A 57671-nucleotide genomic window follows, 5' to 3' on the forward strand; every position below is an offset into this window, starting at 1 on the left:
TGATCAACCTCGGCCAGCAGGATTATCAAGCCAGTTGGCAAGCCATGACCGATTTCACCAACCAGCGCACGCCGGAAACGCCCGATCAGCTGTGGCTGGTAGAACACCCGCCCGTATTTACCCAAGGGCAGGCCGGCAAAGCCGAACACCTGCTGTTTCCCGGCGAGATTCCGGTAGTACAAACGGATCGTGGCGGGCAGGTGACTTATCACGGACCCGGCCAGTTGGTGGCTTACCCGTTGCTGGATTTGCGCCGCCTCAACATTGGGGTGCGTGAGTTAGTGACACGTATCGAGCAAACTATTATCGCTACGCTCGCGTACTACAGCATTGAATCTGCCGCCAAGGCGGATGCGCCTGGTGTGTATGTAAATGGCGATAAGATCGCCTCATTGGGGCTGCGAGTGCGGCGCGGCTGCAGTTTTCACGGCTTGGCGCTCAATGTAGCGATGGATTTAGCGCCCTTTCAGCGCATCAACCCCTGTGGTTATCAGGGCTTGGCCATGACCCAAATGAGCGATTTATTACCCAATCCGCCCGCATTGGCGGATGTTCAAACCCAACTTGTCGCAGAATTTGCGCGGAAATTGGGTTATGAAACCTGTACAATGCGCGCCAATTAATACTGATCGGGCGCCGGGTAAGGGCTTGTGAGACACGCCGTAAACCCATCCATGGGGGCTTGTCGTCGACATCCCTGTCTCCGACAGTCTCACAATCCCTTACCCGACCCCCTCAGTGCCTCAATCTGGGTCGGAAAAATGCAAAGAGCCGCTTATGTCTGATTTGCCACCTGTATCTACTTTTGTCCCCGAACTGCAGCCGGTCAAACGTACCGAGCGCTACAAACAGGGTGAAAAGCTGCGTGATGCCGACAAAGTCGAGCGTATTCCCGTCAAAGTAATCGCCAGTGACCGCGACGAAACCCAGCGCAAACCTGACTGGATTCGTGTGCGTATTCCCGCCTCGCCGGAAGTGGATCGCATCAAATCCATCCTGCGTAAAAACAAACTTTCCTCCGTGTGCGAAGAGGCTAACTGCCCCAATCTGGGTGAATGCTTCAGTGGCGGCACGGCGACCTTCATGATCATGGGCGACATTTGTACCCGTCGCTGCCCCTTCTGCGATGTGGGCCACGGCAAACCCAATCCGCTCGATGAACAGGAGCCGCGCAAACTCGCGGAAGCGATTGCCGAAATGCGCTTGAAATATGTGGTGATCACCTCGGTTGACCGCGACGATCTGCGCGATGGTGGCGCCCAGCATTTTGCCGACTGTATTCGCGAAGCCCGCGCGCTCAGCCCTAAACTACAAGTGGAAGTATTGGTGCCGGATTTCCGTGGGCGCATGGATATCGCTTTGGATATTCTCGAAAAAGAAGCGCCCGATGTGTTCAACCACAATATGGAAACCGTGTCGCGTTTGTATCGTCAGGCGCGCCCCGGTGCGAATTACGAATGGTCGCTTGAGTTGCTCAAACAATACAAAGCGCGCCGCCCCGATGTATTAACCAAATCCGGGTTAATGGTCGGGCTTGGTGAAACCAAAGAAGAAATCATCGAAGTAATGAAACACATGCGTGAGCACGACATCGACATGCTCACCATTGGCCAGTATTTGCAGCCCTCCAAAGACCACTTGCCCGTAGAGCGTTTTGTGCACCCGGATGAATTCGCCGAGTACACCCAACTGGCGGAAGAGATGGGCTTTAAACACGCCGCCTGCGGCCCCTTGGTGCGCTCGTCTTACCACGCCGACAAGCAGGCACACGGGGAAGATGTGAAATGGTTTGGTGAAACAAAGACCAGCTAAATCCTATTTTCACCGGTGCGTAAAAAACTCCCGCTAGCCGGGAGTTTTTTGTCTCTGGCGGTTGTCCCACTTCTACATGGCTATGCTGTAAATACAGCGGTGCTATTTTTTCGCGCTTCGAGTGACGATTGTGAAATTATCTGCGGTAAAAAAAGACCTTGGTCTCAGACTTTGTGCACTGGAATCCAAACCGGAATTCTTTGCCCAGGTCGCGCGTTGGCATCATCAGGAGTGCGAGCGCCAAGGGTTAAAGTCCACCCTTGCCTTGCGCCAACAGCGCTTGGTATTACATGTGCGCGAAACCACTATCCCCAAAACCCTTATCGCCTTGCAAAACGATCATCTGGCTGGTTGCGTCAGTTTGGTGGATTACACCTATCGCAGCAGCGAACGCATGCCCAAAGTCACCAGCGCCAGTCCGGTGTGGTTAAGCAATTTGTTTGTGCAGGACGAATTCCGTCAGCAAGGTATAGGCAACAGTTTGATCGACGCTGCAAAAAATTACGCACTGGATTTGGGGCTGGAAGAACTCTGGCTCTCAGCAACAGACTACACCGATTACTACCAAAAGCGCGGCTGGGAAATTGTACGCCGCACGAAATTGGGTGGGCGTCAGGTGAATGTGATGCGGGTGGTGTTGTGAAGTTTTTTTATCTCAGTTAACAGCGAATCCCCCTGGCCCCCTTTTTCAAAGGGGGGCTAAAAGCGAAGTGCGGTTCTAACCCCTCCCTTTAGCAAAGGGAGGTTGGGAGGGATTTGGGTTATTAATGCAATTTTAAGCGCGGTCTTAACCAGCGATTCAACCTTCCGCCGAGCATAATCAGGCCGGTGCGAATCAAACCGTGAATGGCGATTTGGTGCATGCGGTATAGCGAGATATACACTATGCGTGCCAAGCGGCCTTCAATGAACATGCTGCCTTTGCTCAGGTTGCCCATTAAGTTGCCGACGGTGGAATAACTTGCTAATGAAATGAGTGAGCCGTGGTCGGTGTACTTGTAGGCCTGCAAGGGTTTGTTATTGAGCAGGGCGATAATGTTTTTGTAGCAGGTGCTCGCCATTTGATGCGCCGATTGCGCGCGAGGCGGCACACGGCTGCCATCGGGATTGGTAAATTGTGCGCAGTCGCCAATCGCAAAAATCGTGCTGTCGCGGGTGGTTTGCAAAAATTCATTCACATGCAGTTGATTGATACGATTGGTTTCCAAACCGGCGAGGTTGGCCATAAAGTCTGGCACTTTAATACCTGCGGCCCAGACCATAATATCGGCGGAAATTAATTGACCATCTTTGGTGTGCAAACCTTCATTTGATGCAGCAGTAATCATGGTGTTGAGTTTTACATCCACACCTATTTTTACCAATTCACTGTGCGCAGCACCGGAAATACGTTCGGGCAGCGCGGGCAAAATGCGCGGGCCAGCTTCAATCAAGGTGACGTGCAGGTGTTCGTTGGAAACCGCGTTAAAACCATAGTTGTGAATTTCATGCACCGCGTGATGCAATTCAGCGGACAGTTCTACGCCAGTTGCACCTGCGCCCACAATCGCAATGCGCACGTTATCGTCTTCACCGGCAATGCGTTGGATGCGCAAAAATTTATTGAGCAGCTTGGTGTGAAATTTATGTGCCTGGGTTGGGCTATCCAAAAATAAACAGTGATCTTTTACACCGGTAGTGTTGAAGTCATTGGAGATGGAACCGAGTGCGATAATCAGATAATCGTAAGGGATGCGTGTGGAGGGTAAAAACTCTACGCCTTCTTCGTCGCGCATGGGCGCTAATACTACTTCCCGCTGCTCACGATCCAAATCAATCATGGTGCCTACGCGGAAGAAAAAGTGGTGCGCATTGGCATGACCGCGATAGCTCACGGCATCCACATCTTCATCCATAGTGCCCACGGCAATTTCATGGAGCAACGGCTTCCACAAGTGCGTGGTATTGCGATCGATCAGGGTGATTTCCGCTTTGTTTTTGCGTCCGAGTTTATTACCCAGTTTGGTGGCTAGCTCAAGTCCGCCTGCGCCACCACCGACAACAACAATGCGTGGTTTTTGTGTCTGCATGTTTGTACCTGCATATTAAGTTAAAAAATCGTTGAGCAATTAAAGCTCCACCCAGCGGCCTTCGGCGGCGCTGGCAAACACGGAATCGATAACGCGCATATTGTTGATTGCATCTGTCAGCGGTGTAGGCACCGGCTCCTTATTGATGATGCTGCGCGCAAAAGCGTCGACCATTTCGCGATAGTGATCGCTGGAATCAATCGCAATAATTTCGTTTTCACCGTTGTGTTTGATGTGAATTTCTGTAGCGCTATCGCTGATTGGATTGAACGGCACGGGCAGCAAAATACTGCCTTTTTCACCGTAAGCTTCCATGTATTGATGAGGCTCAATTTTGGTAGAGGCAGTAAACGTGGCGCTGCCTTGATCAAACTCCAAAATGCCTGAGACAAAACAATCCACTTCATAATCTTCGTAGGGCGTAATTTGTCCCACCACTTGTGTCGGCTCGGCATTGAATAACCAGCGCGACAGGGAAATGCAGTAACAGCCAATATCCATTAATGCACCACCGCCCATATCGGCGTGGTTGCGGATATTCGCTGATTCACGATTGTTGTAAGAAAAATGCGAATGCAAGGTGAGTAACTTGCCAATGCGGCCAGAGTCGATCAAGGCCTTGGCGGCTTGCCAGCGCGGATGAAAGCGATACATAAAGGCTTCCATGGCATTAAGGTGCGGATGTGCCTTGGCGGCATCGAGCAAACGCTGGGCATCGTCAGCATTTAAGCCCAAAGGTTTTTCGCACAGTATATGTTTGCCTGCTTGCAGGGCTTTAATTGACCAATCCACATGCAAATGATTGGGCAGCGGGTTGTAGATGGCATCGATATCCGGGTCAGCAAGCAATTCTTCGTAGCTGCCGTAAGCGCGGGCAATACCTAATTCATCGGCGGCTTTACGCGCACTTTGAGCATCTCTTGAGCAGATGGCAATTACGTCGTTGTGTGTGGAGCTTTGCAGTGCGGGAATCACTTTGGTGCGGCCGATTTTGGCGGTACTGAGAATGCCCCAGCGAATTTTTTTCATAATCGTATCTCTATTCTGGATAAGGAGTGGTCGAGGTTGATGTCCCTCTGTGGGCAGTAAGTGGTGCTAGTATAGCAATCTCGGGATGCTCATCCTTGCTGGTTAAACAATCAGTGCTTAGCTGCTACACTCGCGATTTATTTCACCAGCTTACCAATTTAGAGTGCCATCGTCTGAATAAAATGCGACAAATAACCGAGGAGCCGTCATGCGTATTGACCGCCTGAATATTCACAATTTCAAAGGATTTCCCTCGAGAGAGTTTACTTTCCATCCGGAGTTCAATCTTATTGTTGGCACTAATGGCACCGGCAAAACTACCGCGCTTGATGCTCTGGCGGTTGCTGTAGGCAGCTGGTTTCTTGGTGTACGAGGTGCGGACTCCCGTCATATTCGCCCTAGTGAGGTTATGCTGAGTGATTTTACGCATGAGTATGATGATAGTGTGGGCGGGCGTCATACCAGTGTTCAGTGGGAGCAGGTATTTCCTTGTGAGGTTGCGGCACATGGGCAAGTACAGGGGCGCAATGTCAGATGGACGCGTTCGTTGAACTCTCTGAGTGGTCGTACAACCTATGGAGATGCAGTAGAGATTAAACGCCTAGCTACAGAAGCTGATGCGGCAATTCGAAAGGGGCAAGACATTTTGTTGCCTCTCATTTCTTATTACGGTACGGGGCGTTTGTGGCAGGAGCCGCGTGAGGCATTCCAGGTTTCTGATCCGATGAAGGTGGCGAGTAAGGAGGAGCAATCCCGATTAAGTGGATACTGGAATAGTGTTGATCCCCGGTTGTCAGTCAGTCAGTTAACACGCTGGATTGCTCGGCAATCCTGGATCACGTACCAGCAGCAAAACCGTGAAGCACCGGTGTTTACTGTTGTAAAGCAGGCCATTATCAATTGTGTGGAGGACGCACAAAACCTCTATTTTGATGCCGCTTTAGGTGAGGTTGTAGTCGAATTCAGCTCGGGCCCCCGGCCTTTTTCCAACCTCAGTGATGGACAGCGCTGCATGCTGGCAATGGTGGGTGATATTGCCCAAAAGGCGGCAAAGTTAAACCCTCAGTTAGGTGGTAAGGTGTTGGAGGATACCCCCGGTGTAGTGTTGGTTGATGAGCTCGACTTGCATTTGCATCCGCGTTGGCAACAAAAGGTGGTTGAAGATTTGCGGTCTACCTTTCCTAAAATACAGTTCATTTGCACCACCCACTCGCCGTTTCTCATCCAGTCACTCCGCAGTGGCGAGGAGTTGATTATGCTGGATGGGCAACCAACTGCCGATCTGGCAAATATGTCCATTGAAGAGATTGCTCAGGGCATTCAGCATGTCGACAACCCTCATACCAGTTTGCGTTACGCCGAGATGTATGGTGTTGCTAAATACTATTTGGATACGGTCGCGTCCGCAGCCACTGCTCCCTCTGAACAATTGGCTGAGTTTAAGAATGAGTTGGCAGAGACTTTAAAGCCATATGCTGATAACCCTGCATTTCAAGCTTTTTTGGAAATGAAACGAGTTGCGCAACTAGGAGAGTGATCGATGCGACCGATTCGGCGTAATACTTCGCCCAGAGTTACAGATTTTACTGATTACACAGACGCAAAGCCTGATTTGGTAGCTCGACTTGGGCCTTATTGCAGTTTTTGTGAGCGCCGTGTTATGACTCAGCTTGCGGTTGAGCATGTGCAGCCAAAAGGGTTGCCCGCCTATGCTCATTTGATAGGGCGTTGGAATAATTTCCTGCTCGCTTGCGTGAACTGCAATTCAACTAAGAATAAAAAAGATGTTGTTCTTTCGCAGGTTCTGCTGCCTGATCGGGATAATACGTTTGTCGCTTTTGAGTATCAGGATAACGGGACGGTCACGGCTTCTGCTCAGGCGATAGCTTCTGGTAATGGCACAGTTGCAAATAATTTGCTAAGTCTTACTGGGTTGGATAAGGCAGCGTTAAATAACCCCGATGAAAATGGCAAGCAAGTTGCTCTGGATCGAGTGAGGCAGCGGATGGAGGCTTTGTTGTGTGCCCAAGACGCACTAACCAGTATTCGAAGCCAGCCAGAGAACAATATGTTGCGCGATGCCGTAGTAAAACTTGCAAAAGCATCTGGATTCTTCAGCGTATGGATGACCGTCTTCAACGATGACGCAGATATGCGTCTCCGATTGATCAACTCCTTTCCTGGTACTGCTGAAAGTGGCTGTTTTGATTTAATCAGCGGTAATACAGTTTCTCCATCGCCTAATCCTGACGCTCTTGTTGCGGGCGGCAAGATATAATTTTAGCTCGTATGATTTGTATCAAGTTACTTTCGCCCACCCTTCGGTGGGCGTTATTGTTTTTACCAAGGCAGCGGATCGCCATTGGAATGCCAGAAACCACCGGAGTTCTCCAGCGTTAACCCGGCGATGCGCTGGCTCAGGCGCTGTGCCGCTTCATTGGCGGAAATATCGCCACCAAAATTGACCATCGCCGTTTGCACATAGCCCGGGTGCAAAATAGCCACAGCAATACCACGCGGTTTTAAATCCCGTGTCAGTGACATAGCTGCCGCATTGAGTGCCGCTTTGGACATGCGGTAACCGTAATAGCCACCGGAGCTGTTGTCGGCGATGGAGCCCATACGGCTGGTAATAAATGCAATTTTTGCCCCGGAGGCTAAATTATCCAGCAGGGCTTCCGTCACTCGCAGCGGCGCTTCGGCGTTGACTAAAAATTGCTGCTGCACCGATTCATAATCGATATTGCCCAACTGTTCATGTTGGAAAATCCCGGCGTTATTGATCAGCAAATCAATCGATTTACCCTTGAGTTGTTGCGCCAGAGCCGCAATTGCCGCCGCATTGGTCACATCCACACCGCTAATAACCTGCGCTCCCGAGGCATCCAACTCGGGCGATGTGGTGCGGCAAATACCAATCACCTGCCAGCCCTGAGCGAGATAATGTTGGGTTAGGGCCAAGCCAATACCTCGATTGGCGCCAGTAATAACTGCTGTTTTCATGAATAGTGTCTCCGCGCGTTCATTGGGTGTAGGTGCAATGTATGGGCGAGCCTAGCGCATAAAAAGGCGCAGTCATTAATTATTTACCGTGATCTTCACCAAACGCATCACTAGTGGGCGCACGATCAAAATGCACACAAACGCCGATGGCATAGCGATGCGATAAGCATGCAGTACCTGCTGGAAGTAGTGATCGGCAATGCCGCTGTTGGCTGCCACGATAATCAACGACATCAAAAAAGCCATGATCAGAGACATATAAAACGCGAAGACGATAGGCATGTATTTCGGCGCGAGCTTACGGTTACTGCTGGTGGCTATGGAGTTTTGCATGGTTGGTACCTTCTGCTGGGGAAATAGTGGCGTTTCAGGAGGTACTCTACGTATTCCGGCATTTTGGCAGTAGGTGAGTGGCGCTAATTGCTCTGCTAAGCAAAGCTTATCAATTGGATTGTTTTTTCGGAATGTTTGATTGTGATTGGCTTTTCGGAGGTTGTTGGCAGAGCTGGCCTGTTTGAGAGAGACGTGTGTGGTTATGGATTCCCAGTAGTGCTTAGCTCCAAAGGTAGTACAGCCCCGCTATTGATGCCGTGAACAGAATAAAACCAGTTGTATATTCGGCGAAATGGCCATTTTTTGGATTGTGTGTCCGCGGATGAGCTTTAAAAACACTGGTGATGAACAGGGCGACCAGAAAGATAGAGGCGAGTATTTTTAGCGTGGTTAAAATGAAAGACATATCAAATAAATTTATTGTGATGTTAATGAAATATTAAAAACTCAACGGCATTGATTTGAATCGCTATGCCTGCCACAAGTTAGGTGAGCAGGCATAACACAAAAATCCGTTACAGTTTTCTCAGCGCATTACGTGCATGTTGATTAGCTTTTTCACTTAGGCGTGTTAAAACCTGGCGGATTAAACTGCGAGTAAGTTCCTTTTTGTTTTTGGCTACTGTCATTCCGATTGCCTGCATTAGTTTTCGCATCAATCGCTCAACCCATATGCTTATGTTTTCTGCCAGATCAATGCCTTTTGCCAGGATATAAGCGATTTTATCTGCAACAGTAAATGTGCTGATAAATGTGGCTTGTATTCCCAGAATTGCCGTCATCGCCACTTTTTTAATGACATAAATGATGGCTGAATCTACCCAGCGCCAAAATGTTGAGGATGAGGTATCCACTGGCGATTTGGATTTAAGCCAGTCTTCAATTGCGCTTTCAATTGTATAAGGCTGGTCAGGGGCATCGCACATTTGTTGCCAGGATTTCCCATCTACCGATGCTATGTAATTCGCCATAAAATGCGCGGCGGCTGAGGTTAGCGGATGAGCAGAATAAAGATAGTGCCCTTGTCTGTCGTAAGGTGCATGAACAAATGGATAGAGTGGAACCATAGGTACTGGATCTGTGCGGTGATAGACACGATGAATGTTGCCTTCACCTATAGCTGACGTAGTACTTCTGGCAAACAACTCAGTGCCAACTCTGGGGGCACCAAAGGTGTATAGCTTGGTTGGCAGTTTCAAGGTTTGTGCAACCCAGTCTGCAGCCAGCGATGCCACGGCGCCACCAAGACTGTGCCCAATGCAGTGAACGGTTTTGACGCTGCCTTTAAATGATGTAAAAAAGCTACGTATAGCTGGCAGCATAGACTCAAAACAGTGCTGGAATCCGGAATGCACCGGCCATCTACTTGTGCTTGAAAACGAAAGGCCGATGCGTGCATCGGTAAGTACGTCGGCCTTTTTGTTTTCCATAGTCGTGCCACGGAATATTAAGAAAATCTCGCCTTTATTATTTTCACCGCCTTCGGCACAAACGCCAAAGCCATCTTTATGATTCAGCACCACTCGACCGCCAACTTCGGCCTTTAAGTGTTTTGCGGGTATTTTGTTTTGTTTATTTGATTTAAATACAGGGTGCGCTAAGAACAGAGCCATTTGGTTTTCAGTTTGTAATAGATAAACATCTGAAGCTAGTTCGGCTGCAGTCCTTGGGGTAATTTCTTGCATAAGTTAATTCCTTTATAGTGTGGTTATAGATTCCCAGTTACAGGTAGTTCCCATCAAAACCCCATCGGCTCTCATGGTAGTAAGGTCATTTTTTAGCTCACAGGATAAATTAGATGCTTTCCCTCCGAGCTCACCATATAGGTGAGTGTTGGTTTTGCTGAGCGTCCAAATTAAATAGCTCTCGCGTTCATACTCAACTGTGATTTCTTGAGTAATGACAATTTGAGCGAGTGGATTTTCCTTATAGGTTGTTATTTGTTGTGGAATTTGAAAATAGCCATTTTTATCTGAGGTAAATTCAAAGTTTTCTCCTTTTGCGTCCTTCCATTTGATCCACAGATTGATTTTCGCTCCCGCAGCAGGTTTACCTTCAAATGTAATTTTTCCCTCGAGTGGTGAAAAAAGTACTGCTTCTTTTTTCTCTCCACCAAAAAACAGTGACATAGCAACTCCTTTGTGAACATAAAAAAGTGAAATTAAAAAAGATGACAGGATAAGTATGCGTCTTGCTTTCAAAAGCGGGTGCTCCTTTACTCTCAGTCTTATTCCGGGCCAGCCTGATGTTGGCTGATTTTTGCAGGTGGGCGGCAATTTGCCATACAGAGAACACTGGCTGGGCATTATTTGCTCAGTAGCGGCGAGTATTTTAGCACTGTGATTATTGGCTGGTTTGAGACTCGTCACTCATTTAAGTAGTCCCTGATGTGTTGAAGCGAGCCTGCTTCCGGCATGAGCGCAAGGGTGAGTCAATTTCATGCTTAGTCCTCTGGTAAGTGCTGTGGTTGCTCTGTGTGCTGTCAAATCTGCCATTTATGGATAAATGTTGATATTTAATGTATTAAGCAAAGCTTGGTAATCGACCTATTAATTCGGAAGCAATAACTATGGATACCCTGCGTGGCATAGAGTGTTTTGTGAAGGCTGTTGAAGGGGGGAGTATTGCGGCGGCGGCGCGGCGCTTGGGGATTAGCGCCGCGGCGACCAGTCAGAATGTTGCCCGGTTGGAGACTTATCTTGGTGTGCGATTGTTGACGCGTACCACGCGCAGCATGGCGCTCACCGATGCAGGGCGAGTCTATTACGACAAGGTGGCGCAGCTGGTGCACGAATTGGAGCTGGCGCGTGCGGCGGTCACCGATGTGCATCAGGAATTGCAGGGGCGGTTGTGCATTGCTTCCACTGCGGCCTTTGGGCGCCATGTGCTGGCGCCATTGATTCCGGCGTTTAGAGAGCGCTACCCGCGTCTTGAGTTGGAATTGAGCACCACCGATCGGCGTGTTGATCATGTGCAGGAGTCGGTGGATGTCAGTATTCGTATAAAACAACAGCTGGATGAGGGCATGGTGGCCCGTAAAATTGCGACTGTGCCATCCATCTTTTGTGCATCGCCCGCTTATATCGCCCGCGCGGGCCGCCCAACCACGCCGGCTGATTTGCGTGAGCACGATTGTTTGGTGTTTCGTTTACCTGTTGATGGTCGCTTTTTACGTTGGGGGTTCATCGAAAACGGTCTGCGTTTTGAAGCCGAGGTGCGTGCGACCATGATCAGCGACGACATTGATGTATTGGCGGGCTTAGCCGCAGCGGGCGGCGGCGTGACGCGTTTGGCAGCGTTTGTGGCCAATGATTATTTGCGTCGGGGCGAGTTGGTGGAATTATTTACCTGCGACGAATGCACCGGGTTTGATGCGGAAATTGAACCGCTGGATATTTATGCTTGCGTGCGAGATCGCCACCAATTAACGCCCAAAGTGCGCGCGTTTATCGAGTACTTGCATCAGGCTCTGCCCGCTGAATGGAGGGCTGTGTAGTCGCATTATATTATCGAGAACCGCTGAGTTTCGATTCAATATATTTTTTATCAATGAGTCTTGTTAGGGTTTTAATTTGCCATTAGAAGCAATGTGATGAATCTGCGGCGGGCTGGTCAATCAAACCAGCCCGAGCATTTATGTTTTCTGCAAAAAATTACCCGCGATTCATTCGCGGCAGGAAGAGGGTGATGATGCCCAGCAGTGGTAAAAATGCGCAGAGATCAAACATGTATTCAATTGAGGTTGCATCAGCCAGCGCGCCTAAGCCGGCGGCGGCTATGCCGCTAATGCCGAACATTAAGCCAAAAAAGACACCGGAAATCATACCGATTTTGTTGGGTACTAATTCCTGTGCGAGTACAACAATCGCTGAAAATGCGGATGACAACACTAGTCCAATCACCACGGATAACACCGCTGTCCAGAATAAATTGCAGTAGGGAAACAACAGCGTAAAGGGCGCGGCACCGAGGATGGAAATCCAAATCACGGCTTTGCGTCCGACCTTGTCGCCAATAGGCCCGCCAGCAAATGTTCCCAGTGCTACCGCCGCTAAAAACAGGAATAAAAATAATTGTGCATCTGCGACAGAGGTAGAAAATTTTTCAATTAAATAAAAGGTGTAGTAGTTGGTAAACGCGGCCATGTAAATGTATTTGGAGAATACTAGCAGCGCCAATACGGTGAGTGCACCAATCACCTGGTTGCGGGTGAGGTGTGCAAAGTGCGCGTGCTTTTTAACACTTTTGATAGAGGCGCCGGAGCGAATGGTCCAGCGGCTAACACCTAATAATACGGCGACGCCCAAAATAGCAAACAGCGTAAACCAGCCAATGGCGCCTTGCCCTTGCGGAATAATAATTGCTGCCGCAAGCAGCGGGCCAAATGCCGAGCCCGCGTTGCCGCCGACCTGAAAAAAGGATTGGGCAAAACCAAAGCGCCCGCCCGATGCCATACGTGCTACCCGTGAGGCTTCCGGGTGAAAGGTGGATGACCCCAAGCCAATCATAGCCGAGGCAATTAACAGCCAGGTAAAACTGGTAGCCAGTGCCAACATCACCAAACCTAAGAGGGTGAACATCATGCCCATGGGCAGCAAATAGGGTTTGGGGTGTTTGTCGGTATACAGCCCTATGGCCGGTTGGAACAGCGACGCCGTCATTTGAAAGGCGAGGGTGATCATGCCGATTTGGGTGAAACTCAATTCATAATTGGTTTTCAGCATGGGGTAAATGGACGGCAAAATGGCCTGGATCAGGTCGTTCAGCAAGTGTACAAAACTCACTGCGCCTATGACGGGTACAAAGGTGCGCGTCGCATCAAATTCTGCGGGTTTGAAGGTTTGTTCAGGAATGGGTTCCATTTGGGTCATTTCGGTAGCTATCTCCGCGGGTTCTGGGCCTTTGCAGTATAAGGTGCCGTAAAAAGCAGAAATGACATAAACTGTCGAATAAGTGACATGATGTGCCATTTTGGGGCGTAACTTCCGGGAGGATCGCTTTTTTAGGTGATAGCACTTGGGAGCTTGAGTGTGGAAATAGTTGTGGAGTGATGGATGAAGATCGTCGAGCAGCGCAGCCCGGAAGTCTTGCAGCATGTACCACGGCCAATTGTGGCCTGGGGTGGGCATTATACAAAGGGCGATGAAATCCCGCCGCACACCCACCCGCGCGCGCAGTTGCTCTATGCTGTGGAAGGTGTGATGCGCATAGTGACGCCCAACAGTGTTTGGACTATTCCCTCGCACCGTGCCTTGTGGGTGCCGCCTAATGTTGAGCATCACTCTTTTATGATGAGCGATTTGGAGATGCGCACGCTGTACGTGAGTGCAGAAATTTCTCTCGCACTGGGTGCTGAATGCCGCGCAATTTCAGTGTCGGGGTTGTTGCGTGAATTGATTTTGGGACTGCTGCAAGAGCCGGCGGAATACCCGATTCCAGGGCGGGGCGACCATTTGGTGGCGTTGATTTTGATGGAGATAGATCGCGCTGCTACCCAAGTGGCGGAAATCCCCTGGCCACAAGATCGCCGTTTACAGCGAGTGTGCCAATTTGTGATGAACTCGCCCGGCGTTACTCACACTATTGATGATTTGGCTGCCATGGTGGGTGCCAGTGCTCGCACACTTATCCGCTTATTCCCCAAGGAGACCGGGCTTAAATATCACCAGTGGGTACAGCAGGTTCAGCTTGCCGAAGCCATTTGCCGGTTGGAGCGCGGCGAGGCTATTGCGCGCATCGCCAACTTTCTCGGTTACGGTAGCCCCAGTGCATTCACGGCTATGTTTAAACGCAATTTTGGTGTGGCGCCCAATCAGTATTTTCCCAAACACGCTGCGCGTTAGGCTTTACCGTCCGCGCGGCGCTGAAAAAACGTCGGCAGGTACCTGCGCCAGGCTTTGAAATGCCGGACGGGCAAAATAATAGCCCTGGAATAACTCGATGCCCATGTCTTGCAGCACGGCAAATTCCTCATAGCACTCTATGCCTTCGGCAACGACGGTCATGCCTAATTCATTACAGACTTGCACAATACCGCGCACAATAATTTGACTGGATTTGCGGATGTGAATATTGCGCAGCAGCGCCATATCCAATTTCATAATGTCAGTTTGAATTTCAGCCAGCAGGTTTAACCCGGCATAGCCTGCACCAAAATCATCAATCGCGGTTTTGAAGCCGCGTTGGCGATAGTAATCAACAATATTGCGCACATGCGCTAAGTCATCAATTTTTTCACTCTCGGTAATTTCAAAAATAATTTGTTCGATGGGAAAATGGTATTTTTCGGCAGCAGCCAGAGTCGTGCGAATACATAACTCAGGTCGATAAACTGCATTGGGCATAAAATTAATACTGAGCAGTGATTGCATGCCTAGTTCTGCAGCCAGCTTGATAGCTTTTGTGCGGCAGGCTTGATCAAAACGATAGCGGTTGCTGTCATTAACCTGCGCAAAGATAGTGGCGGCCCCTTCATTGTTGAGCCCGCGCACTAGTGCCTCGTGGGCAAAAATCTCGCCTGTACGGCTGTTTACAATGGGCTGAAAGGCCATGGTGAATTCAAAATCCAACCCCTCGCCGTTGGTGCATTCTTCACAGCCGGTAGGTCGGCACTGATTATTTGCTGTCATGGTGTGTAGGATTTCATCGTGTGTTTAGTGGTGCTGGTTAGTTAACGGCCTGTTTGTTTTCGGCCAGGGTTGCAACTGCTTCACTGACTTTATGGGCGCCGGTTTTTATCGACTCGATAACAGCGACAGCATTGTTCACCAGATGAGTGCCATCTTCCGCTTGGGAGCGAGCGCGCTCCATGCCTTTCATGGCTTGATCGGTCTGGGTGCTGTTGCGGCGTACCACTTCTTCAATTTCCAGTGTTGAGCTGCTGGTGCGTGCCGCCAGGTTGCGCACTTCATCGGCCACCACTGCAAAACCGCGCCCATTTTCGCCAGCCCGTGCAGCTTCTATCGCCGCATTCAATGCCAGTAGGTTAGTCTGCTCGGCAATGCTGCGGATCGTATTAACAATAGCAGAGATTTGCTTGGACTCTTCCAGTAGTTGTTCAATCAGCGCAGAGGATTGCGTTACTTCACTGGCGATATTGCGTGAGCTTTTAGCGGTTCTGTCCAGCAACAGTTCGCCTTCCTCGGCAATTTGCAGGGTTTCCTGTGCGGTTGCATAGGCAAGCTGACTGGTTTGATACACATTTTCCGCGTGTTTGACTCGCTCGGTGATATCGCTGGCAAATTTAATGATTTTAACCACGCGCCCATTTTCAACAATTGGATTGTAGGTTGCTTCAAGCCAAATGGTTTCACCGGCCTTGTTGCGTCGTTCAAATTTCCCCTGTTTAAAGCTGCCATTGGCAAGTTGCTGCCAAAAGTCAGGGTTTTCCCGGTAGAAATCCTCTTTACAAAAACGGCGGTGGTGTTGCCCACTGATTTCCGACAGGCGATAGCCCATGACCGATAAAAAATTGTCGTTAGCGGTAATGGCTGTACCGTCAGGCGCAAATTCAATCACCGCCATGGCTTTGTGCAGTGCGGTAATAATGGCTTCGTTATCGCGGCTTTTGATCATTTGTTCGGTAATATCTTTGGCAATTTTGAAAATTTTAGTGACTCGCCCTTGCTCATATACCGGAAAGTAAGTGGCCTCTAGCCACACGGGTTTATGGTGTTTGCCATAGCGTAAAAATGTCCCTTTGTTGGCCTTGCCCGCTTTCAGGTCGCGCCAAAAAGCGCTGTATTCTGTGCTTGCCGCATATTGGGCATCGCAAAATATCCGGTGGTGCTGGTTGGCGACTTCATCCAGCCGGTAACCCACGGCTGACAAAAACAGATCGTTCGCGCTCAGAATGTGCCCATCAGGAGAGAACTGCACTATAGGAATGTTGTTGTACAGTGTCTGAAACAGGGTGTCGGTATAAAGCAACTGCTGTTGTGTATCCAGTAGCTGTTGTTTTAGGGCGTTATTGAAAAACATCGGCAACCTCTTAAGCCAATAAGGAAAAGGAATATCGTCCCGGCGACGAGAAGTAGTCCTTTGGGTGCTGCTAGTAAGTATGGTTGGTGTTTATATGTCTGCAGGGGTATGACGCGCAGGGTATGGGTTCTAGTCGACTTTGATCAAAGTATAGGGGGCTTTTTTTACTTGACCAGCTTTTGTCGATGGGAACGAGGAACTAAATGTTTTTTTATTGGTGATCTGCCTGGCGAGTTAAGGCGTAGCGTATATGAAAAATAAAAACCCGGTGTTGTCAGCACCGGGTTTTGAATTGTGAACCTTGCACAATCTTTCTGTGTCTTGCAAAACCTTGTTGGTTTTCGATTATTTGGGGCGTGAGCGCACCAGTAATTGCTGTAAGGCAATGAAACAAAAGAGTAATAAGCCGATGACGATTTTTGTCCACCAACTGCTCAAGGTGCCATCAAACGAAATATAGGTTTGCACCACGCCCATGATAAGTACACCGATGAGTGTGCCAAACATATAACCGTACCCACCAGTGAGCAGGGTGCCACCAATCACAACGGCGGCAATTGCATCCAGCTCCACACCAACCGCCGCCAATGAATAACCGGAGAAGGTGTAAAAGGAATACACAATACCTGACAGGGTGGCGAGAAATGCGCTGATGGCATAAATGCGAATGGTGGTGTGAGCAAGAGGAATGCCCATGAGCGCCGCCGAATTCATGTCACCGCCAATGGCATAAACACGGCCACCAAAACGTGTGTAGTGGGCAATGATAATGGCGATAACCAACACCAGCAGGCAGATAAGGGTACTGGTGCCTACCCAGGCATCACCCGGCAACATAAAACCAAATTCGGCGACCTGATTGTAAAACTCGTGCTCAATTGGAATAGATTCCTCACTGATCACACTGGCCAGGCCGCGCGCAAAAAACATTCCCGCCAGGGTCACAATAAACGGCTGCATTTTGTAGTAATGGATAATGGCGCCCATGATGGCACCAAAGGCCGTACCACCAATCAACACTACGGGGAATACCACCAGCGGATGCCATTGGTATTTGCTGATTAATACACTGCATACTACCCCGGTGAGTGCAATGACAGCGCCGACGGATAAATCAATACCACCGGATAAAATCACAAAGGTCATGCCTACGGCGGCAATAATTAAAAACGCGTTGTCGCTGAGTAAATTAAAAAAGACGCGCGAGCTACCAAAGCCATCGAACTGCACTGAGCCTATGCCGAACAATACAAAAAACAAGCAGCAGGTCACCGCGAGTGGAATAAATTTCGGATTAAGCACGGTTGATCTCCTTCTTGCCTTTTTTGAACAACGATGACCAGAAGTTCAACTGACTTAATTGTTGTTGGAAGCGAGGCGATTGCATCAGCAGTACCAAAATAATCGCGCTGGCTTTAATCAGCAGATTAAATTTCGGCGGAATGCCGCTCAAAATAATAGTGACCGTCAGGGTTTGAATAATGAGCGCGCCGATAATGGCGAGGAAAATAGAAAAGCGACCCCCCATTAGTGAGGCGCCGCCAATGACTACGGCGAGAATCGCATCCAGCTCCAGCCACAAACCGGCGTTGTTGGCGTCTGAGCCGCGAATGTCGGCAGCGGCAATCATACCGGCGAGCGCTGCACAGGCACCGGCAAGGGTGTAGACACTCAATTTAATCGCCTTGGCATTTAGCCCCATGTAATGACTGGCCGAGGGATTCGCTCCTACCGCTTCAATATATAAACCCAACGCCGTGCGGCGTGTGAGCAATTGCACCAGTGCAAACGTAATAATCACCAACACCACGGGGAAGGGCAGGCCGAGAAAACTGCCCGTGCCTAAAAATGCAAAACCGCTGTGATCAAAGGTGACGATTTGACCTTCGTTAATTAATTGCGCAATACCGCGGCCGCCCACCATTAAAATCAACGTAGCAACAATAGGTTGGATACTCATGTAGCCCACGAGAAAACCATTTACTATTCCGGCAAGTAACCCGGCAATTAAACCCGCGCCGATAATCAGTACAAGGCTGTCGACACCCTTGGTGATGTAATAGGCACTGACGGCACCGGCGATTGCCATAATCGAACCGACGGACAAATCCACGCCCGCTGTTGCAATTACCAGTGACATGCCAATGGCCAAGAGTGCCACTGGCGCGGCGCGGTTGAGTACGTCAATCAAGCTGCCGTAAAAGCGGCCATCTTTAAATTCAATGGCAAAAAACTCTGGTGCAATAATGGCGTTGATAACCAGCAGCACCAGTAACCCTGCGCACGGCCATAAATAGCGGCGCAGCTGTTGGTTTGTAGTGAGATTCATAACAGCCTCTAATCATTAATTCGATGCAATTGCCTGCATGATGCGTTGCGGATTGATATCGTCGTCTTGCAGTTCTGCCACTTTTTTACGATCGCGCAGCACAACGACTTTATTGCTGAAGGCCACCAGCTCTTCCAATTCGGAGGATGCAACTACCAGCGATAAACCATCGGCGCAGAGTTTGCGAATCAGGCGAATGATTTCAGCGTGGGCACCAATATCGATGCCGCGTGTCGGCTCATCCAAAATAAGCAGGGTCGGGTTGGCGGCCAGCCAGCGCGCGAGAATCACTTTTTGTTGGTTGCCACCGCTGAGTTGCTCAATGGGTTTTTCAATATCCGAGGTGGCAATGTTCAATTCTTTGACGTAGCGATTGGCAATCTCTTCCTGTTCTTTACGTGCAATAAATTTCCACCAGCCTTGTTTAATTTGGCGGGCGAGAATCATATTTTCGCGAATGGAGAGTTGGCCGAGAATGCCATCGTGTTTGCGGTCTTCCGGGCACAGGCCCATGCCCGCAATAATGGCTTCGCGTGGGGCAGAAAAATGAACCGGTTTGCCGTCAAACAAAAACTCGCCGGTATTTTTTTTGTCGATGGCAAATAACAAACGGCAGAGTTCGGTGCGACCCGCACCGAGCAACCCGGCCAAACCAACGACTTCGCCTTTGCCAAGGGTTAAATCGATGGGCGCCAGGTTAGTGTGGTGGCCAAGGGCTTTTAATTCCACCAAGGGTTCACTGTGTTGATTGTTGCTTTGTGGTTTATGCTCGCCGAGTGCGGCCAACTCTTTGCCGAGCATATGGCCAATTAATTCAGGGCGCGACAAGGTGGCGGCTTCAAATTCGCCCACCAATTCGGCGCTGCGCAAAATAGTAATGCGATCGCAAACGGCATAGACCTGATCGAGAAAGTGAGTGACAAATACAATGCCAATCCCTTTGCGGCGCAGGTCGCGCATAATGCGAAACAGGGATTGCACTTCGTCGGCATCGAGGCTGGCGGTGGGTTCGTCCAGAATCAATACCTTGGCCGACATATCCACCCCGCGTGCAATCGCAATTAATTGCTGCACAGCAATGGAGTAGCGGGAGAGCGGTTGTGTTACATCGATATCCAGGTCGTAACCTTTCAAGAGTTCGGCGGCATCGCGATTAACCTTGCCCCAGTTGATCAAACCAAAACGACGCGGCTCGCGGCCCAAATAAATATTGTGTGCCACGGTTAAGTTGGGTAGCAAATTCACTTCCTGATACACGGTGCTGATGCCAAGCGCTTGTGCATCGCCTGTGTTGTTGGGGAAGATGGGGGTGCCATCCAATAAAATATCGCCGCCATCGCGCTGGTAAACACCGGTCATCACTTTAATCAAGGTGGATTTGCCGGCGCCGTTTTCACCGAGCAGCGCGTGGATTTCTCCCGCGCGCAGGGTGAAGTCCACGCCCTTGAGGGCGTGCACACTCGGGAATTTTTTATGAATTCCCTTGAGTTGTAAAACTGGAGTTGTATTCATCATTATTTCGCGCCGCGTTTTGCCAATTCTTCTGCTGCATTTTCTTGCGTAAATACTGCACCGCCCATGCGAATCCATTTTTCAAAATCCTTTTTGCCAGCGCGCGCTTCATCAATTACATCAAACGCCGGGCCGCCAAGGTGTGGGCTGAGTTCAACAGAGACATTGATTTCACCGGCCACAATGGATTTCAACGCATCGTCTACCGCATCTACTGAGACAATTAAAATATCTTTGCCCGGCTTTAAGCCTGCTTCTTTAACCGCTTGAATCGCGCCCAATGCCATTTCGTCGTTGTGAGCCCAAATGGCACAAATATTTTTGCCACCACCTTCTGCTTTCAGCATGGTTTCCATCACTTCCTTGCCTTTGGCGCGCGTGAATTCAGCGGTTTGGCTGCGCACAATTTTGGTCTCGGGGAAAGCGGCAATGGTGTCGTTAAACCCTTTCATACGCCCGATGGCGGCGCTTGAGCCTACTGTGCCTTGCAGTTCCAGAATGTTGCACTTGCCTTGGGTGTTTTCTGTCAACCAGGTGGCGGCGCGCTGACCTTCCACTTCAAAATCCGGCGCGATACGGGTGAGGTAAAGTGACTGGTCGGTAACCGATACATTGCGATCCAGAATCACTACGGGAATGCGTGCGCGTTTGGCTTCCATTAATACCGGTTGCCAGCCGGTTTCCACTACGGGGGCAATTAAAATTGCATCTACCCGCTGGGCGATAAAACTGCGCACCGCTTTAATTTGATTTTCCTGTTTTTGTTGTGCGTCAGAAAATTTTAAGGTGATGCCGCGTTTGGCCGCTTCTGCTTTCACCGATTCGGAAAAGCTGGTGCGCCAACCGGATTCGGAACCCACCTGTGCAAACCCCACAGTTAAAGCATTTGCCGTGGCGCTAATGCCAATGGCCGCGGCGAGCGTCAATGTTGTAAATAGCGTTTTCATAGTGGTTCCTCGTGTTATTCAATTTATAAGTTAATGTTGTCCGGTGTTGGTGTTGGGTAACGCAATTAAATCCAGCCGCCATCCACAATAAAATGTTGTGCGGTACACAGGCGGCTGTCGTCAGAGGCCAGAAATAACGCCATGGCGCTAATGTCTTCCGGCATTACTGATTTTTTTAAACATTGGTTTTCTAAAATATTGTGCGCGGATTTATCCTTGGTGAGCATGGCAACCTGGCGCTCGGTCATGACCCAGCCAGGTACTAGCGTATTCACGCGAATATTGTCGCCGCCCATATCGCGGGCGAGGCCGCGTGTTAAACCTTCAATGGCTGCCTTGGAGCTGGTGTAGCCGGGCATGCCCCCTTGGGTGGCGTACCAGCTCATGGAGCCTAAATTAATAATGGAGCCACCGCCCAGTTCTACCATCTGCGGGTACACCGCTTGTGCGGCAAAAAAATGGTGGCGCAAATTCACCGCAAGGCGCTCGTTCCAGTAGTCCACGGTGACGGTGCGGAAATCGTGGCGCGTATCGTTGGCGGCGTTATTAATCAACACATTAATTGCCCCCACCTCGGTATAAATTTGTTTGATGGTGGCCTGCAATTTGGGAATGTTGAGCAGATTGCAGCGATAGTAGCGTGGTGGTGTCGCGCCAGGGTTGTGGCTGAGTTGTGCGACCAGCTTGTGCGCATCCTCATCGCGAATATCAATAAAGCAGACCTGTGCGCCTTGCTGGCAAAATGCCTCCACCAAATTGGCACCAATGCCCGATGCGCCGCCGGTAATCAGCACCACTTTGTATTTCAAGCTGGGGTATTGGTTGGTGATTGTCATGTGTTGGCCTGCGCGATCACCCTAGTGCGAGTGGCTGGGCACGGCAGCGCCGCGACAGCCTACTAAAAAATCAAAGTCACAGCCTTCGTCGGCCTGCATCACATGCTCTATATAAAGCTGCAAATAACCTCCGGTTTTGGGTGACGACTGTTGCGCGCGCAACGCGGCGAGGCGCTTGTCAATATCGCTATCGCTCACTTCCAATTCAAGCGAGCCATTGGCGGCATCCAGTGCAATCCAGTCGCCATCTTGCACGGCGGCGAGCGGGCCAAATTCTTGTGCTTCCGGCGCAACATGCAATACCACTGTGCCAAAGGCGGTGCCACTCATGCGCGCATCGGAAATGCGCACCATGTCGGTAATGCCTTGTTTCAACAGTTTGGGTGGCAGCCCCATGTTGCCCACTTCCGGCATACCGGGATAGCCCTTGGGGCCGCAATTTTTTAGCACCATTACGCTGTTGGCATCCACGTCCAGGTCGTCATCCATAATGCGTGTTTTGTAGTGATCAAAACTCTCAAATACTACGGCACGGCCACGATGTTTCATCAGGTGTGGCGATGCCGCGCTGGGTTTTAAAACGGCGCCGCGCGGTGCGAGGTTGCCACGCAAAATGCAAATACCGCCGTTATCGCAAAGGGGGTTGGTGAGCGGGCGAATCACATTGTCGTTGTAGCAGGGCGCGTCCCGGTTGTTTTCCCACAGGGTTTTACCATTCGCGGTTAGACAGTCTTTGTGCAGTAAATTCGCATCGCCCAAGCGCTTTAATACGGCGGGCAGGCCACCGGCGTAATAGAAATCCTCCATCAAGAATTCGCCGGAGGGTTGCAGGTTCACCAGGGTGGGAATCTGGTGGCCGTAGCTGTGCCAATCGTCCAACGCCAAGGGAATATCCAGGCGCGCGGCAATGGCTTTTAAATGAATCACGGCATTGGTTGAGCCGCCAATCGCGGCGTTGGTGCGTATCGCGTTGATCACGCTGTCGCGGGTGATCAATTTCGACAGGCATAAATCTTCATTCACCATGGACACAATACGCATGCCCGACGCATAAGCGAGGGTTTTGCGACGGGAATCCACGGCGGGAATAGCGGCGTTTTGTGGCAGGGATAAGCCCAGTGATTCCACCATGCAGGCCATGGTGGAGGCGGTGCCCATGGTGTTGCAGGTGCCGGTAGAGCGGGACATATCCGCCTCGGCATCCATAAATTCCTGCAGCGATATTTTGCCGGCTTTGTAGTCCTCGCTCATTCGCCAGACCAAGGTGCCTGAGCCCACATCCTTGCCTTTGTGTTTGCCGTTGAGCATGGGCCCGCCGGTCACAACAATGGTGGGTAAATCGCAACTCGCTGCCCCCATCACCAGTGCGGGGGTGGTCTTGTCGCAACCCACTAACAGCACGACACCGTCAATCGGGTTGCCGCGAATAGATTCTTCCACATCCATCGCCGCTAAATTGCGCGTGAGCATGGCGCTGGGGCGCAGGTTGGATTCGCCGTTGGAAAACACCGGAAATTCCACTGGTACTCCGCCCGCCTCCAAAATGCCGCGTCGCACTGACTCTGCCAGTTCGCGAAAACTGCTATTGCAAGGTGTGAGTTCAGACCAGGTATTGCAGATGCCAATAATGGGTTTGCCGTGAAAGTGATGCTCGGGAATGCCCTGATTCTTCATCCAACTGCGGTACATAAATCCGTTTTTGTCCTGAGCGCCAAACCATTGGGCGCTGCGCAGTGGTTTCTGCGCGGGGGAGCCGGATTTGTTGCTTTTATTATCCTGATTCATAGAGACAGCATCTTCTATCGGTTGCACTCACGGGTGCTGAGTCACCCCTGATGCAGGTCGCGGCAGGGCTAACCAATTATTATTAAAGTAATACAATATAAAATTTAAGGCTATTACAGCAATCCAAATCCCCTTGGTTTACGAACAATTACCCGAATTGCTGGTGTAAAGCGCTGTGTTGCATGTGGTTTGCTGGCCATTAATCGGGGAAATTGCACGGGCCTCTTGTTGTTGGTTGGCGATGATAAACAAAAACTTTCAGATCTATACTTGATTTAATTGTAATATAATATCAATATAAATCAACCCCGCCTGATCGGGCCATGATAATCAGTCGCCCCTTGCTGGGTGCGCACAATAAACAGAAAAAGAGGAGTCTCCCATGCGTTCATTCATCAAGCCGTTGGTCGCCGCTGTGGCATCCTGTTGTGCGGCATTGACCTATGCCGCCAACCCTATTTTCAGCGATGTGTTTACTGCTGACCCTGCAGCGCTGGTGCATGACGGCAAGGTGTACCTCTATACCGGACACGACCAGGCCAAAGACAACACCAAATTCTTTGAGATGCACGATTGGCTGGTTTTTTCATCGGATGACATGGTGAATTGGGAGGCTCATGGCCCGCGCCTGCAGGTGAAAGATTTCAAATGGGCCAAAGGCGATGCCTGGGCGAGCCAGGTGATTGAGCGCGACGGCAAGTTTTATTGGTACATCACCGCGCGCCACAATGACACCAAACCCGGCTTTGCGATTGGTGTTGCCGTGGGCGACAGTCCGCTCGGCCCTTTTAAGGATGCCTTGGGCAAGGCGCTGATCACCAATGACATGACGACCGCTACCAGCAATGACTGGGACGATATAGATCCATCGGTGTGGATTGATGACGATGGCCAAGCCTATTTGTTTTGGGGTAATACCAAGGCCTACTACGCCAAACTCAAGAAAAATATGACTGAGCTGGATGGCCCGATTACGGAGATCAAAGGCCTGCCGGAGTTTACTGAGGCGATTTGGATTCACAAGCATAAGGACAACTTCTATTTGTCCTACGCCATGGGCTTCCCTGAGAAGATCGGCTACGCCATGAGCAAAAACATCAATGGGCCTTGGGAATATAAAGGCATATTGAATGAAGTGGCGGGCAATACCCCCACCAATCACCAAGCCATCATCACCTTTAATGACAAGCATTACTTCATTTATCACACCGGCGCCGGGCGTCCGGACGGCGGCCAATACCGTCGTTCGGTCAGCATCGATGAATTGTTTTACAACCCGGATGGCACCATTAAACGCATCATCATGACCAGCGAAGGTGTCACGGCGAACAGCGCAGTTAACAAGGCGAAAAAATAAGGTTTTCCAGCCCCCGCCGAGCCCCTGAAAGCGATTGACAGGGGCTTGGCTTGCTGGAAGAATATTGTCATACAATATTAATATCCTCTGTTGAGGCAATAGCCCATTAAAAACAGTACAAAAATAGGTGAAGTTATGACGTCCTACGCCTTGGGGCTGGATTATGGTTCTGACTCGGTCAGGGCTTTGTTGGTTGATGTGCATTCGGGTAAGGAAGTGGCTACCAATGTGGTCTATTACCCGCGTTGGAAAAAAGGCTTGTTTTGTGTGCCCGCCAAAGACCAGTTTCGCCAGCACCCGCTCGATTATCTGGAAAGTCTGGAACAGGTGATCCAGGGGTTGTGGGAGAAGGCCCCTGCTGGTGCCGCCGCACAGGTTATCGGCATAGGTTTTGACACAACCGGGTCAACCCCCATCGCAGTTGATCGCGACGGCGTTGCACTTGCATTGAAGCCGGAGTTTGCCGAAAACCCCAATGCCATGTTTGTGCTCTGGAAAGATCACACCGCCGTCAAAGAGGCGCAGGAAATTACTGCTGCTGCCGGTAAGGCAACAGAAAACTATTTGAAGTACGAAGGTGGTATTTATTCGTCTGAATGGTTCTGGGCTAAAACCCTGCACGTACTGCGTGAAGATACTGCCGTCGCCAAGGCCGCCTACCTCTGGGTAGAACATTGCGATTGGATGTCTGCCGTACTCACCGGCACTACCCACCCATCCAAATTACGCATGGGTCGCTGTGCGACTGGCCATAAATTAATGTGGCATGAAAGCTGGGGCGGTTATCCACCCAACGATTTTTTTGTCGGCATAGATCCTTTATTAGACGGCCTGCGCGACAAGCTGCCCGCCGAAACCTTTACCTCTGACCAAACCTGCGGCCACCTGATTGGCGAGTGGGCAGAGCGCCTCGGTTTGCCCTTGGGCGCACCGGTAAGTTTCAGCGCTTTCGATTGTCACATGGGCGCCGTAGCGGCCAATGTAAAACCGGGCGTACTCACCAAAATTATGGGCACCTCCACCTGCGATATTACCGTCGCTACCTATGACGACATTGGCGATAAATGTATCGCCGGTATTTGCGGTCAGGTAGACGGTTCGGTAACGCCAGGGTTTGTCGGTTTGGAAGCAGGGCAGTCGGCCTTCGGTGATTTGTATGCCTGGTTCCGCAGTCTGGTGAACTGGCCTGTACAACATTTGTTGGCAGATTCATCGTTGTTGGATAACGCGACCAAACAAAAACTCGCACAAGAAATTGAAGACAATACCTTGGTTGCGCTGAGCAAAGCTGCCAGCCAATTAGCCATCGGTGAATCCGGCATTACCGCTCTCGATTGGGTGAATGGTCGCCGCACGCCCGATGCTGATCAAACCGTGGCTATGGCTATCGCCGGTTTGAAAATGGGCAGCAGTGCGCCCCATGTTTTCCGCGCCTTGGTTGAAGCAACTGCTTACGGCGCGCGCGCGATTATCGAACGCTTTAAACAACAAGGCGTAGCGATTACGTCCGTGGTTGCTATTGGTGGCATCTCCAAAAAATCAGACTTTGTAATGCAAACCTGCGCCGATGTATGGAACTGCCCGATTGATGTATTGGAGAGCGAGCAGAGCTGTGCCTTGGGCGCCGCTATTTTTGCGGCTGTTGTCGGTGGTGCTTATCCCAATGTAGAAGCGGCGCAAAAAGTTATGGCGTCCACCCTGTGCAAAACCTATCAGCCTAATGCGCAAGCGGCAGCCGCTTATGAGGCGTTGTATCAACAATATTTGACGCTGGCAAACTTTGAAAATACCCGTGCGGCAGGAGCTAAGGCGTAATGAGCTATACCGAATTAAAACGCGAAGTATTTGAAGCCAACATGGAATTAAACCGCCGCAACCTGGTGGTGTATACCTGGGGCAACGTATCGCAAATTGATCGCGCCAAAGGTGTGATTGCGATTAAACCCAGCGGCGTGGCTTATGAAGTCATGACTGTGGATGACATAGTGGTTGTGGATTTGGAAAACAAGATTGTGGAGGGCAAGATGCGCCCTTCTTCTGATACCAAAACCCACACCCATTTGTATCGCCATTTTGAAACCATTGGTGGAGTGACTCACACTCACTCGACTTACGCGACCGCGTGGGCACAAACCCAGCAGGCAATTCCCTGCTACGGTACCACCCATGCCGATTACGCCTACGGTGAAATTCCCTGCACGGCAGTGATGACAGATGAGCAAATCGAACGCGATTATGAAGAGGAAACCGGCGTACAAATTACCGATTGTTTTAAAGGCCGTAGTCCGATTGAAGTGCCAATGGTTATTGTGGCTGGTCATGCGCCTTTTACCTGGGGTAAAAACGGCGCCGACGCGGTATACCATGCGGTTATCCTGGAAGAAATTGCGCGCATGGCCTATTTGACCAAAACCTTGCAGCAAAACACACCGCCGCTAAAACAGGGCATTGTGGATAAACATTATTTACGCAAACACGGAAAAAATGCCTATTACGGGCAGAAATAAAAATTTATGACGTCCTGTAGGTTGGGCAGCCTTGCCCGGCAAAAAAATTGAACATATTTCCAGAGGAAAACAGCATGAAAATTTACGGCGACAAAGAAGTCTGGTTGGTAACTGGCTCGCAAGATTTGTACGGCCCCGGCGTATTAAAACAAGTCGCCGAGAACAGCAAAGCCATCGCAGCGGGTTTGACTGAATCCAACAATATTTCCATCAAAATTGTTGCGCAAGACACGGTTAAATCGCCCAAGGAAATTTTGGCGGTATGCCAAGCAGCCAACAGCAACCCCAACTGCGTCGGGTTGATTTTGTGGATGCACACCTTCAGCCCCGCCAAAATGTGGATCGCCGGTTTGAGTGCATTGAGCAAGCCTTATATGCATTTGCACACCCAGTTCAATGCGGAGCTGCCGTTTGCTGAAATCAACATGCACTTTATGAACCTGAACCAATCTGCCCACGGCGACCGTGAGTTTGGCCATGTGAGCACCCGTTTGCGTCAAGAACGCAAAGTGGTTGTGGGTCACTGGGCAACTGAATCTGTGCAAAAGCAAATCGACAGCTGGTGCCGCGTAGCAATGGGTTGGTATGCCAGCCAGAATTTGAAAGTGGCGCGCTTTGGCGACAACATGCGTCAAGTCGCTGTTACTGATGGCGATAAAGTTGCTGCGCAAATTAAATTTGGTTACGAAGTTCACGCCTATGGTTTAGGCGACCTGCAAAAAGTGGTAGATGCTGTGACCGACGAGCAAGTTGCGGCACAAATTGAAATCTACAAAAAAGATTACGATGTAAACCCCGCGATTTTTGATGATGCACATCAATACCAAATGCTGAAAAATGAAGCGCGTTTGGAGCTGGGCATGCTGAAGTTTTTGACCGACGGTGAATTCGGTGCATTTACTAACTGCTTCGAAAACCTGACCGGTTTAACTAACCTGCCAGGCTTGGCTACCCAGCGTTTAATGGCAGCCGGTTTTGGTTACGGCGGTGAAGGCGATTGGAAAACCGCAGCCATGGTGCACATCTGTAAAGTCATGTCCAAAGGCCGTGAAGGTGGCTCATCCTTTATGGAAGATTACACCTATCACTTTGGCGCTGTGGATCAAGTATTGGGCGCGCACATGTTGGAGGTGTGTCCATCCATCGCTGCTGCAAAACCAAAACTGGAAGTGCATTTGCACACCATTGGCTGCCGCAATGATATCGCGCGTTTGATATTCACCGGCAAAGCAGGCCCTGCACTGTGTATTTCTTTGATTGATATAGGCACACGTTTCCGTGTAATTATCAACGAAGTGGACACCGTAAACCCACCACAAGAACTGCCGAAATTGCCAGTAGCTAAAGCCCTGTGGGAACCTCGCCCCAACCTGGAAATTTCAGCCGCCGCTTGGATTCAAGCCGGTGGTGCACACCACAGTGCTTACACTCAGGGTGTAACGGCTGATGAAATTGTGGATTACGCTGAAATGGCGGGCATCGAAGCTCTGGTGATTGGTGCCGATACCACCGTGCGTGCATTCAAAACTGAATTGCGCCACAACGCGGCTTACTATCATTTAAAAGATGGTGTGTAAGATTTTTAATAAAATAATACGTGGATCTTAAGGGTCGATAATTTAGCGAGGACATTCAGTGCGATACATAAAAAATTTACTCACAGTTTTCTTTGGGATCGCGCTGTTGTCTTCCTGTTCGGCCAGTAAACCATCCATAACGGCGAATGCAAATAATGCGTGCAGTAATTTGCTTGCATTTAGTTCGTCTGAAAATGCCGTAGTCATAAAAAGTGCAAGTCTGGTACCGGCAGGGCCTGTGCCTGCCGTTCCTTATCAACCGCCTTATGCCGGAACATTAGCGAGTTATTGCCGCGTTGATGGTGTGATTGATGAGCGCATTGGTGAAGGCGGTAAACCTTATGCGATAGGTTTTGCAATTGCTTTGCCGGAAAAATGGAATGGCCGTTTTATGATGCAAGGCGGTGGCGGCTTGAATGGTTCTGTCGCAACACCCTTAGGCAGTAATGCCGCTGGTGACATGACGGCATTGCAGCGTGGTTTTGCTGTGGTGACTACTGATACCGGTCATCAGGGCACTCATGGTTTCGATTCCAGTTTCTTCAGTGACCAGGAAGCAACCTTGAACTTTTTGTATCAGGCTATTGGCAAGGTGGCTATCACATCCAAACACATTGTGGCGCAGTATTACGGCAAGGCCATTGAGCACTCTTATTATATGGGATGCTCAACCGGCGGCCGTGAAGCCATGATTATGTCGCAGCGTTATCCTCGCTTGTTTGACGGTATTGTGGCTGGTGCACCGGCCATGCGCACCAGCTTTTCCAACCTGGCTGACAAGTGGGTGATGACCTCGCTTGCCACGGTGGCGCCCAAAGATGAACAGGGTCATCCACTGGTTGCGCAAGCCTTAACAGAGCAAGATAAAACCATTGTGATGAACGGTTTGTTAAAACAATGCGATGCAATGGATGGTGTTGCGGACAACATGATCTCAAATGTCGTGGGCTGTAAATTCGACCCTATGTCACTTGCTTGTAGTGCAACAAAAAAACAGGCATGTATCAGTCCCGAAAAAGCCAAAGCCATTAAAGTGGGATTTGCCGGCCCCAAAAATTCACTCGGCGTGCAGGTGTATCCCGGTTTCTGGTTTGATACAGGTATCACCGAAACACAGGGTATTCCCGGTTTATTAAATCCCGGTTTTCATCCTATCGTGGGGAAAATTACCAGTACGGAAATGAACGTTGATCAAGAGGCGATGGCAGCGTCTACGCCATCGGCATTTGTCGGCGATTCTGCCTACTGGACATTGCTCAATACCTTTTCCAACAACGGCGGCAAATTAATTTTTTATCATGGCGTCAGTGACCCCTGGTTTTCTGCACAGGAAACCGCACGTTATTACGATCAGTTAGTAAAAGATAATGGCGGAGCAGAAAAAGTTTACCAGTGGAGCCGTTTGTTTTTAGTTCCCGGCATGGGCCATTGCGGTGGCGGTGCGGCGGCTTTGGATCATCTCGATATGATCGCTCCTATTGTTAATTGGGTTGAACAAAACCAGGCACCAGAGCAAATACAGGTAACTGGTCAGGCATTCCCCAATCGCAGCCGCCCACTATGCCCTTATCCAAGCTATGCCCATTACAGCGGTGCAGGTGATTCGGAAAAAGCAGAAAATTTCACCTGTAAATATCCAGGGGCATGATTGTTTCGACCTAATGGTTGGTTTGTGCTCTAATTTCGCTTTAACCGCTAATTCTGGCGATAAACAAGAGAGCAAATGATGTACGACCAATATGCAGCCTTGATTTTTGATATGGATGGCACCCTGGTAGACAGTGGCCAACTCCATGAATATGCCTGGACGGCCACGCTGAATAAGTATGGTATCCCCATTGATCGCCTATTAATGCGTTCATTGGCTGGTGTACCTACCAAAGGCACGATTGAAATCCTGCTGGAAAAATTTGGCATTACTGCCACCGCCAGTTTGGATGAAATGAATGATTTTAAAGAGCAGGCCGTGCATGACTCCATGCACTTGTATGTAAAACCTACAGCATTGATTGATGTTGCCCAGCGCTACCATGGCAAAAAACCAATGGCCATTGGCACTGGTGCTTATACCGAGGAAGCCAACAAGATTTTGGCGCTCTGCGGGCTGGATAAATATATCGATGTTGTGGTTGGTGCTGATCAGGTACAAAACCCCAAGCCGGCACCCGATACCTTTTTGCGCTGCGCCGAATTATTAGGTATTGATCCCGCCCAGTGCGTGGTATTTGAAGATTCAAAACTGGGCCTGCAAGCAGCAGCCAGTGCAGGCATGGCGGGTATCGATGTATTGTTGGTACACGCGATAGAGAACGATTACTTTTTGTAATCGCACAGCGCCAGGCGAGAATGGCTCGATAGCCACCAGTGCAGAACACTGAGTGGAGTTTAAGGAAGCGGCAATAACTCTTGAGTCTATTGCCGCTTTTTTTAACGCCATTGTTTTTGTTAGTTGTTTGTATGAATGGTTTTATTCGTTACGCCACAATGGCATGAAGTACAAAAAATACGAGGCACAATAATAATGCAATCAACCCCATCAACCCCGACCGATACACAACCCGGCTCAGAAAAATTATCGATCACTGAAAAAATTGGTTTTGGCGCTGGTGATATGGCGTTAAACGTGGTGATCTCCTCCATGATGTTGATCATCACTTTTTACTACACGGATATTTTTGGCCTGGACCCTATGGACATGGGCATATTATTTTTTACCGTGAAAATAGTGGGAGCCGTTTCCGATTTGGTGATGGGACAAATCACGGACCGCTTTACCTTTTTACAGGGACGCTACAGACCTTGGCTATTATGGTTGGCCATTCCCTATGCGGTGAGTGTATTTTTTGTATTTACCACGCCTGAGTGGGAATATGATGCGAAATTAATTTGGGCTTACTCTACCTACATCATGATGACCCTGATCACCTCCGGTGTAGGTATTCCTTATATTTCATTGCCCAGCGCATTAACGAGCGATCCTAAAGAAAAATTATCCGCTAATGGTTACCGTTTATTCCTCGCCAAAATTGGTGCGTTTATGGTGGCGATTGTGGTGCCGCTAGTCGCCGGTATGTGGTCCGATAAAGCGGTGGGGTATCAAGTGGCCATGGCTATTATGTCGGTCATTGGTGCAGCGATGTTTTTGTTTTGCTATTTCAATACCACTGAGCGCGTTGTGCATGTGGTAGAGCCACAACCCTTGATCAGTCAATTTATACAATTATTGAAAAATGATCAGTGGTTAATTTTGGTGGGCGTGTGCATTACCGGCACCATCGGTTATGTGATTCGCGGTTCGGTCGCTATTTATTACGCTAAATATTATTTGGGTGGCGATGACGCAACTGTCTCTGCATTTTTATCCACCGGTGTTGCCGCCGCTATTTTGGCGATGATCGCCTCCACCTGGATTACCAAGTTCTACTGCAAAATTAATTTGTTCCGTTATACCCAATTAATCGTGGCGGCGTTAAGTGTAGCCATCTATGTGTTTGTTGACCCGCAGGATGTACTGCTGGCATTTGTGTTGTATTTCCTGTTGTCGTTTGTAGTGGATCTGCACGCGCCGGTATTCTGGTCAATTATTTCGGAAACCATTGACTATGGTCAGGTAAAAAATGGCAAGCGTGTATCCGGTTTTGCCTATGGCGGTATTTCAGTCGGGCAAAAAGCCGGCATGGGCATCGCCGGTTTAATGGTGGGATGGCTATTAACCTATTTCCAATATGTTCCCAACCAGGAACAGTCTGAAACCTCCATGATGGGCATAGCATTGATGCTGTCTATTATTCCTGGCGTATTCCATGGGCTGATGGGATTACTGATGTTTATGTATCGCATCAACGATCGTTATTACGCTGAATTGAAGCGCACCATGATTGTTAAAGGTTATATCGCACAGCATTAATGTCTGTGTATGAAATCAAAAAAATGTTTGGAGATTTAACGTGAGCGAATTATTAAAACCCCTAATTCCCCAGCGTGCCGATCCGTTTATTTATAAGCATACTGACGGCTATTATTATTTCACTGCCTCGGTGCCGGCTTATGATCGCATTGAGCTGCGCCGTGCAAAAACCATTGCGGAATTAGCTACTGCCCCCACAGTGGATGCCTGGCACAAGCCTGACACTGGCCCATACAGCGAATTACTCTGGGCACCGGAAATTCATTTCAACAAAGACCCGGAATCTGGCGAGTCTGCCTGGTACGTGTATTTTGCCGCAGCACCGAGCCGAGAAATTAAATTCGATTTATTCCAACACCGTATGTATTGCGTGCGCAACAAAAACGCTAACCCGCTGGAAGGCGAGTGGGAGTTTATGGGGCAGATCGACAGCGGTATAGATACTTTCTGTTTGGATGCGACCACCTTTACTCACAAGGGCGTGCTCTATTATTTGTGGGCACAAAAAGAAGTGGATATTCGCGGCAATTCCAATTTGTATATCGCGCCCATGAAAACGCCTTGGCAGTTAGCGGGCGAGCCGGTCATGCTCAGCAAGCCGGAGTTTGAATGGGAAATTCGCGGGTTTTGGGTTAACGAAGGGCCGTCGATATTAAAACGCAATGGCAAGATTTTTATCAGTTATTCCGCCAGCGCCACCGATGAAAACTATGCGATGGGTTTACTCTGGGCGGATGAAAATGCGGACTTATTAAACCCGGCATCCTGGACCAAATCCCAAGAGCCTGTACTTTGCTCGGACATCCCCAATAAGATCTTCGGCCCAGGCCACAACAGCTTCACTTACGGTGAAGACGGCGATACGGTGCTGCTGGTTTACCACGCGCGTACCTACACTGAAATTGAAGGTGATCCCCTGTGGAACCCGGATCGCCACACCTTTGTAAAACCCCTCAAATGGGACGCTAAGGGCATGCCGGTTTTCGGTAAGCCTTCGATGATCGATTGATCTATCAATTACCCATTGAGCAGACCAAAACCCCGTTGCAGGCTGCTGCAGCGGGGTTTTGTTTTGTGTTTCAGGCTCATCCTCCTTGTTCTGGAAGTACCGGTTTTTGGTTGAAAAATGCGTCAGCCAATTGTCGATCAATACGCCATATTTGATGCTTGCCGGTAATCAGACAAAGGTTTGTCATTTTTTGTCTTTTTATTCCTAAATTTCAAATTTATATAAAAATAATGCTTATTTATTATAAAGATGGAATAAAAAAACGTGATTTTTGCCTAACCTCTGCTAATCTAACCTCAGATTTGTGATCCACATCCCATCATTAACCTGTTCATCTTTTGAGGAAAATCTATGAAATCGTTGGTTGTTGCTGTTGGCTTTGTTGCTTCTTGTATGGCCTCTTCACTGGCATCTGCCTGTGCCAAACCAGCTGCCAAACCAGAGATTCCTGATGCCGCTACCGTTGTGGCTGCACAAATGGTGAAAGCAAACAACGATGTAAAAGCCTATGTTCAAGGCGTTCAAGACTACATTGGCTGTGCTGGCCTGGCGCGTAGCGAAGAGAAGAAAGAGTTGGATGAATTGAAAAAATTCGCCGATGACTTCAACAAAGTGATCCGTGAATTCAAAGCGAGATCAGCAGGTTAATCCACTTAACCGGTAAAAACGATCCCCAAAAAAGAAGGCCGCTGAAAACAGCGGCCTTCTTTTTTGGTACGGCTTTTGGCTTCTTTTAGAACGAGTAGCGAACACCCAGTGCATAGGTACGGGCGAAAATAGAGGCGCCGTTGTTATACAGGTAATCGTCGGTATAGTAACCCTTGTAAATTTCATCGGTGATATTGGTTGCATCAAAGGTAACAACCATATTGTCGGTGACATCGTAGCTGAGTTGGAAATCCATACTGGCTTCTGATGCAGACCATGTTCCCCCCGGCATTGAGCAGCAACCGTTGAAACCTGTTTTAAAATCATCGCGCCATACATAGGACAGGCGAGCATCAAAGCGCTCTTTTTCGTAGGCCAATACAATGCTGTATGACGTATCAGATACGCCATACATGTCATTAGTGGTGCGGGCGATAATATTGTTATCTTCATCGAAGACCGGGTCATAGGTCTCGCCATCAAGCAGGGTAACGCTCGCTTGCACGCCTAATCCATCCAGCAGTGTTGGCAGGTTATCCGGGAAATATACCAAACCCAATTCCACGCCATTGAGTTGTCCGTTGGATGTATTTGACGGCAGCGTTAAGCGGTATTTGCCATTCAGGTCAGGATTGGCGTTGCCGGTTACTTCAATATTGGTTGTGGCACTGGCAACAAAACCTTCTACATCACGACGGAACAGTACGGCATAAAGGGAGCTTGATTCTGCAAAATAATATTCAAGCGACCAATCGTAGTTGACCGATTCTGCTGGTTTTAAATTGGGGTTACCGCCGCTGGCAGTGCCGAACTCCAGCCCGGTAGTGGTTGGGCGATAGGTTCGTGCCGGGTTTAGATCACCGTAACCCGGGCGACGAATAGTTTCACCGTAGGTAAAACGAGTCATTAATTGATCGGTGAGCGAATAGCGAATGACAAAATTTTTCAGTGCACGGTTTTCGCTGGCTTCATCTTCAATGGGTTGCCAATCTACGCCATCACCATTGGCGTTTTCAAAGAAGTTCATGTTGGTGTCTACTTTTACAAAGCGCACACCAATCTGGCCATCCAGCGGTTTATCAAACACATTAAATTCATAATTGGCTTGCACATAAGCTGTTGTGGTTTTTTCATTGATATCAAAAATACTGCCGGGCTGATAATCAGAACCACCTGCCTGGAATCCATAAAGCGCACGGATTTCATCGGAGTGATCAAGCAGGTAGTTACCATCTGCTGCTAGCCATTGGCTTGGTACATAGGCCTTGCCTTCAAAGAAGCCGGATTTGCTGATATTCACCAGGCCGGGCAGTAACGACAGGTCGCAACCCGTTTCGGATTTACAGCTACCGCTTTGATCCTTGTATTTGGATTTTGCACCGCGATCGTCATAGCGCATTCCAAAACTGATTCCTTTTATGATGCCCCAGTCGGCTTCATAATCCGCATCAATATTAAACGTAGTGGCTTCACCGCTATCCGTTGGGCCATTGTCATAAGCAGTGCTCATGCTCCAGTCGGCCGGATTGGTTAAATCGCTCTCATCAATATTTGGTGTTTCTTCATCATCCAGAAAGGCAACCAATGGCAGACCATTGTCGTAATTAAAATCAACCACTAAGCGATCGCGCACAGAGTCAGTACGCATTGCAAAAAAGCGACCTTCATAATCACTGGTTTGATGCACGATTTCTGATTCAACTTTCAGGCGATCATTAATTTCCCATTTTCCGCCCAAGGCGTATACCCAACTGTCGGTGTGGCCACTGGAGCCATCGCCGGAAGTAAACATATTGGCATTGTTAATGTAATTGGTTTTTACGACATTGGAGTTGGGGTAGAGCTCGGGATTGCGAAAATGACTCGCGCCATTGGTATTAATAAATACCAATGAATTAAATGATTGATTGCGGTAGCCGTTATAGAAAGTTTCAAACAAATACTCGGACTTATCATCAGGAGCATATTGCAATGAAATATTAGCGGCAGGGCGCTCGCGTTTGCCGGTGAAGTCGGTGAACCCCATTGCATCGCGTAGCAGTACGTATTCTGTTGGTATGCCATTTACATTCAGTGTAGAGCCGGGCGCTGATGATAGACCTTGGTCTGTGCCTGTTTGAAAACCACCCTCACTACTGCGAATGACACCGTAGGTATCTGCGTTATAAGGATCGAGAGATCCTATCCAAATATTTTCATCGCGATAATTCGTTTCTGCATAGGACAGGTTTATCAGTGCACCAAACTCACCGGCGCCACTACTCCAGCGGTTGCTGGCCAGCATGCTGACATTCGGGTCGGTTTTTTCTGATGTCGATTGATAAATCCCACGCGCTGCCATAACAACTTTGCTGCCGTCAAAATTAAACGGACGGTGGGTTTTGATATCGATATTGCCTGCGATACCCCCTTCGAGTTGATCGGCAGAGCGGGTTTTAAATACATCAACTCGGTTTAACAGGCTGGCAGGAATATCAGCGAGCGCTACTGAGCGGCCTGTTGAGGTAAAAATTTGCCGACCATTCACTGTGGTGGATACATCACCTAAACCGCGAATGGTTACGCCATCTACTTCGCCGCCGCCGCGACCGGTTACTTGTACACCGGTTACGCGCTGTAGCGCTTCAACAACGTTGTTGTCAGGAAACTTACCGATGTCTTCGGCAACAATGGCATCGACGATCTGAATTTCATTGCGCTTGATATCAAGTGCTTTGGTTAAGCTGCCACGAATACCGGTAACAACAACTTCTTCCATATCGCCGTTGTTATCAGGGGATGTGCTGTCTTGCGCATAGAGTGGCTGGCTGGTCATGGCGACGACAAGGGTAATAGCGCTGCTGAGCGCGGAACGCTGGAACATGGGAAGACCTCGGGTGTAGTTGATATTGCGGCTCCCGCCAGATGCACTCCACACCGCTGGGGCAGCGGGAGGATTTGCTGGCTTTATCCGTGCGTGGCCACGGATGGAAGAAGCCTATTTATATTTATCTTTCAAATATAATACTATTGTATGACTATTTTGCTGTCAACTGGTGAAAATGCTTTCACAGGTGTTTACTCGTTGCTTGCTTTGTGACACCATAAAACTAAGTATTATTGTATGACTAATGATGTGGCTCATCAGTTCTTACCTAATATCTGTCCCAACTAATAAGTAATAACTACAGTGAGAGGTTATCCGATGAAACTTCATAAACTAGCGCTCCTTTTGGGGAGTGCCATGCTGCTTGCTGCCTGTGGTGGTGGCTCCGACAACAAAGGCAGTGAAATCCCTGCCGGTGTTATCCCCGAGAATGTAAGCCATCCCAACCCAACCATTAATGCCGCTTCCATTGTCTATAACGATATGGCTGTGCATGATCCTTCGATCATCAGGGCGGCTGACGGTACGTTTTATGTGTTTGGCTCTCATTTGTCGGTGGCAAAGTCTACTGACTTGATGAGCTGGACCCGTGTGGCGGATGGAGTAAACGATCAAAACCCGCTATTCAACACCTACTCATCCGAGATTGCTGAAGGCATTGCCTGGACTGATGGTTATATCGGCAACTGGGCGGCCAATGTCATACAGGCCCCTAATGGCAAATACTGGTTTTACTACAACCACTGCGGCCAAAATAACCCTGAGCTGGTTACCCCGACTGAAGTTTGTTTCCGTCGTTCGTATTTGGGATTGGCAGAGTCTGACTCCATTGAAGGCCTCTATGTAGATAAGGGGATATTTTTACGGTCTGATTATCGCTCGCCGGAAGAATTTGCCCTTTTCCCGCTGGATAACGGTCAAACTACCTACAACGGTGCCCGTGATCCGAATGTGATTGACCCCACAACCTTCTACGATAAAAACAACCAGTTGTGGATGGTATATGGATCATTCTCCGGTGGTATTTTCATCCTGAAGCTGGACAACAGCACGGGTAAACCCGTCGCCGGCCAAGGCTATGGCAAGAAGCTGACGGGCGGTGGCTTTGCTGCGGTAGAAGGGCCTTTTGTCGTCTATCACCCGGACGCCGACTACTACTACATGTTCACTTCCATCGCCGGGTATGATGCCGCTGGTGGCTACAACATTCGCGTCTCTCGCTCCAAAAATCCCGATGGCCCCTATTTGGATGCGGCCGGTAACGACATGGTGCTCGCCAACAGCAATACTGAAACGCTCAGTAAATATGGCGTGAAGTTAATCGGCGGTTTCAACTTTGTCTCTGAAGTGGGCGATGTGGCCGATAGCTGGGGTTATTTGTCGCCCGGCCACAACTCTGCCTACTATGATGCTGCTACCAAAAAGACCTTTCTGATCACCCATACCCGCTTCCCGAATCGCGGCGAAGAGCACTCGGTGCGTGTACATGAAATGTGGGTAAATAAAGATGGTTGGTTGGTCTCTTCGCCGCAGCGCTATGCGCCCATTGAGGGCACCAATATTGTTGATGCCAATGACCTGGTTGGCGATTACCGTTTTATCAACCACGGTTTGGATTCCAATACAACCGGGCACAATTCCGTTTATATTCGTTTGAACTCAGATCGCACTATTACTGGAGAGGTGAGCGGTTACTACCGCCTGTCCGACACTGACAACAAGCGCATCACCCTGGTGTTGGGTAGCGATACCTACGAAGGTGTTATGGCATGGCAGTGGGATGCCGCTGCTGAACGACTGGTTCCGACATTCTCGGCAATATCCAGCAAGGGCGTCTCGGTATGGGGATCGCAACTGGAAGCGCGCACTACCGGTGAAAGTATTACTGCCATCAGTGATGCATTGTCGCTCCCGTCAGAGTATGTAGACCCAACCATGACCTTGCCATTGCGTGGGACTCGCGCCGCGACCATCACCTGGAGCTCAAGTAATCCATCTGTTATTAACCTTAAGCGCGATAAAAAAACAGGCCAATTGACCGGGCTTGCTCATGTCAATCGCCCCAGTGCGACGGCGGGTGATCAGGATGTCACTTTAACGGCAACCATCACGCTGAATGGCCAGACGCAAACCAAGAATCTGGTGGTGAAAGTCCTGGCTTTGCGCTTGGCTCCTGCCACGGTTCAATACAAGTTTGACGGTGACCTCACCGATGCCAGCGGTAATTTTGCAGCGGCGACCACCACGGGTGATCGAATCGATAATGTCGGCGGTGCAGCTGTTTTCGCGGATGGCCGTGATGGCCAGGCAGTCAGCCTGAACAACAGCGGTGTGCGCTTGCCTGATGGCATTATCAACAACTACCAATACACCATTTCCTATTGGTTAAAGCCTGCTGCCAAAACCTGGTTTACCGCCAGCTTCTTTGGTGCCGTAGGTTTTGACTGGATCAGTTTGCCATTGGAAACCTCCTGGGATCAGACCTTCAAGGTATGGCACATTTCTACAGCTGTGGGAGTGGGCGATACATGGTGCGCATCTGGTGTAGCGCTACCCCTGAATGAGTGGACCCAGGTTACGCTTTCGGTTGATCAGGGTCTGGCCACGGTTTACATCGACGGCGTGAAGAAGTGCACTGCGAATGGTGTGGTCGACCTGTTTAGCAATAATGTTGGTGTCTTTGGTTTGGGTGTGAACTATTGGGATGCACCCTACAACGGTTTGATCGACGATTTTAAAGTTTATAACACCGTACTGACTCCGGAAGAAGTTGGTTTGCGTGAGCCCGGCAGCATGCCTGTTGCCGATGTGCTTGCTGCTGCCAAGGCAGCCTTGGATCTGGGCGACCTGTCTGGCTTGAAGGGCGATATAGATCTGCCATTGGCGGGTGCTTATGGTGTAGCTATCAGTTGGTCATCCAGTAAACCAACGGCTATAGATGCCGTGGGTACCATCACTCAGCCCAGTGCAACCGAGCCGGATGCGGAAGCTACTTTGGTGGCAACCTTGAGTTACGGTGGTGCTACCGAAACCAAAGAGTTTGCGGTTGTAGTGAAATCAAAAGCGCCCCCTGTGCCGCTGGCTGCCTTCTCGTTTGAGGATGACTTGAGTGAAACCAGCGGTATGTTTGCTGACGGTAGCGTTGTTGGAAATCGCGTAAATGTTGCCGGTGGTTCAGTCAGCTATGTGGATGGCGCTAAAGGCAAGGCGCTGGTATTGGATGGTTCTTCTGGTGTGTTGTTGCCCGACAACCTGATCAATGATCACTCTTACAGTATCTCGATCTGGTTGAATCTGACTGTGGGAACCCAGTACACCCCGGCCTTCTTTGGTTGGGCGACCGATGCCAGTTGGATCAGCGTTGTGCCGCGTGGCCCGGGCGACGCTCAAAACACCATGCTCTGGTCGGGTACCGCTTGGTATGACGGCACATTCAACGCCAAAATCCCTGTTGGTAGTTGGACACATCTGGTTATGGTGGTGGAAAAGGGTAAGTTGACCACCTACATCAATGGCGTTCAAACCTCGAGTATGTCGGGTTTCCCTGATGTGTTCACGCCTGCAGGTGATACGCACTTTGCGCTTGGGGTTAACTATTGGGATACGCCCTATAACGGCAAAGTTGATGAGTTGAAAATATATAATGAGATTTTAACGGCTGATGATGTGGCAGTAATTTACGCACAGGATTCCGCACAATAAGGTCTATCTGACTTGAATCGTCAGGCGCTGTGAAAGGCGCCTGTTGTTACCCGTGAACCCCACCGTTAAACGTGGGGTTTTGTATTTTTTAGGGCTCAAAATCCAACACAACCAAAAAGAAATCCACAAAAAACTGGCACACTACTAATATTTATATATAATAATACAAATTGATTGGGTGAAATGCTGAAATATTGCTGTAATGCCCGTCGTTGCTGATTGTTGTTACTACCCGAGCTATATCCCTTTGTCGTTGGATGGTGTTAGTTTTTTTCCTGACACCGCTTATTGCGCCGCTAGTATTCGTATTAGCGGCTTTTTTTTGCCTGTTGCTTACCTTTTGACTATAAGTAAAAGGATGGAATTGCGCAGTTTTGGGATATTTTGTGATGGTTTTCACATTGCAGGGGGTGAATGCTTATTTTTTATTGTTTTTTTGCCTAACCAGAATATTGGAAATAGCAATTCCCGATATTGGCCTATACTAGTTGATCAGTGGTTTTATCGTAACTAAAAGATAAATAGTCGTTTTGCAAAGAGCATCAACCCTTCTTTGTCTGACAATTTATCCGGTGGTGAGGTTGCCCTGGATCATAAGCGACATAAGAAAAATTATCTGGAGAGCCTGGTGTGAATAATTTATCGCTCAAATTAAAAATCCTCCTGAGTGTGACGCTCAGCTGTGTGGCTGCGGTGGTTGCCACGGCAATAGTGACCGCCCAGTCAGGTATCGAGACGGCGCGCGATACCATCATTAAAGACACCCAAACGCTTGCCCAGGTATTGGGTGAGGCGAGTGTAGGGGCAATTACCTTCGACGACACGGCAACCGTATCCGCGTCGCTCAATGCGTTAAAGCTCAGCCCGCGTGTGGTTTCGGCGGCTATTTACAGTGGCGGGAAGCCCTTTGCCTGGTATGTACAGGGCGCGAGCGAAATAGAAGCCAAAAGCCGTGTGGCGCAACAGGCACCGGCCGTGGGCATGGTTGAGAAGGATGGTCGCCTGACCATTACCGAGGCGATCAAGTCTGATGGCCAAAACCTGGCCTACATCTCCATGGTGATTGATATGGCCGAGGTGCAAGCCATTGTGGCTCAGGCGTTCAATCGCTCGCTGGTGGTGGTGATTGTGCTCAGTTTGCTGGCACTGGCGGTGTCTTACGCGGTGCAAAAAAGTATTGTGGGGCCAATCAACAATATCGTGGATGCCCTGCGCAATATCTCTGAAGGTGAAGGGGACCTTACACGTCGCCTGCCGGTATCCGGTCGCGATGAAGTGGCCGAGTTGGCAAGTTGTTTCAACCGCTTTGTCGAGCGTTTGCAGGGCATTATTGGCAACGTGATCCACACCGCCGCCAGTGTGCGGAAGGATGCGCAATTGCTGTCATCCACCGCGCGTGAAAATGAATTGGCCATCCAGCATCAACAAAATGAAATCCAACAAATTGTTACTGCTATTCGCGAGATGGCAGCCGTGGTTGATAACGTCAGCCAAAGCGTGAGCGAAACGGCGAACCAATCGCAGCAAGCGGACAGTGCGGCGGCATCGGGCAAACAAACCGTGGCATTGACCATGGGGCAAATCCAATCGCTCTCTAACGATATTAAAACGGCAGCGGGTGTGATTGATCAGTTGCAGCAGGAAACCCAAAGCATTGGTTCAGTGCTGGATGTGATTCGCGGTATTGCCGAGCAAACCAATTTGCTGGCATTGAACGCGGCGATTGAAGCGGCGCGCGCTGGCGAGCAAGGGCGTGGTTTTGCGGTGGTGGCCGATGAGGTGCGCACACTGGCATCGCGCACCCAAACCTCAACCACTGAAATTCGCGAGATGATCGAGCGTTTGCAATCTGGCTCGCACAAAGCGGTAGAGATGATGTCGGCGGGTAATGCACAGGCCGGTGCGTCAGTGGAGCAGGCGGGTCAAGCGAGTGTATCGCTGGAAAATATTACCTCCATTGTCAGTGTGATTCGCGATCGCACCAACCAAATTGCTGCAGCATCGGAGCAGCAAAGTGCGGCCACTCGTCAAATCGAGAAAAACGTACAGCGTATTTCCACTGTTGCAGTGGAATCAGCACAAAGCTCCAGTCGCATTTGTACCAACACCGAGCATTTGGCTGCAGCAGCAGATCAGCTTTCCGAACTCGTTAGTCGTTTCCGTGTATAAATCCAGAGGTGATAAATAATGAATAAATACCTGGTTGCTTTTGCACTGACAACAACCCTGTCCAGTGGTGCTTATGCCTGTAGCAAGCCGTCTGTTAAACCGGAATTTCCGGACCCGCAAACGGCAGTGAGTGCGCAGATGGTAAAAGCGAACAATGAAGTAAAAACCTACGTTAAAGAAGTGCAGGATTATTTAGGTTGCGCAGGTTTAAGCCGCTCCGTCGAGAAGAAAGAGCTGGATGAACTCAAAGCCTACGCTGAAAGTTTTAACGAAGTTATTCGCGCATACAAAGCCAAAGGCGGCGGTTGATTACTGCTCCTCAAATCTCCCTCCACGAATGGAGGGAGATTCTTCTTATCTGCTCACAAGCAAGCCCTGATCATTCCTGCACGTTCGTTTTCCCCCATCAGTCATTGAAACCTGCTTCCATTTCACGCGTCCGGTAAAAAATACACTGGGCCCATGGCTTTGCTGCGACGATAAATTTTGGTCTTATTGTAATATTAAATATAAGTCCATTTGTGTCCTCTCTCGCGGTGAAAAGTCATCGGCAGCTATGACATGCGCTCGGCTGTATCCTGTATAAAACAAGCATTTAGGTAATCATTGGCGTCAAAAGTGCTACTTTTGGTAATGCTTTTTTGTTTTTACGTGAAAAATGCTTTTCATTAGTTGACGATTTTTGGGGCGAAGCATAGTATTTTAATTGTCTTACAATATGCCTAATAAATAGTGGTGACCAATATCTGTAATAGCTCGCCATCACCTGCGGATAAACACAACTCCACGCAAGGCTAAGACAAAACCCCAAGAACACCGTTTTTAATAATAACAATCGCCGCCATCCGGACACGCCGGAAAAAAGACGCGATTGACCACGGGAGATCGTCATGTTCAAGAAAAAAACACTCAGCTTATCAATTGCAATGATTGCGGCTCTGGGCTCGTCCTATGTGGCTGTAGCGCAAGAAGACCAACTTGAAGAAGTGGTTGTGACGGGGATTCGCAGTTCTGTTACCGAGGCACTGGATATTAAGCGCAACAATCTGCAAGTTGTAGATTCAATCGTTGCAGAAGATATAGGTAAACTGCCAGATAACAGCGTAGCTGCTGCATTACAGCGTGTTCCGGGTGTACAAATTACGCGTTCCAACGGCGAAGCTTCTGGTGTAGTTGTTCGTGGGTTACCAAATGTAGTAACCACTTTGAATGGCCGTAACATTTTCACCACCACTGGGCGCGGCGTAGCCTTGGCTGATATTCCCGCTGATTTGTTGCAACGTGTTGATGTGAAAAAATCTTCCAGTGCCAGCGATATTGAAGGCGGTGTTGCAGGCTTGGTTGATGTGCGTCTGCGTCGCCCATTTGATTTTGATGGCGGTTTGACCGTTGCTGGTGGTATTCGCGGTGAGTATAGCGAGCAATCAGATTCTATTAGCCCGATTGGTAGTGTGACAGTGAACAACAATTGGAGTACGGCCTCGGGTGATATGGGGGTGATGTTCAGTGTGTCATCGCAAGACCGTAAATATATGGAGCATGTTAGTTTTAACGTAGCACCAGACGCCGTTACCATTACTGACCCACGCTCTGCACCTTTGAATGTTGCTGATCAACCTTCACTGATTCCTGGTGTAATAGGTTCTTATTACAATCATGGTGATCGAAATCGCACATCCGCAAACCTCGCGTTCCAATTTTCTCCTGATGCTTCATCACAATACTATGCAGAAGCTTTCTGGATTGGTTATGACTCTGAATCGGAATTGAACTTCTGGGTGCCTTTGCCTTCTTGGGGTGGTTTTTCTGGTTATGTATCTGAATACAAACCTGGAACCAATGTTGCAAAAACATTTGTCCGCGATAATTTCCCCGGTACTATCAGCAGTAACCAAGCGTTTGGCAATGAGTCCGATACCATGCAAGTTGCTGTGGGTGGACAGTGGGAGACCGATAAGCTAACTATCAAATCAGATTTGGCTTACACCGAGAGCCAAGGTAAAAATCGCGGTTTTATTTTGGATACAGCCTTTTTTGCGGAAAAAATTATTTATGACTTTTCTGCGGGCGGTACTGGTGCAACAGATGTATCCATTTTGAATGGCGATGGCACAGCCTTCGATCTGCTTGATCCAAGTAAATACGAATTATGGCAGTACTTTGATAGCCGTGGCCAACAAGATAGCGATGATATCTCCTTAAGCACCGATGTTAATTATTCATTAGCAGATACCGGCTTTACCTCGATAGATGCAGGTTTCCGTTTGAGTCAGCGCAATGCAAAAAATAACGCCGCCGATACCGGTGGTCGCTTCAGACAAAATATTTTATTTATGTCTGACTATGATGGTATGGCTTACAAAACACCAAATGATTTGTTGAGTAGTGAAGTAAACCTTACTACTACGCAGTGGTTGACACCTGATCGTGATTACATCTACAACAACCGTGCACAAATTCGTGTTGATATGGGTTATTCAGCAGAAGAACCTGAATTCTTGCCGGGCAATTTTTTCGATGATCAGGAAAATAACTACGCTGTTTACGGTAAGGCGAATTACGCGACTGAGGTCGCTGGTATGCCGTTGGATGGTGAGTTGGGTGTTCGTGTTGTTAAACTGGAATCAAAACTGAATGGCTTTGGTGTATCTACTGACGTTAGTTCAACCGAAGTTCTGCCTAGTGTGAATGCACGGTTAGCATTGCGAGATGATTTATATCTTCGCGCAACTGCTGGTAAAACCATCACTCGTCCTGACTTTGTACAATTAAATCCGCTGACCAATTACTTCGAGCCGACAGATACTACGGCAGCAACCGGCAACGGCGGTAATCCAAACTTGGAAGCAGTGGAGTCAGTTAACTATGATTTGTCGCTTGAGTGGTATTTTGCTGATTCAAGCTCTTTAAGTGCAACAGTATTTGCGCGTGATCTTGACGGTTACATTCAAACTTATTCTGAAGTTGAGGCTCGCAATGGTCGTGAGTACCTGGTTAGCCGCCCACGTAATACAGGTAAAGGCAATCTGGATGGTATTGAATTGTCCTATACCCAATTCTTTACTGAATTGCCCGGGTTTTGGTCTGGTTTTGGTGTTCAGTTGAATACCACCTTTATGGATGGCGAAAGTGAATCTCCCATCACTAATAAAATGCAAAATCTGGCTAACGTATCTGATGAATCTTACAATGCCGTCTTGATGTATGAACAAGATGGATTGTCCGCTCGGTTGGCTTATAACTGGCGCAGTGAGTTCTTTCTTAGTTTTAACGAAGGTGGTGCACAGCCCGGTAAATCAGTTGTCGTAAAAGATGAAGAAACTCTCGATTTTTCTATCTCTTATGACTTGACCGAAAACCTGACAGTATTCACCGATGCAACCAATCTGTTGAATGATCCGTACAAAAACTGGTTTGGTGGCGATTCATCTGCTGACGAGTCGCTTTATCCTCGCGATATAGTGGCACGTGAGCGTACTTTTTCTGTCGGTGTTCGTTTCAGTATGTGATGAGTTGCTAAATCAAAAAAGTGGTTACAATAATGTGATCTTCTTTTAGTTTCATTGCGGTCTTGCCCTTAAGCCCCGCCTTTATCGGCGGGGCTTTTTATTTCTCTTATATTGAAACTCCTACGTTGTTGGTGCATGAGATGCTTTTGCAGTGTTTAAAAAGTTAAGTAAAGCCCGATATTTATAATTGATAAGTAGTATATTCCCGCTTTTGGGATAACTTATTGTGGTGGATTTTATGAATAATTTAGCTGTGTTCCTGCGCTTACTCACGTTGGGGGTAGGGTTGTTTGTAGCCTCAGCGCATGCATTGGAACTTGCCCCCACTCGCGATGTGCAATTGCTGGATAGCCCATTCCTGCAAGCGCAAAACACCAATAAAGATTATGTAATGGCACTGGATACTGAAAAGCTATTGGCGCCGTTTCGTCGTGAGGCAGGTTTGCCGTTTAAAGAGACTTACGGCAATTGGGAATCCTCCGGGCTTGATGGTCATATGGGCGGGCATTACGTGACGGCACTGGCATTGCTCTATGCAGCTACTAAAGACGATAGCGTATTGCAGCGTTTGAATTATGTGATTGCGGAATTAAAGAAATGCCAGGACAAGTTGGGCACGGGTTATATAGGTGGCATTCCCGATGGCAACAAAATATGGAGTGAAATCGCGCGCGGCGATATTCGTGCGGATAACTTCTCCACCAATGAGCGTTGGGTGCCTTGGTATAACCTGCATAAAATCTACGCGGGTCTGCGCGATGCTTATATATATGCGGGCAATGAAGACGCTAAAAAAATGTTGGTGCGTTTGTCGGATTGGACAATTGAGCTCACCAAAAAACTCTCGCCTGAACAAATGCAAACGATGCTGCGCACAGAGCATGGTGGCATGAATGAAGTCTTTGTGGATGTGGCGCAAATCACCGGGGATAAAAAATATCTCACATTAGCGGAGTCTTTTTCCCATCAGGCCATTTTGCAACCGCTGGAGCAACAACAGGATCAACTGACTGGCCTGCATGCCAACACGCAAATTCCCAAAATTATCGGTTTTAAACGCTACGCTGATGCAACGCACAACGCGCAATGGAATCAGGCGGCAGAATTTTTTTGGCAAACCGTGGTAGACAAACGTACAGTAGCCATTGGCGGTAACAGCGTAAAAGAACACTTTCACGATAGCAGTGATTTTACGGCGATGATTGATGATGTGGAGGGGCCGGAAACCTGCAATACCTATAACATGCTGAAGCTGACGCAGCTGTTGTATTTGTCGTCCGCCCATGGGCACAAGAATCCAGCCATGAAGTATGTGGATTACTATGAGCGTGCGTTGTTCAACCATATTTTATCCTCCCAGCATCCACAAACCGGTGGGCTGGTGTATTTCACTTCCATGCGACCTAATCATTACCGCAAATATTCGCAGGTGCATGATGGTATGTGGTGCTGTGTGGGGTCGGGCATTGAAAGCCACTCCAAGTATGCGGAATTTATTTATGCGCGCGACCTGACAGCGAAAAAATTGCCCGAAGTGTTTGTGAATTTATTTATTCCCTCACGCATGACTTGGGCAGAGCAGGGCATAAGCCTTACGCAACAAACGCAATTTCCCGATGCCGACACAACCGAATTGGTAATTGAAAACAGCAAACGTTTCCGCTTGCAACTGCGCTATCCCTTCTGGGTTGAACACGGGCAATTACAACTGCGGGTGAATGGTAAAAAGGTCAGGGTGACGCAACAGCCGGGTGACTATATCGCGCTGGAGCGTCGCTGGAAAAAAGGTGACAAGGTACAGGTGATATTGCCTATGAAGCCGCGCCTGGAAAAGTTGCCGGACGGCTCAAACTATTACGCGGTATTGTACGGCCCTATTGTGCTTGCACTTAAAGCCCAACCTTTTCTCACGGAAAAAATAACCTATTTTGCCGATGACTCGCGCATGGGGCACATTGCTTCCGGTCAGGTTTGCCCCTTGGAAGCGGCGCCGTTTTTGTTAGGGAATAGCAATGAGTTTATCCAGCAATTAAAACCGGTAGCAGGCAAGCCGCTCACCTTTAACGCCAGCGGTTTAATCAATGGCCAGAATATGCAGCAAGTTGAATTGGTGCCTTTCTTCCGCGTACATGAATCGCGCTATGCGCTGTACTTGCCTTACAGCACGGCGGCCGATGTGGAAAAAAACCGCGCTACAGCAGCAGCGGAGGAAAAAGCGCGCCTTCAATTGCAGGCCAAAACGATTGATCAGGTTTCGCCCGGCGAACAGCAGCCTGAATCAGACCATTTTTACAAAGGTGAGCAAGCCGAAACCGGTTTGCACAATGGCCGCCATTGGCGCCACACCCGCGCCTGGTTCAGCTATGAATTGAACGATAAGCAGCAGGAAGCCAAGACCCTGCAAATTACTTACGCGGGCGTCGACACCGGGCGACAATTTGATATTCAGCTGAATAATGTGGTGATTGCCCGCGTTGAATCCACGGGCAATACACAGGCATTTTTTACAGTGGATTATGCGATCCCTTCAGATCTGGTCAAAAAATCCAAGGGTAAATACACCGTGAAATTTATCGCCGCCCCCGGTTCGATTGCCGGTGGGATTTATGGCGTGCGGTTATTGCGGGAGTAGCGTTTGCTGACCCGGTTTAGTCTGCCGGGTCGAGCAGTTGGGCGCGTATCGCGGTAATTTTGGGGAGTGCTTGAATAAAGGCGGCTACCAGTTCAGGGTCGAATTGTTTACCGGATTCATTCTGGATGTAGTCCACTGTAGTCTCAATCGGCCATGCCTCTTTATAGGGGCGTTTGCTGGTGAGGGCGTCAAACACGTCGGCCAAGGCGATGATTCGCGCTTCGATGGGGATGGCCTTACCCACAAGGCCTTGCGGGTAGCCGCTGCCATCCCACTTCTCGTGATGACACAGGGCGATGCGACGGGCCATTTGTAGCAGCGTGGAGCTGTCGTCGCCAATAATCTCGGCGCCGATGCGCGCATGCTGCTTCATGATCTCCCATTCTTCGGGCGTGAGTTTGCCTGGCTTACAGAGGATGGCATCGGGGATGCCCATTTTGCCCACGTCGTGCATGGGCGCGGCATTGAACAGCTCTTCTGCATCGGCCTCCCCCATGCCTGCGGCCAGGGCGATCTCACGCGCAAAGTGGCTCATGCGTATGACATGCAGGCCGGTTTCGTTGTCCTTGTATTCGGCGGCGCGGCCAAGGCGCTGGATCACTTGCAAGCGCGTGGTGCGCAGGGTTTCGGCGCTGACCAGCGACAGTTGTGCCTTGACCCGCGCTAGCACAATAGGGGCGCTGACGGGTTTGGTGATGTAATCCACGCAGCCGACGGCAAAGCCTTCGGTTTCGTCGCGGTCGTCGCTCAGGGCGGTAACAAAAATCACCGGGACTCCCTGGGTTTCCGGCTGTTGCTTGAGGCGCTGGCAGGTTTCAAGGCCGGTGATGCCGGGCATCATAATGTCGAGCAGGATTAAATCAGGGCGCTCTGCCTGAGCCAGTGCCAGGGCTTTTTCGCCATCGCGGGCGAACAGCAGTTGATAGTCCTGTTGCAGAATTTGCCGCAGCACCTGCAGGTTGAGTGGCTCATCATCAACGACAAGTAGTTTGGGGCGGCTATCGCGCAGAGGTGTCATGAGCGGTGTGGTCATGATGGTTCCCGTATTACCCAGGGGGCGTTGGTTATCCAATGCCGCAGCAGCTTGGCGGCGGCGTCAAAGTCAAACATATCCAGTGCGTCATCCAATTGCGCCAGTTCCGCAGCGGGCATGAGGTGATGTAACTGGGCGAGGGATTCCTCGTCGATACTGGAGCGTTGGCAGGCTTGGGCCATGACTTCCAGCAACGCCAGGGGAACCCCGGCGGTATCGGCCGGCGCGGCAGATGGCGTTGGCAGCAGGCCGGCAATGGCAGTTTGTACCTGCGCCATGGCCTGCGGGAGCGATGTACTGAGTAGTTCGGCTAAGGGCGTGGTGACGGCGGCATCCGGCTGCTCTATGTGCTGCAGCACTTGCGCTACTTGCATCAGCCCGAGGTTGGCCGCCGCCCCTTTCAGACGATGGGCTTGGGCGTGAATATCCGGCATGGCGACTGTGAGCGGCGCGCGGTTGAAGTCGCTGCAGAAGCGCTCAATGGCTTTATAGAGCGTGGTTTTATCGCCCCAGCGAGCTTCGGCGGCGGCGAAGTCGATAACCGGACTTGCGCTGGCCTGGGGCTTGTTTGCCGAGGCGACTAGGGCGGTATTGTCCAGTTGCAGGCAGCGCGCAATTTCCTGGTAAAGCTCGTGTTTGTCGATGGGTTTGGAGGCAAAACCGTCCATGCCTGCCAGGTCGGCGTCTTTGCGGTCTTTTGGCAGTACGCTGGCGGTGAGGGCGATAATAGGGACGGGGCTGCGCTGTTGCAGGCGCTCCCATTCGCGGATGATCTTGGTGGCCTGTAGTCCGTCCACCTCGGGCATTTGGATGTCCATCAACACTATATCTATGCGCCGTTCCTGAAACACAGCCCAAGCTTCCAGTCCATTACTGGCGCAATAGACCTCGTGCCCATCGCGGCGCAGCATCACGTCCAATAGCTCGCGGTTTTGTGGCACATCGTCGGCTACCAGAATGCGCAGGGGTGGCAGGGCAGTGTCCTGGTGCGCGCTTGGCACCTCGCTGGCGCTGGCGGCTTCCAGCGGCAACAACACTTCAAAGCAGCTGCCTTCGCCTTCGCGACTGGTGACACTGATGGTGCCGCTCATGAGTTCGGTGAGCTGGCGGGCGATGGTTGTACCCAGCCCGGTGCCGCCAAAGCGCCGCGCCATGGAGGCATCGGCCTGGGTGAAGGGCGTAAAAATGTGTTCGATGCGATCGGCAGCTATGCCGATACCGGTATCGATAATGCGAATGCGCAGGTTGTTGCCTGCGTCTTCCAGCGTCAGGCGCACTTCGCCGTGTTGGGTAAATTTGATCGCATTGCCCAGCAGGTTGATCAGTATCTGGCGGACACGCAACTCATCGCCCAGCACCAGGCTGCGCAGGGTCGCGGGGTAGTCCAGGTGCAGCCCCAGGCCTTTTTTGTCGGCCAGCAATTGCAGTTCGGCCATGATTTGCTGGCACAACTCCCGCAGCGAGAAAGCGCGTTTATCCAGTTCCAGTGCACCGCGTTCGAGTTTGGCGGTATCGAGTATGTCGTTGAGCAGGCCGAGCAGGGAGCGGGCGGATTGCCGCACGGTTTGCATCTGTTTGTGCTGGCCGGGGTTGAGCGGGGAGTCGAGCAGTAATTCGGTAAAACCGATAATGGCATTCATCGGCGTGCGAATTTCATGGCTCATATTAGCGAGGAACATGCCCTTGGCAATGGAGGCTTGCTCGGCGCGCTCTTTGGCGATCATCAAGTCCTGCTCCATGGATTTGCGCTCGGTCAAGTCGATAGCCACTTTGAACACTTTCCAGGGTTTGCCATCCACATCCAGAATCGGGTTGTAAGCCGCCTGGATCCATACCGGATTGCCATCAATCCCCACCCGGCAGTACTCGCCACTTTGGAATTCGCCCTGCCGCAGTTGTTGCCAAAAGCGCTGGTAATCCTCGCTGGCAGCGTCTTCCGGCAGGCATAATTTGCGGTGATGTTGCCCCAGGATTTCCGCCCTGACATAGCCGGTCAGTTTCAGGAAGTTATCGTTGATGGCGATGATGTTGCCATCCATATCAAACTCAGCTACCGCCAGGGCTTTGCTAATGGCCTGCACTACCCCTTCAAATTCATTCGCCCGGCGCCGTGAATCGGTGATGTCGATAATAACCCCGTCAATCCACGCGGGCTTGCCGGTTTGGTCATACACATGGCTGCCGGTCTCCGAGACCCAGCGCTCGCGACCATCGCGGTGAATAAAGCGATATTCGCAGTGATAGGGTCGTTGTTTGCGCAGCGCTTCATCCAGTTGTGCATCAATGCGCGCGGCATCACCCGGGTGGACTAAATCGCCCAAGTGGATGCGCCCCTCCATAAAATCCCGCGCGGGCCAGCCGGTCACACGCTCTACCGCATCGCTGATGAACAGGGTGCGCCAAGGTGGCGAAAAAATGGTGCGAAAGGCAACGCCGGGCATATTGCTGATCAGGGTTCGGTATTGCTGCTCGCGTTCGCGCAGGCGCGATTCGCTGTCCTGCATTTGGCCATAGAGCTGGCGGTAGCGCAGGATCAGGTTGCCGGCGAGCGCGAGCATACTTAGCGCCACGGTGGTGGCCGTAATAATAGTCGCCAAAATAATGTGGTTGTTGGTGGCATCGGCCAGCACTTCGCCATCGCCGATAAACAGTGCGGCCTCCATTCCGATGTAATGCATACCTGCAATCGCAAACCCCATGACACAACTGGCCAGCAGGCTTTGTTGCAGCGGTTGCAGGCGCTGCTGATCGCGCAGGCCAAAGCGAATCCACAGCGCCAAAATGGCCAGTAAGACGGCCACTAAAATGGATGCAGCAAACCACCAGGGATCGTATTTCAGCGTGGCGCTCATGTGCATGGCCGCCATGCCGGAGTAGTGCATAGTGCCAATGCCTGCGCCTACCAGCACCCCGCCAATAATCAGTTGCCGACGGCTGATCTGCTCGCTGGACAGCATTTGCAGTGCTACCCAGGAGGCAAATACGGAAGGCACCATGGAGGCGAGTGTGCCTACAGGGTCATAGTGCACGTGGCTGCCAATACGGAAGGCGAGCATGCCAATAAAATGCATGGACCAAATGCCGCCGCCCAGCGCCAGCGACCCGCTCAGCAGGGCCACTTGGGTATGCAAACCCTTGGGCGCGCGCTGGGTCATGGTGGCAATTTGCAAACCGATATAAGAGGAACCAATGGCGATAAGAAGGGAGAGACCAACAAGCCAGAAATTGTAGCTTCCCTCTATCAAACTGGCGGGATCGGGGTTGAGGACAAAAAGATTCAGCATTGTGCGCGGGCTACTAATTGAAGGTGGCTACTGACTTATAGTCAAACGGGTTGCTAACAGATCACTAGAGACTAGCTGAGCCTGGGCATGGCGTCTAATGCGGGAGCTGCAAACTGGAAATTTATTCGAGTATAACCAGCGTCATAAATTGTTTATCTGGCAGGATTTGATACGCCGCTCGTAGCTCACAACCGATGGTGAGCCTTTCACTGAGTGTTTCATTGACACGCATGGAAATAAGTTTTTTTTGTGGATTAATGTGTGTGATAGCGATGCTGGAAAAATCAAAATATCGCCCAACTTCAGTAAACGCTGCCTTAAAAAAGCTTTCTTTTACAGAAAATGCCAGTGTAAATAATTGATTAACCGGTAAGGCGTGACTGTGCTTAAAAATGACATCGTATTCGCGGTCAAATAACGTGTGCCGGTTTATTTTTGCATAACAGTCACTATCGATTTCATCCTGAATGTCGATACCGATTCCACGGATATTTGATTGTAGAGCGGTGATTGCGACAGCATATCGGCTGCTGTGGCTGATAGAGCCGATAATATGGGCGGGCCATAAAGGGTTTCTGTGCTTGCCAATATGGACATCAGCAACGCTATTGTTTAACAAGCGTAATGATTTTTTGGCGCAGTATCTGCCCGCGAAAAACTCTGCCCGGCGTTTTTCCACGGAAGCTTGTATTGCTGGCGGGCAATAAATGCCGTGACGTTGAAATAGGTCATCGGCATATGCCGCTACAGAAAATCGACAATAGCAAAGTGATATCGCGCCGGAAAAATCAGGATTGCCATGCTCTGACACAATAAAAGTGCTCACGGCACTCTTATCACCGCTGCTGTTTACCCTCGTTTGGGATTTTTCAGGAAATACCCTTTCATTCATGCCGTTATCTTCAGGCATCGTCTCAGTTCCTACCGATAGTCAATATTTCACTGGTGTTTAGTCTGACGCCCTAATTGAAGAAGCCGTGGGCTTGCGGTGGCGCCCACTCTATATTAATGATTATAGTAATGCTAATAATTATCATTTAGAATAGGTGCTTTATGGACAAACCTTGAGGAAGATATGAATAACTCGAAATACACGTTGATAGTGATGTCAGCTTTGCTGGGATTAGCTCCTATGGTAATGGCTGAAGCAGAAGAAAATACCAGGCAGTTATCCAAAGTTGTTGTTACCGGTGAGTTGTTGTCCCGTACTGTGGAGGAGAGCGGTACCAGCGTTTTGGTGTTTGAGGAGGAAACGCTCAGCGCCCGCCCCGAACTGCGATCTGTTCGCGACGTATTGCGTGAAATACCCAATATCACGGACGTAACCGGCACAGGCAAAGCTCCGACTGTGCGTGGTGTGGATGGAACCGGGCCTGCAGAAAATGCCAATGCGTTCTTTGCCGGTAGTCGTGCGCGGTTGAATTGGCAAATTGATGGCCGTTCAGCAACCTACAATGAAGTTGTTTTTGGTGATATAGGCATTTGGGATTTGCAAAGCATTGAGGTATTTCGTGGTCCCCAAAGCACATTGGTGGGGCGCAATGCCATTGCGGGAACGATTTTGGTCAGGACCAATGATCCTGTTATGGAGCAGAAATCGGCTGTGCGTATAGAAGGCGGCAACTTTGAGCAAAAGCGTGTGTCGCTAATGCACAATCAGCCATTGAGTGAGAGCGTCTCGCTGCGTTTTGCTGCAGATGGATTTGAGCGTCAATCTCCCGTCGACTACGACGAGGTGGAGGGAGTTGGGAATCCGGCAGATATCAAGGGGCACAATCTGCGCGCAAAATTACTTTATGAACCACACAGTGAGAGAGCAACACGTTTATTGCTCACGGTTGCCGATGTCAATTATGAAGGTCCAAATGGTGAAATTGTGGTTCGACCCTTTAAGGAGCAACGCTCTAATTTCCCCCAGCAGCCGATTCATAATCCTCGCACCACAAGTGCCGGAATTGAGTTCAGCACTTTCTTGAGCGATATGCTTGAGTTCGAGCTTGATGCATCGGTATCTGACTTCAGCTTTAAGCGCAAAATGGCTGAAGATGGCAGCAGCGCAGAAGTTAATACGGATGAGCAGGTATTGGAGCCTCGCCTGCGTTATACCAGTAATGGCGGAAGCGAATGGGTAGCGGGCGCAAGATTATATCGGGCTCGACAAGATGAATGGATTCAGTTTATTGGCCTTCAACGGTTTGATGATGAATCGGATGCGCGCTCTATCTATGCCGAAGGCCGCATTCCTTTTTCGGAGCGTTATGAACTGACCCTTGGATTGCGTTATGAAGAGGAAGATCGCACACGTGACGGTGGGGATCCAACTCGCCAAATCGCTAATATCCAGGCGGATAATCGCTACGATGCGTTGTTGCCAAAACTTGGGTTGAGTTATAAACCTAACGACCAACAAATTGTGGGTGTTTTATATTCCCGAGGCTTCAATGCGGGTGGGGGCGGAATTACATTTGCCTTTCCAATTGTGAATTATGAATACGCCGAGGAGTATGTTGATTCCGTTGAAATCTATGGCCGCCAACAGTGGCTTAATGGCAAGTTGCGCACGACACAAAATTTATTTTATTCGCTATACGACGATATGCAATTACCGTTTGACCTGACTCCGGAAAACTCACGCGATGAAGCGTTTGTCGTACGCAATGCAGATGGTGTACGCATTCAAGGTTTAGAGCTTGGCCTATCCTGGCAGATTGATGAACAATGGAGTGCGTTTGGTAATCTGGCTTTTCTGGATACAGAAATTACTGATTATCCCAATTCAGGTCTTGAGGGGAATTCATTATTTACTGCACCGTCTGCCGCGCTACAGTTTGGTGTGACATGGACCAAAGAGCGTTGGAATGTGGCTCTGAACGGCCAGTTTTCTGAAGGCTATTATACGAGCATCACCAATGATCCTGACGGAAAAACGGATGCCTATGGTTCACTGAATACTAGTGTGTCTTATCAGCTCAATGATATTGTCAAGCTGTATGTTGCAGCGCGAAATTTATTGGACGAAGACACTCCTATCGCGTTATACCCAGGTACTGCTCCACAAGGCAGTACACAATCTGACAGTGATTTTGATACAGCGGTGTTAATGCAGCCCCGCACGGTGACCGCAGGCATTCAACTGGATTTTTGATAAAAACTAACCGCAGGATAAGAAAAGGCTCTTTAGTAAAGTGAAGAGCCTTTTTGAATTTTATAGGCTGTAGATGAATGAAAAATATAAAAGGAGTGATGTGATGGGTTTATTGGAACATGAAAGTCAATATTGGCCTGTTGCTTTAACGGTTGCGCATGGCGAAGCGACGCTGGAGCAACACATGTGCTCGCTGGCGTCATGGGATAACTGGTTTTGTAAGGGCGAACCATTTCATGTGATACGGGTTTATCTGGATGAAGCTTCATTGCGCCATCCTGAGGGCGCTGCTCAGGCGACACAGCGTTGGATGGCGGCAGGTGCTGCTGAAAAAATGCGTGAACTGGTGCAATCCATGTTGATTGTTGTTCCGCCAAATCAATATGAGCGCATGAAAAAAATGAGCGTGCGCAAGGCTTTTGGTATTCCTGGCGGCTTATTTGCTTCACTGGAAGAAGCCTACGCATGGCTTGATAATCCGTCTGAGCCTGTGAGTGGAATTCCTGTTGATAAAAAAGCGCTAGAGGCAATTCAATGTTCGGTGAATGAAATTGCCAATAGTTAAGCAGACCACATCCCTGTGGTCTTATGAATCATTTCTGCGATGGATACTATTTTAAGCGTGCAATTAATTCGGTATTGGCTACTTGCAGCGCCTGCCGCTCTATTAATAATTGCAGGCATTCATCTA

At 49.6% G+C, this 57671-nt stretch carries 43 protein-coding genes (1 of these 43 running past the window's edge); 23 read left to right on the top strand and 20 right to left on the bottom strand.

What is annotated here, in order from left to right; genetic code table 11:
• Positions 1–44 precede the first annotated feature (44 nt).
• The 3 genes from lipB to B0D95_RS19725 all read left to right on the top strand — a co-directional run bounded on the left by lipB (position 45) and on the right by B0D95_RS19725 (position 2455).
• The gene (gene lipB, locus B0D95_RS19715) at positions 45–623 is read left to right on the top strand and encodes a lipoyl(octanoyl) transferase LipB (RefSeq protein WP_246841800.1); all 579 of its coding nucleotides are present in this window, start codon (positions 45–47) and stop codon (positions 621–623) included.
• 154 nt (positions 624–777) lie between these two features.
• Complete coding sequence (gene lipA / locus B0D95_RS19720) at positions 778–1812, top strand: lipoyl synthase (RefSeq protein ID WP_078045466.1); 1035 nt, start codon at positions 778–780, stop codon at positions 1810–1812.
• Between the two features lie 130 nt (positions 1813–1942).
• Positions 1943–2455 (top strand): GNAT family N-acetyltransferase, encoded by a 513-nt coding sequence (locus B0D95_RS19725; RefSeq protein WP_078045467.1) that lies wholly within the window; start codon positions 1943–1945, stop codon positions 2453–2455.
• Positions 2456–2576: 121 nt separating this feature from the next.
• On the opposite strand, the gene B0D95_RS19730 is transcribed toward B0D95_RS19725, so the two are convergent.
• Both B0D95_RS19730 and B0D95_RS19735 read right to left on the bottom strand, forming a co-directional pair.
• The gene (locus tag B0D95_RS19730) at positions 2577–3881 is read right to left on the bottom strand and encodes an NAD(P)/FAD-dependent oxidoreductase (protein WP_078045468.1); all 1305 of its coding nucleotides are present in this window, start codon (positions 3879–3881) and stop codon (positions 2577–2579) included.
• A gap of 39 nt (positions 3882–3920) precedes the next feature.
• Complete coding sequence (locus B0D95_RS19735) at positions 3921–4910, bottom strand: Gfo/Idh/MocA family protein (RefSeq protein ID WP_078045469.1); 990 nt, start codon at positions 4908–4910, stop codon at positions 3921–3923.
• Between the two features lie 208 nt (positions 4911–5118).
• Here B0D95_RS19735 and B0D95_RS19740 point away from each other — a divergent pair, with 208 nt between their 5' ends.
• Positions 5119–6447 carry an AAA family ATPase gene (locus B0D95_RS19740; protein ID WP_078045470.1) on the top strand — a complete coding sequence of 443 codons (1329 nt, stop codon included), beginning with the start codon at positions 5119–5121 and terminating at the stop codon, positions 6445–6447.
• Between the two features lie 123 nt (positions 6448–6570).
• Positions 6571–7188 (top strand): hypothetical protein, encoded by a 618-nt coding sequence (locus B0D95_RS19745; protein ID WP_210403653.1) that lies wholly within the window; start codon positions 6571–6573, stop codon positions 7186–7188.
• A 62-nt stretch (positions 7189–7250) separates the two neighbouring features.
• Here B0D95_RS19745 and B0D95_RS19750 read toward each other — a convergent pair whose 3' ends face one another.
• The 4 genes from B0D95_RS19750 to B0D95_RS19765 all read right to left on the bottom strand — a co-directional run bounded on the left by B0D95_RS19750 (position 7251) and on the right by B0D95_RS19765 (position 10375).
• Positions 7251–7913, bottom strand: coding sequence for an SDR family oxidoreductase (locus B0D95_RS19750; RefSeq protein ID WP_078045472.1), 663 nt, complete (start codon positions 7911–7913; stop codon positions 7251–7253).
• A 75-nt stretch (positions 7914–7988) separates the two neighbouring features.
• The gene (locus B0D95_RS19755) at positions 7989–8246 is read right to left on the bottom strand and encodes a DUF2798 domain-containing protein (RefSeq protein WP_078045473.1); all 258 of its coding nucleotides are present in this window, start codon (positions 8244–8246) and stop codon (positions 7989–7991) included.
• 515 nt (positions 8247–8761) lie between these two features.
• Positions 8762–9931 (bottom strand): lipase family protein, encoded by a 1170-nt coding sequence (locus B0D95_RS19760; RefSeq protein ID WP_078045474.1) that lies wholly within the window; start codon positions 9929–9931, stop codon positions 8762–8764.
• Between the two features lie 12 nt (positions 9932–9943).
• On the bottom strand, positions 9944–10375 hold the full coding sequence (locus B0D95_RS19765; RefSeq protein WP_078045475.1) for a DUF6795 domain-containing protein: 432 nt from the start codon (positions 10373–10375) through the stop codon (positions 9944–9946).
• Positions 10376–10815: 440 nt separating this feature from the next.
• Here B0D95_RS19765 and B0D95_RS19770 point away from each other — a divergent pair, with 440 nt between their 5' ends.
• Complete coding sequence (locus tag B0D95_RS19770) at positions 10816–11742, top strand: LysR family transcriptional regulator (RefSeq protein ID WP_078045476.1); 927 nt, start codon at positions 10816–10818, stop codon at positions 11740–11742.
• A gap of 157 nt (positions 11743–11899) precedes the next feature.
• On the opposite strand, the gene B0D95_RS19775 is transcribed toward B0D95_RS19770, so the two are convergent.
• Entirely contained in the window at positions 11900–13117 is a 1218-nt protein-coding gene (locus B0D95_RS19775; protein ID WP_078045844.1) for an MFS transporter, read from the bottom strand.
• 183 nt (positions 13118–13300) lie between these two features.
• Here B0D95_RS19775 and B0D95_RS19780 point away from each other — a divergent pair, with 183 nt between their 5' ends.
• A complete protein-coding gene (locus B0D95_RS19780; RefSeq protein ID WP_078045477.1) occupies positions 13301–14089 on the top strand; it encodes a helix-turn-helix domain-containing protein in 789 nt (262 codons plus the stop codon).
• A gap of 3 nt (positions 14090–14092) precedes the next feature.
• On the opposite strand, the gene B0D95_RS19785 is transcribed toward B0D95_RS19780, so the two are convergent.
• From B0D95_RS19785 to B0D95_RS19820, 8 genes are all read right to left on the bottom strand, one after another.
• Positions 14093–14875, bottom strand: a complete 783-nt coding sequence (locus B0D95_RS19785; RefSeq protein ID WP_078045478.1) for an EAL domain-containing protein — start codon at positions 14873–14875, stop codon at positions 14093–14095.
• Between the two features lie 37 nt (positions 14876–14912).
• Complete coding sequence (locus B0D95_RS21070; protein WP_078045479.1) at positions 14913–16226, bottom strand: methyl-accepting chemotaxis protein; 1314 nt, start codon at positions 16224–16226, stop codon at positions 14913–14915.
• Positions 16227–16571: 345 nt separating this feature from the next.
• Positions 16572–17528, bottom strand: a complete 957-nt coding sequence (gene yjfF, locus B0D95_RS19795; RefSeq protein ID WP_078045480.1) for a galactofuranose ABC transporter, permease protein YjfF — start codon at positions 17526–17528, stop codon at positions 16572–16574.
• Positions 17521–18555 carry an ABC transporter permease gene (locus B0D95_RS19800; RefSeq protein WP_078045481.1) on the bottom strand — a complete coding sequence of 345 codons (1035 nt, stop codon included), beginning with the start codon at positions 18553–18555 and terminating at the stop codon, positions 17521–17523. Before B0D95_RS19800 ends, yjfF begins: the two co-directional genes overlap by 8 nt.
• Positions 18556–18570: 15 nt before the next feature.
• Positions 18571–20070: a sugar ABC transporter ATP-binding protein gene (locus B0D95_RS19805; RefSeq protein WP_246841664.1), complete on the bottom strand. Its 1500-nt coding sequence runs from the start codon at positions 20068–20070 to the stop codon at positions 18571–18573.
• Complete coding sequence (locus B0D95_RS19810; protein ID WP_078045482.1) at positions 20070–21014, bottom strand: ABC transporter substrate-binding protein; 945 nt, start codon at positions 21012–21014, stop codon at positions 20070–20072. The genes B0D95_RS19805 and B0D95_RS19810 overlap by 1 nt, the downstream gene beginning before the upstream one ends.
• Before the next feature lie 65 nt (positions 21015–21079).
• A complete protein-coding gene (locus B0D95_RS19815; protein WP_078045483.1) occupies positions 21080–21850 on the bottom strand; it encodes an SDR family NAD(P)-dependent oxidoreductase in 771 nt (256 codons plus the stop codon).
• A gap of 21 nt (positions 21851–21871) precedes the next feature.
• Positions 21872–23635, bottom strand: a complete 1764-nt coding sequence (locus tag B0D95_RS19820) for an IlvD/Edd family dehydratase (protein ID WP_078045484.1) — start codon at positions 23633–23635, stop codon at positions 21872–21874.
• Positions 23636–24017: 382 nt separating this feature from the next.
• On the opposite strand from B0D95_RS19820, the gene B0D95_RS19825 reads away from it, so the two are divergent.
• From B0D95_RS19825 to B0D95_RS19865, 9 genes are all read left to right on the top strand, one after another.
• Positions 24018–24992 carry a glycoside hydrolase family 43 protein gene (locus B0D95_RS19825; RefSeq protein WP_078045485.1) on the top strand — a complete coding sequence of 325 codons (975 nt, stop codon included), beginning with the start codon at positions 24018–24020 and terminating at the stop codon, positions 24990–24992.
• Between the two features lie 135 nt (positions 24993–25127).
• A complete protein-coding gene (locus B0D95_RS19830) occupies positions 25128–26807 on the top strand; it encodes a ribulokinase (protein ID WP_078045486.1) in 1680 nt (559 codons plus the stop codon).
• Positions 26807–27499 (top strand): L-ribulose-5-phosphate 4-epimerase, encoded by a 693-nt coding sequence (locus tag B0D95_RS19835; RefSeq protein WP_078045487.1) that lies wholly within the window; start codon positions 26807–26809, stop codon positions 27497–27499. Before B0D95_RS19830 ends, B0D95_RS19835 begins: the two co-directional genes overlap by 1 nt.
• 74 nt (positions 27500–27573) lie before the next feature.
• Positions 27574–29076, top strand: coding sequence for an L-arabinose isomerase (araA, locus tag B0D95_RS19840; protein WP_078045488.1), 1503 nt, complete (start codon positions 27574–27576; stop codon positions 29074–29076).
• 106 nt (positions 29077–29182) lie between these two features.
• Positions 29183–30724, top strand: coding sequence for a DUF6351 family protein (locus tag B0D95_RS19845; protein ID WP_168172497.1), 1542 nt, complete (start codon positions 29183–29185; stop codon positions 30722–30724).
• A 75-nt stretch (positions 30725–30799) separates the two neighbouring features.
• Positions 30800–31402 (top strand): beta-phosphoglucomutase family hydrolase, encoded by a 603-nt coding sequence (locus B0D95_RS19850; protein WP_210403654.1) that lies wholly within the window; start codon positions 30800–30802, stop codon positions 31400–31402.
• 195 nt (positions 31403–31597) lie between these two features.
• Complete coding sequence (locus B0D95_RS19855; RefSeq protein WP_078045491.1) at positions 31598–32983, top strand: MFS transporter; 1386 nt, start codon at positions 31598–31600, stop codon at positions 32981–32983.
• 40 nt (positions 32984–33023) lie between these two features.
• A complete protein-coding gene (locus B0D95_RS19860) occupies positions 33024–33992 on the top strand; it encodes a family 43 glycosylhydrolase (protein ID WP_078045492.1) in 969 nt (322 codons plus the stop codon).
• 351 nt (positions 33993–34343) lie between these two features.
• Complete coding sequence (locus B0D95_RS19865; RefSeq protein ID WP_078045493.1) at positions 34344–34640, top strand: hypothetical protein; 297 nt, start codon at positions 34344–34346, stop codon at positions 34638–34640.
• 85 nt (positions 34641–34725) lie between these two features.
• On the opposite strand, the gene B0D95_RS19870 is transcribed toward B0D95_RS19865, so the two are convergent.
• Entirely contained in the window at positions 34726–37503 is a 2778-nt protein-coding gene (locus B0D95_RS19870; protein ID WP_078045494.1) for a TonB-dependent receptor, read from the bottom strand.
• A 321-nt stretch (positions 37504–37824) separates the two neighbouring features.
• Here B0D95_RS19870 and B0D95_RS19875 point away from each other — a divergent pair, with 321 nt between their 5' ends.
• The 5 genes from B0D95_RS19875 to B0D95_RS19895 all read left to right on the top strand — a co-directional run bounded on the left by B0D95_RS19875 (position 37825) and on the right by B0D95_RS19895 (position 49518).
• Complete coding sequence (locus B0D95_RS19875; protein WP_078045495.1) at positions 37825–41208, top strand: LamG-like jellyroll fold domain-containing protein; 3384 nt, start codon at positions 37825–37827, stop codon at positions 41206–41208.
• 630 nt (positions 41209–41838) lie between these two features.
• Complete coding sequence (locus B0D95_RS19880) at positions 41839–43377, top strand: methyl-accepting chemotaxis protein (RefSeq protein WP_078045496.1); 1539 nt, start codon at positions 41839–41841, stop codon at positions 43375–43377.
• 18 nt (positions 43378–43395) lie between these two features.
• The gene (locus B0D95_RS19885; RefSeq protein ID WP_078045497.1) at positions 43396–43686 is read left to right on the top strand and encodes a hypothetical protein; all 291 of its coding nucleotides are present in this window, start codon (positions 43396–43398) and stop codon (positions 43684–43686) included.
• 581 nt (positions 43687–44267) lie between these two features.
• Positions 44268–46886, top strand: coding sequence for a TonB-dependent receptor (locus tag B0D95_RS19890; RefSeq protein ID WP_078045498.1), 2619 nt, complete (start codon positions 44268–44270; stop codon positions 46884–46886).
• Between the two features lie 238 nt (positions 46887–47124).
• On the top strand, positions 47125–49518 hold the full coding sequence (locus B0D95_RS19895) for a glycoside hydrolase family 127 protein (protein ID WP_078045499.1): 2394 nt from the start codon (positions 47125–47127) through the stop codon (positions 49516–49518).
• A 16-nt stretch (positions 49519–49534) separates the two neighbouring features.
• Here B0D95_RS19895 and B0D95_RS19900 read toward each other — a convergent pair whose 3' ends face one another.
• The 3 genes from B0D95_RS19900 to B0D95_RS19910 form a co-directional block, all read right to left on the bottom strand.
• Entirely contained in the window at positions 49535–50551 is a 1017-nt protein-coding gene (locus B0D95_RS19900; RefSeq protein ID WP_246841665.1) for a two-component system response regulator, read from the bottom strand.
• Positions 50548–53835, bottom strand: a complete 3288-nt coding sequence (locus B0D95_RS19905; protein ID WP_078045500.1) for an MHYT domain-containing protein — start codon at positions 53833–53835, stop codon at positions 50548–50550. Before B0D95_RS19905 ends, B0D95_RS19900 begins: the two co-directional genes overlap by 4 nt.
• Positions 53836–53956: 121 nt before the next feature.
• Positions 53957–54745 (bottom strand): 4'-phosphopantetheinyl transferase, encoded by a 789-nt coding sequence (locus B0D95_RS19910; protein ID WP_078045501.1) that lies wholly within the window; start codon positions 54743–54745, stop codon positions 53957–53959.
• 165 nt (positions 54746–54910) lie between these two features.
• Between B0D95_RS19910 and B0D95_RS19915 the strand changes: the two genes are divergently transcribed.
• Entirely contained in the window at positions 54911–56980 is a 2070-nt protein-coding gene (locus B0D95_RS19915; protein WP_210403655.1) for a TonB-dependent receptor, read from the top strand.
• A gap of 103 nt (positions 56981–57083) precedes the next feature.
• The gene (locus tag B0D95_RS19920) at positions 57084–57545 is read left to right on the top strand and encodes a hypothetical protein (protein ID WP_078045503.1); all 462 of its coding nucleotides are present in this window, start codon (positions 57084–57086) and stop codon (positions 57543–57545) included.
• A gap of 46 nt (positions 57546–57591) precedes the next feature.
• Here the strand turns inward: B0D95_RS19920 and B0D95_RS19925 are convergent, their stop codons facing one another.
• A protein-coding gene (locus B0D95_RS19925) for a bifunctional 2-polyprenyl-6-hydroxyphenol methylase/3-demethylubiquinol 3-O-methyltransferase UbiG (protein WP_078045504.1) crosses the window boundary here: on the bottom strand, positions 57592–57671 show its end. 763 nt of this gene lie beyond the right edge of the window; the window shows 80 of its 843 coding nt (coding positions 764–843); the start codon falls outside the window, past its right edge; it ends in the stop codon at positions 57592–57594.

Origin of the sequence: Cellvibrio sp. PSBB023, assembly GCF_002007605.1 — a bacterium.
Classification (GTDB): Bacteria; Pseudomonadota; Gammaproteobacteria; order Pseudomonadales; family Cellvibrionaceae; genus Cellvibrio.

Bases quoted from the DNA above. Each gene is read 5' to 3' on its own strand.
- B0D95_RS19820 (WP_078045484.1), bottom strand. From the start codon at position 23,635: ATGAATCAGGATAATAAAAGCAACAAATCCGGCTCCCCCGCGCAGAAA.
- B0D95_RS19900 (WP_246841665.1), bottom strand. From the start codon at position 50,551: ATGACCACACCGCTCATGACACCTCTGCGCGATAGCCGCCCCAAACTA.
- B0D95_RS19855 (WP_078045491.1), top strand. From the start codon at position 31,598: ATGCAATCAACCCCATCAACCCCGACCGATACACAACCCGGCTCAGAA.
- B0D95_RS19825 (WP_078045485.1), top strand. From the start codon at position 24,018: ATGCGTTCATTCATCAAGCCGTTGGTCGCCGCTGTGGCATCCTGTTGT.
- B0D95_RS19780 (WP_078045477.1), top strand. From the start codon at position 13,301: ATGAAGATCGTCGAGCAGCGCAGCCCGGAAGTCTTGCAGCATGTACCA.
- B0D95_RS19915 (WP_210403655.1), top strand. From the start codon at position 54,911: ATGAATAACTCGAAATACACGTTGATAGTGATGTCAGCTTTGCTGGGA.
- B0D95_RS19865 (WP_078045493.1), top strand. From the start codon at position 34,344: ATGAAATCGTTGGTTGTTGCTGTTGGCTTTGTTGCTTCTTGTATGGCC.
- B0D95_RS19760 (WP_078045474.1), bottom strand. From the start codon at position 9,931: ATGCAAGAAATTACCCCAAGGACTGCAGCCGAACTAGCTTCAGATGTT.
- B0D95_RS19805 (WP_246841664.1), bottom strand. From the start codon at position 20,070: ATGATGAATACAACTCCAGTTTTACAACTCAAGGGAATTCATAAAAAA.
- B0D95_RS19895 (WP_078045499.1), top strand. From the start codon at position 47,125: ATGAATAATTTAGCTGTGTTCCTGCGCTTACTCACGTTGGGGGTAGGG.
- B0D95_RS19870 (WP_078045494.1), bottom strand. From the start codon at position 37,503: ATGTTCCAGCGTTCCGCGCTCAGCAGCGCTATTACCCTTGTCGTCGCC.
- B0D95_RS19905 (WP_078045500.1), bottom strand. From the start codon at position 53,835: ATGCTGAATCTTTTTGTCCTCAACCCCGATCCCGCCAGTTTGATAGAG.
- B0D95_RS19890 (WP_078045498.1), top strand. From the start codon at position 44,268: ATGTTCAAGAAAAAAACACTCAGCTTATCAATTGCAATGATTGCGGCT.
- lipB (WP_246841800.1), top strand. From the start codon at position 45: ATGACCGATTTCACCAACCAGCGCACGCCGGAAACGCCCGATCAGCTG.
- B0D95_RS19785 (WP_078045478.1), bottom strand. From the start codon at position 14,875: ATGACAGCAAATAATCAGTGCCGACCTACCGGCTGTGAAGAATGCACC.
- B0D95_RS19740 (WP_078045470.1), top strand. From the start codon at position 5,119: ATGCGTATTGACCGCCTGAATATTCACAATTTCAAAGGATTTCCCTCG.
- B0D95_RS19815 (WP_078045483.1), bottom strand. From the start codon at position 21,850: ATGACAATCACCAACCAATACCCCAGCTTGAAATACAAAGTGGTGCTG.
- B0D95_RS19920 (WP_078045503.1), top strand. From the start codon at position 57,084: ATGGGTTTATTGGAACATGAAAGTCAATATTGGCCTGTTGCTTTAACG.
- B0D95_RS19770 (WP_078045476.1), top strand. From the start codon at position 10,816: ATGGATACCCTGCGTGGCATAGAGTGTTTTGTGAAGGCTGTTGAAGGG.
- B0D95_RS19800 (WP_078045481.1), bottom strand. From the start codon at position 18,555: ATGAATCTCACTACAAACCAACAGCTGCGCCGCTATTTATGGCCGTGC.
- B0D95_RS19750 (WP_078045472.1), bottom strand. From the start codon at position 7,913: ATGAAAACAGCAGTTATTACTGGCGCCAATCGAGGTATTGGCTTGGCC.
- B0D95_RS19810 (WP_078045482.1), bottom strand. From the start codon at position 21,014: ATGAAAACGCTATTTACAACATTGACGCTCGCCGCGGCCATTGGCATT.
- B0D95_RS19730 (WP_078045468.1), bottom strand. From the start codon at position 3,881: ATGCAGACACAAAAACCACGCATTGTTGTTGTCGGTGGTGGCGCAGGC.
- B0D95_RS19885 (WP_078045497.1), top strand. From the start codon at position 43,396: ATGAATAAATACCTGGTTGCTTTTGCACTGACAACAACCCTGTCCAGT.
- B0D95_RS19755 (WP_078045473.1), bottom strand. From the start codon at position 8,246: ATGCAAAACTCCATAGCCACCAGCAGTAACCGTAAGCTCGCGCCGAAA.
- B0D95_RS19745 (WP_210403653.1), top strand. From the start codon at position 6,571: ATGACTCAGCTTGCGGTTGAGCATGTGCAGCCAAAAGGGTTGCCCGCC.
- B0D95_RS19850 (WP_210403654.1), top strand. From the start codon at position 30,800: ATGATGTACGACCAATATGCAGCCTTGATTTTTGATATGGATGGCACC.
- lipA (WP_078045466.1), top strand. From the start codon at position 778: ATGTCTGATTTGCCACCTGTATCTACTTTTGTCCCCGAACTGCAGCCG.
- B0D95_RS19775 (WP_078045844.1), bottom strand. From the start codon at position 13,117: ATGACCCAAATGGAACCCATTCCTGAACAAACCTTCAAACCCGCAGAA.
- B0D95_RS19765 (WP_078045475.1), bottom strand. From the start codon at position 10,375: ATGTCACTGTTTTTTGGTGGAGAGAAAAAAGAAGCAGTACTTTTTTCA.
- araA (WP_078045488.1), top strand. From the start codon at position 27,574: ATGAAAATTTACGGCGACAAAGAAGTCTGGTTGGTAACTGGCTCGCAA.
- B0D95_RS19835 (WP_078045487.1), top strand. From the start codon at position 26,807: ATGAGCTATACCGAATTAAAACGCGAAGTATTTGAAGCCAACATGGAA.
- B0D95_RS21070 (WP_078045479.1), bottom strand. From the start codon at position 16,226: ATGTTTTTCAATAACGCCCTAAAACAACAGCTACTGGATACACAACAG.
- B0D95_RS19875 (WP_078045495.1), top strand. From the start codon at position 37,825: ATGAAACTTCATAAACTAGCGCTCCTTTTGGGGAGTGCCATGCTGCTT.
- B0D95_RS19735 (WP_078045469.1), bottom strand. From the start codon at position 4,910: ATGAAAAAAATTCGCTGGGGCATTCTCAGTACCGCCAAAATCGGCCGC.
- B0D95_RS19910 (WP_078045501.1), bottom strand. From the start codon at position 54,745: ATGCCTGAAGATAACGGCATGAATGAAAGGGTATTTCCTGAAAAATCC.
- B0D95_RS19830 (WP_078045486.1), top strand. From the start codon at position 25,128: ATGACGTCCTACGCCTTGGGGCTGGATTATGGTTCTGACTCGGTCAGG.